We start from the raw sequence: 57671 nt of genomic DNA, 5'->3' as shown, positions 1-57671 counted from the left end.
GAACTCAAGACCGGGCTGTGCGTCGCCACGGAGGAACTTTCGTCCCAGCCGCTCACCACCCGCAAGGAGTGGAACCGCGCGAGCGACCGTCTGCTGGAGATTCAGAAGACCTGGAAGACCATCGGTTTCGCGCCGAAGAAAGATAACAACCGCATCTACGAACGTTTCCGCACGGCGTGCGACCGTTTCTTCGAGGCAAAGCGGCAGTTCTATGCCGGAATGAAGACCGAGATGGAGCACAACCTTCAATTGAAGATTGAGATCTGCGAGGCCGCCGAGTCGCTGATGAACAGCGAGGAGTGGAAGAAGGCCACCGACGAACTGATCGCCCTCCAGGCCCGCTGGAAGCAGATCGGAGCCGTGTCGCGGCGCCATTCGGACGCCGTCTGGAAGCGTTTCCGCGCTGCCTGCGACAAGTTCTTCGAGCGCAAGGCGTCGCACTTCGCGAGCGTCGACGGCGAGCACGAGGAGAACCTGCAGAAGAAACTCGCCCTGCTGGCCGAAATGGCCGGGGCCGACGTGAAGGCCGGGGGCTACGAGGTGATCCGCGAGTTCCAGCGCCGCTGGGGTGAGATCGGTTTCGTGCCCATCAAGCAGAAGGACGCCATCCAGAAAAAGTACAAGGCCGCCGTGGACGAGCTGTTCAACACGCTGCGCGGTTCGGAGCGCGACCGTTCGATGGGCCGCTTCCGCGAGAAAGTCTCGTCGTTCAAGGCGTCGGGCGACCGCCGCCTGCGTTCGGAACGCGAACGCCTCTACAACAAGGTGCGTCAGCTGGAGCAGGAGATCGGCCTCCTGGAGAACAACATCGGCTTCTTCGCCAAGTCGAAGAACGCCGAGGCGTTGGTGGCCGACGTGCGTGCGAAGATCGAGCGCGCCCGCGAGGAGATGGCCTCGACGATCGAGAAGGTGAAGCTGATCGACAAGCAGGACCAGGACGAAAATAACAATGCCTGACGATCGGATCGTCCTGCCGCTCCGGACGCCGGCCCACGGCGGAACGCCGTGTATACAGGTTTGACCCGCCCCCGAACCCCCGCCTTGGCGGGGGCTTGCGGAAAAAGGCGCTGAACGGTGTTACAACGAATTTATAAATAAAACAGTAATGAAACTTTCCAAACCCAAGTACATATTCGTAACGGGCGGCGTGGCGTCGTCGCTCGGCAAGGGTATTATTTCGGCTTCGATCGCCCGCCTGTTGCAGGCCCGCGGTTACTCGGTGACCATTCAGAAACTCGACCCCTACATCAACGTAGATCCCGGAACGCTCAACCCCTACGAGCACGGCGAGTGCTACGTCACCGAGGACGGCGCCGAGACGGACCTCGACCTGGGGCACTACGAGCGCTTCACGAACCAGCCCACGTCGAAGTCCAATAACGTCACGACGGGCCGTATCTACAAGAGCGTCATCGAGAAGGAGCGCAAGGGCGAGTACCTGGGCAAGACCGTGCAGGTCATTCCCCACATCACCGACGAGATCAAACGCCGCATTCAGCTGCTGGCGCAGACCAAGAAATACGACGTGATCATCACCGAGATCGGCGGCACGGTGGGCGACATCGAGTCGCAGCCGTTCATCGAGTCGGTGCGCCAGCTGCGCTATTCGCTGGGTTACCGGAATACGGCGCTGGTTCACCTGACGCTGATCCCCTACATGGCCGCTTCGGGCGAGTTGAAGACCAAACCCACGCAGCACTCGGTGAAGGCCCTGCTGGAGAACGGTCTCCAGCCCGACATCCTCGTGCTGCGCGCCGAGCATCCGCTGTCGACGGCGCTCAAGCGCAAGGTGGCGCTGTTCTGCAACGTCGACGCCAACGCCGTGATGGAGTCGATCGACGTGCCGACGATCTACGAAGTGCCGCTGAAAATGCACGAACAGCATCTGGACGAGGTCGTGCTGGACAAACTGAACCTGACGGCCGACAAAGAGCCGGACATGGCCGCGTGGAGCGCATTCGTCGAGAAGGTGAAACACCCCTCGAAGAAGATCGAGATCGCGCTGGTCGGCAAGTACACCGAACTGCCCGACGCCTACAAATCGATCTGCGAATCGTTCATCCACGCCGGGGCGGTCAACGACTGCAAGGTCAAGCTGCGCTATGTCAATTCGGAGAAGATCACCCGCGAGAGCGCAGGCGCGCAGCTGGGCAAGATGTCCGGCATTCTGGTGGCTCCGGGCTTCGGCAACCGCGGCATCGAGGGGAAGATCGAGGCCGTGCGCTTCGCCCGCGAGAACAACATCCCGTTCCTGGGCATCTGCCTGGGCATGCAGTGCGCCGTGATCGAGTTCGCGCGCCACGTGCTGAATCTCGCCGATGCCAATTCGAGCGAGATGGAGCAGACGCCGCATCCGGTGATCGACCTGATGGAGGAGCAGAAGGGCGTTACGGCCAAAGGCGGCACGATGCGTCTGGGCGCCTATCCCTGTGCGCTGAAGAAAGGCTCGAAAGTCGCTGCCGCCTACGGCAAACTCAACATTTCGGAGCGTCACCGCCACCGTTACGAGTTCAACAACGACTATCTGGAGCAGTTCGAGGCGGCCGGCATGAAGGCCGTGGGCGTGAATCCCGACACGAATCTGGTGGAGGTCGTCGAGATCGAGAACCATCCCTGGTTCGTCGGTACGCAGTACCATCCCGAATACAAGAGCACCGTATTGAGCCCCTCGCCGCTGTTCGTGGCCTTTGTGAAGGCCGCGCTGGCGTATGCGGAGAAGAAGTAATCACCCTCTGAAAAGATAAAAAGGAAGACAGTTTAATGGATAAAAAATCAATCATAGGCATTGCCGTCGTAGCGGTTCTTTTTCTGGGATTCGCCTATTTCAACAGCCAGCAGCAGAAAGAGTATCTGGAACAGAAAGCCGCATACGAGGCCTATGTCGATTCGGTGGCCGCAGCCGCGCGTGCGGCGGCTCCCGTGGCCGATTCGCTGACGTCGGGTAACGGCGTGCAGGCCGAAGTGGCGGCCGCAGAGGCTGCGGCAGCGGTACGCGAGCGTCAGGTGGAGACGCTGGGCGAGTCGCTGACGGCGGCCCGCGAGGCGGAGGCCGAAGAATTCATCGTGGAGAACGACGTGATGGCGGTGCTCTTCTCCACCCGCGGCGGCCAGATCAAGGGCGTCACGCTGAAGGATTACACCCAATACGGTCCGCGCGGAAAACGCGACCGGAAAATCGAGATGATGGACCCCGCCACGGCGCGTTTCGGGCTTTCATTCTATCTGAAGAACGGGCTGAAGAACGTGCCGGTCAACACGCTGGATTACGTGTTCACGGCCCAGCCCGTAGTGGGGGAGGCGGACGGAGCCAAGAGCGTCGTGATGCGCCTTCCGGTGGCGGAGGGGGCCTATCTGGAGTACCGTTACCTTATATATGATACGGAGGCTCCCGAGCGCGACTACCTCGTCGACTTCGACGTGCGGCTGGTGAATATGGCTCCGGAGATGGCCAACCAGACGCAGATTCAGATCGACTGGGCGAACACCACCTTCCAGAATGAGAAGGGTTTCCAGAACGAGAACATGTACACCACGCTCTCGTACCGTTTCCCCGACGAGACCTCGATCGAGGAGCTGGGCATGAGCGAAGGCGCAAAGTCGAAGAACATCTCGACGCAGGTCAACTGGGTGGCTTTCAAGCAGCAGTTCTTCTCGTCGGTGTTCATCGCCCCGGACAACGTGTCCTACGCCAACCTCGCCTTCGACACGGCGGCTCCCGAGTCGTCGCTGCTCAAGACCTTCACGGCGCAGATGGGCGTGCCCTATACGCCGCAGACCGAAGGGTATGATTTCGCATTCTATTTCGGCCCCAACAAGTACTCGATCCTCAAGAAGATCGGGGAGCCGGGCGGTGCGGATATTTATCTGGAGCGTCTCGTGCCGCTGGGCTGGGGCATCTTCGGATGGGTCAACCGCTGGTGTGTGATTCCGGTCTTCGACTTCCTGCGCAACTACATCGGCAGTTTCGGCATCATCATCTTCATCCTGGTGCTTCTGGTGAAGCTGGTGATCTCGCCGCTGACCTACAAGAGTTACGTTTCGATGGCCAAGATGCGTCTGGTCAAACCCCAGATCGACGAACTGGCGAAGAAGTATCCCAAGCCGGAGGACGCCATGAAAAAGCAGCAGGCGACGATGGAGCTTTATAAAAAGGCGGGCATCAACCCCATGGGCGGCTGTATTCCGATGCTGATTCAGATGCCGATCCTGATCGCCATGTTCCGCTTCTTCCCCGCGTCGATCGAGCTGCGCGAGCAGCCCTTCCTGTGGGCCGACGACCTCTCGTCGTACGACAGCATCGTGAACCTGCCGTTCTCGATTCCCTTCTACGGCGATCACGTTTCGCTGTTCGCCCTGCTGATGGCGGTGTCGCTGTTCGGATACTCCTGGTTCAACTACCAGCAGACGGCGTCGTCGCAGCCCCAGATGGCCGGCATGAAGTTTATGATGGTCTACATGATGCCGATTATGATGCTCTTCTGGTTCAACAGCTATTCGAGCGGCCTTTGCTACTACTACCTGCTGTCGAATATCTTCACCATCGGGCAGACGCTCGTCATCCGGCGCATGGTCGACGACAACAAGATCCACGCGATCATGCAGGCGAACGCCGCGAAGAAGTCGAAAGGCAAGAAATCGAAATTCCAGCAGCGCTACGAGGAGCTGATGCGTCAGCAGGAGGCCCAGCAGCGCGCGAAGAGAAAATAGGCGGAACTCCGCTTTGAACACGGGCCGGAGCGGATTCCACATCGGGAACGCTCCGGCCCCGTTTTTGCCGGAGGCCGCATAAAACGATACCGTTATGAAACGAATTTTGATGCTGGCGTCGCTGCTGGCGGCCGGAATGCCGCTCGGGGCGCAGAATTTGGGGTCGGAGTACCGGCTGAAACGCGTGATTCCCGTCGAGGGACGGCAGGGTGTCGCCGCCGATTCGAATTTTTACTATGTGTCGGGCAGCACGGCGCTCTATAAATACGACAAGCAGGGGCGGCTGGCGGCCAAAAACGAGCGGCCGTTCGAGGGGCTGCCGCTGGCTGCCAACCACATCGGCGACATCGACGTGTGGGACGGGGAGATTTACGCCGGGATCGAAACCTTCGACGACGGCCGCGGGGAGAATATCCAGGTGGCGGTCTACGACGCCAACACGTTGAAATGGAAACGCTCGATCGACTGGGAACCCTCGTCGGGGCAGGTCGAGGTGTGCGGGCTGGCGGTGGACCGCGACGGCGACATGGTCTGGATGGCCGACTGGGTCGACGGACGCTACGTCTACGGCTACAACCGGAAAACGGGGCGGTATGTCCGCAAGGTCCACCTGCGTCCCGTGCCCCAGTGGCAGCAGGGGATTTTCATGGTCGGCGGACGCATGCTGATCTCTGCGGACGACGGGGACGCCGACCTCGATGAACCGGACAACCTCTACGTTGCGGATCTGCGCGACGGAAAATCGTATGCCACGGTGCTTCCGTTCCGCTCGATGGACGATTTCCGCCGTCCGGGCGAAATCGAGGGGCTGGCCGTCGATCCTGCGACGGACGATCTGCTGGTGCTGGCCAACCGCGGGGCGCGGATCGTGCTGGGCATGCCGCGGGGCTTCTATCCGGGCTACGACGGCGAGGTGCACGAAGTCTACGTCTTCGAGAAGGTGAAATAAAGAAAGGTCCCGGATGTCCGGGACCTTTCTCTTATGGGAAGCGGCGGCTATTTGCCGAATCCGTTCGAAACGAATGTCAGCGCGTCGGGCAGCACCGTCTGCCAGTAGCGCCAGGTGTGGCCGCCGTCGCGCATGCGGTATTGCAGGGGAATGCCGCGCTCGCGCATGAGCGTGTAGAAATCGACGTTGCATTTCCAGAGGAAATCGTCGTCGCCGCAGTCGACCCACCAGCGGACCGAGCGCACGCCGTCGAGCTGTTCGGCGGTCATTCCGCGCAGCAGGGCCACGGGCGAGTTGTCGGCGACGGATTGCTGGAAGGCGTTGTCGTAGCTGCGGCGGCCGGGGAACATGTCCAGCAGGCCGCTCATCGAACAGGCCGAGCCGAACAGTTCGGGGTGGTGCAGGGCGTAGACCGCCGTGCCGCCGCCGCCCATCGACAGCCCCGCAACGGCGCGGTGCGCCTTGTCGGAGGCGATGCGGTAGCGTTTTTCGACGGCGGGCATGAACTCTTCGAAGAAGAACCGTTCGTAGTCCCAGCCCGGAACGTCGAAATAGCCCATGTGTTTGCCCGTGCGTTTCGGGCCTTCGCCCGAGGCGTCGGGCATGACGACGATCATCGGTCGGGCCATGCCTGCGGCGATGGCTTCGTCGGCGATGCGGCGCAGGTCGCCTTTCTGTGTCCAGTCGGTGTGGCAGCCGCTGGCGCCGTGCAGCAGGTAGAGCACGGGGTAGGACTCCTGCGAGCGGTCGTAGCCGTCGGGCAGGTAGACCGTGCAGCTCTTTTCGGCCCCGAGGACCTCGCTCGGGAAGGTGTAGACTTCGGTGCGGCTCTGCGCTCCGGCCGTCAGGGCCGCGGTGAGCGCAAGCAGGGCGGTGGTCAGCAGTTTTTTCATGGCTTATTCTACATAAAGCACCAGTCCCTTGAGGTATTCGCCTTCGGGATGGTAGATGTTGATTGGGTGGTCGGCGGGCTGGGTCAGCTGGTGCAGGATGCGCACCTTGCGGCCTGCGATGGCGGCGGCGGAAAAGACCGTCGTGCGGAACAGCTCTTTCGTGACGGCCTGCGAGCAGGAGAACGTGAAGAGGATGCCCCCGGGGCGGATCTGCGACAAGGCCCGGGCGTTGAGCCGCTTGTAGCCCTGCATGGCGTTGCCCAGCACCTTGTGGTGCTTGGCGAAGGCCGGCGGGTCGAGGATGATCAGGTCGTATTTGTCGCCGATGTCCTTCAGGTAGTCCACCGCGTCGGCGGCGACCTCCGAGTGGGCCGCATTGTCGCCGAAGTTGAGCTGCATGTTCTCCGTGGCCAGCGCCACGGCGCGTTCGGAAGAGTCCACCGAGCAGACTTCCCCGGCGCCGCCCGAGAGGGCGTAGACCGAGAACCCGCCCGTGTAGCAGAAGGTGTTGAGCACGGTGCGGCCCTTGGCGTAGCGTTTGACCAGCTGGCGGTTTTCGCGCTGGTCGAGGAAGAAGCCCGTTTTCTGCCCCTTTTCCCAGTTGACGCAGAACCGCTCGCCGTTTTCCAGAACGATGTGCGACGCATGGTCCGAGGTTCCCCACAGGTAGCCGTCGACGGCTCCGAGGGCGGCCTTGAAGGGGAGCGTCTGCGACGATTTGTCGTAGATGGCCGTGAGGCGTGCGCCGTAGACCGTGCGCAGCGCCTCGGCGATCTGCATCCGCGCGTGGTACATGCCCGCCGAGTGGCACTGGATGACGGCGACCGGGCCGTAGATGTCGACGACGAGGCCCGGCAGCGAGTCGCCCTCGCCGTGGACCAGGCGATAACAGGTCGTCGCGGGGTTGTCCGTGAGGTCGAGCGTGCGGCGCACGTCGTAGGCGACGGCGATCCGGAGGTTCCACCACGCCTGGTCGATCTCCTCGCGCTCGAACGTGAGCACGCGCACGGCGATCGACCCCACCTGGTAGTGGCCCAAGGCCATGAATTCGCCCTGTCGGGTGTAGACCTCGACGAGCGCCCCTTCGGCGAAATCGGACTCCTCCTCGGCTTTGATGTGATCGATGGCGCCCGAGAAAATCCACGGGTGGCGGCGCAGAAGCGATTCCTCCTTGCCTTTGCGCAGGTAAATTTGCGGTATCATTTGCGGATCGGTTTTTTCGGTGTGCGGAGCAGCTGTTCGTAAATGCGGGTGCAGACCCATGCGTCGGTCGCGGCATAGAGCTGCTGTTTGTCCGTGAGGGTCGCGGCTTCCCAGTTGCTCAGCCGCTGGGCTTTCGAGACGCGCCGGCCCAGCACGATGGCCGAGAGCTTGCGCAGGCTCTTCTCCCCGATGCCCCACTCGGGGGCGATGCCCTGCAAGTCGACGAAGCCCCCGTCGCGGAAGTGGCGGATCTGGCGCAGCGAGCGCAGGTCGCCCGCCACGTCGGCGCCGATTTTGAGAATCCGCCTGTCTTCGAGCAGTTGCAGGATGGGCTTGGCCAGCGGAATCTTGTTGAGCCGGAACAGGTAGCAGACTGTCGGCGTGGAGAGTTGCAGCAGCGATACGCGGAACGTGACGCCCGGGCGGAACGAGGGGCGCGTCTCGGTGTCGAAGCCGATGACGGGCTGCTCGGCGAGCGTTTTGCAGGCCGCGGCGATGTCGCGTTCGTGTTCGACGATGCGGATCTCCCCCCGGAACTCTACGGCCGGGAGCAGGGCGGTCTGCTCGTTGCTGATTTTATCAATGAAGTTGTTAACTGTGGTCATGCGGTGAAAATTCCCACAAATTTATGCATTTATTTTCAGAAAAGCGGCTCTTCGGCGCGCTATTTTGCCTTGTCCGGGCCGTCGGGACCGCTGAAAAGCGCGATGCGTCCGTCTGCGAAGGTCCGGACCGCCCCTTCCCCGAGCAGTTCGCGCACCGCTTCGGCCAGCCGTTCGGGCGGGCAGGCCAGTTCGGCGGCGAGCCGGTGCGGGTCGGCCGGGGACCGGGCGAGGCACGCCAGGAGTTTTTCGCGCAGGGCGCTTTCGGAGCCGGGCGCATCGCCTGCCGCTCCGGGGTGAGCGGTTCCGGGAGCGGTTCCGGCCTCCCGGGCGGCGGCTTTCGCGGCCCGTTTGCGGGCCAGGCAGATGTCGCAGACCCCGCACGGCGCGGGGTTTTCCTCGCCGAAATACCGCTCCAGCACGGCGCTGCGGCACTCCTGCTCGTTGGCGGCGTAGGCGATCATCTGTTCGAAGCGTTCGCGCATCAGCTCCTGCCGCCGCTTGTAGGTCTCGGGGGCTATGTAGAGGTCGGCGCGCGGAAGGCGTTCCTCGTTCATAAAGAGGATGGGCGAGCGGTTCGAGGGGATGTAGCGGATCACGCGCAGCTGCCAGAGCCGTTTGAGCAGCTCCTTGACCCGCTGGACGGTGTAGCCGCTCCAGGTGGCCAGTTCGCCCTCGTCGATGGGGCGGAACTCGGTGAAGACGCCGTTGTAGAGCCGCAGCAGGGTGCGGATGAAGTGGTCGAGTTCGTCGCGCTGCACGCGGAGTTTGTACAGCTCGTCGCGGCTGACGCAGAACATCACCCGCGCGGGGTTCTCCTGTGCGTCGGTGAGGGTCATGTAGCCGTTCTGCTGGAGCAGTTTCAGGGCGCTCGTGACGGTCCCCGAATAGAGGCGCTCGCGGGCGCAGAAGTCGTGTATGTTGAACAGGAACGACGCTTCGCCGCCGTCGCCGATGCCGATTTGCAGGTAGGAACAGATCCGTTCGTAGATCTCCTTGATCTTCTCCAGCGGAGGGAACTCCTGCTCGAAACGCCGCGCGATGCGGTCGCTGTCGTCCGAGGCCACGAGCAGCAGGGCATAGGCACGCTGTGAGTCGCGGCCCGCGCGGCCGGCCTCCTGGTAGTAGCTTTCGAGCGAGTCGCACATCGCATAGTGGACCACGAACCGCACGTCCGCTTTGTCGATGCCCATGCCGAAGGCGTTGGTGGCCACCATCACGCGCGTCTTGCCCGAGAGCCACTCCTCCTGCCGCAGCGACCGCTCGGCGTGTCCCAGTCCGCCGTGGTAGGCGGCGGCCGTCGTGCCCTCCTGACGCAGGAGGTCGGCGATCTGCTCGGTGCCCTCCCGCGTGCGGACGTAGACGATGCCCGTGCCGGGGACGTTGCGGACCAGCCGCAGCAGCTGTCCGTTCTTGTCGTCGGTGCGGCGGACGCTGTACGAGAGGTTGGGACGCGCGAAACTGCTGCGCAGAATGTGCGGTTCGGGGAATTTCAGGTGGCGCATGATGTCGTCTGCCACTGTTTTCGTGGCCGAGGCGGTGAGCGCCAGCACGGGGACGCCGGGGAGTTTTTCGCGCAGCTCGGCGATGCGCAGGTACGAGGGCCGGAAGTCGTAGCCCCACTGCGAGATGCAGTGGGCCTCGTCGACGGCGATCAGCTGTACGTTCATGCGCACGACGCGCAGGCGGAACGCCTCGGTCGCCAGCCGCTCGGGGGCCACGTAAAGGAATTTCACGTCGCCGTAGGCGCAGTTGTCCAGCGCGATGTCGATCTGCCGCGGCGAAAGGCCCGAATGGATCGCAACGGCCGGGACGGCCCGCGCCCGGAGCCGGTCGACCTGGTCCTTCATCAGGGCGATGAGCGGCGTGACGACGATGCACAGCCCCTCGCGGGCGAGGGTCGGAACCTGATACGTGAGCGATTTCCCGCCGCCCGTGGGCATCAGCGCCAGCGTGTCGCGGCCCTCCAGGACGGAGCGGATGATCTCCAGCTGCACGGGACGGAACTCCGTGAAGCCCCAGTAGCGTTTCAGCGTGTCGTATATCCTGTCCGGTGCGGGTTTCATAACACAAAGGTATAAAAAAAGAAGGGACGGGGCAAAAGCCGTTTGCAAGCCGTTTTGTAAAAAAATTAGGCGGTTTGGAGATTTTTTTATACTTTTGCGAAGATCAGAACGTTCGACAGATGAAGATACGCGAAGAATTCAAAGTCCGGGAGATGGCCGGCGAGCACGTGATCGTGATGCCGGGGCGCGGAGGCGCCGCCGATATGACACGCATCGTGTCGCTCAATCCTTCGTCGATGTATCTGTGGGAGAAGCTGCGGGGACGCGAGTTTACGGCTGCGGATGCCGCGCTGCTGCTCACCGAACGTTACGAGGTCGACGCCGACACGGCCCGGAAGGATGCCGGGCGGTGGATCGCGAGCCTCGCCGAATGCGGAATCGTGGAAGAGTAGATGAAATTGAAAAGGTCCATATCGCTGCTGCTGCTCGCCGTCTATCTTTTTGCGACGGCGGGGACGGCTTTGGCGTCGCTGACGTGCAAATGCGTGGCAATGAAGGCCCGCACGGAGCATGCGTGCTGCTGCCATTGCCTCCATGTGGCGGACCTTCCGGCCGCGGCCGGCGGTGAGATGCGCGCACCCTGCTGCGGCAACCACCATTCGACCGAAATCGAACTCTACGTTTCCTCGTCTTTCGACAACAACGAGCGGTATACCCGCTGCATCGTCCTCGACCTGCCGCCTGCGCTCGCCGCAGAGTGCCCGTGTCCCGCGCATGTTCCCTTTCTGCGCGAGAAGGTCGCCGAGAGGCGAACGCCTTTCGTCCGGGAAGCCTCGACACTCTCCGTTGGCTTCCGCGCTCCTCCCGTATTGGTTTAAGACTCCTTCGGGACCGGTGTCGTGTACGCCGGTCCGTAATCAGTTTTAACCAATAACGGAATTTCCATGAAATTTTTCAAAATCACTGTATTTTCATTTTTCGCCCTCGCCGCGTGCGGTTCGCTCCGTGCGCAGGATTTGCAGGGCGTGGTCCGCGATGCCGAGAATCAACCGCTTGTCGGCGCCTCGGTCTACTGGGCCGGTACGACCATCGGAGCCAGCACCGACGCCCAGGGTGCGTTCCTCCTTCACCGCGTAAAGGGCTACGACAAGCTCGTGGCCTCGTATCTGGGCTTCGTCAACGACACGCTGGACGTGAAAAACGGCGTCGACAAGGTCGCGTTCGCGCTCCGTTCGGAGGGCGTGGCGCTGGAAGGCGTCGTCGTCGAGGGCAATTTAAGCGGCAACTTCGTCAAGCGCGACGGCATCGTCAAGGGCGAGATGATCTCCTTTGCGGGTCTTTGCAAGATGGCCTGCTGCAACCTGGCCGAGTCGTTCGAGAATTCGGCTTCGGTGACCGTCGGTTACAGCGACGCCATTTCCGGCGCCCGGCAGATCAAGATGCTGGGGCTGGCCGGAACCTATACGCAGATTCTCGACGAGAACCGCCCGATCATGCGCGGCCTGAGCGCTCCCTACGGATTGAGTTACACGCCCGGCATGTGGCTCAACTCGATCCAGGTGTCGAAGGGCGTGGCTTCGGTCACGGCGGGTCACGAGGCCATCACGGGGCAGATCAACCTCGAACACCGCAAGCCGACGGACGACGAGCGGCTGTTCGTGAACCTCTACCTCGACGACGAACTGCGCCCCGAGGCCAATGTTTCGACGGCCTTTCCCGTGACGAAGGACAAGAAACTGTCGAGCGTCATTCTGCTTCACGGTTCGATGGACACCGACGCCCGGAAGATGGACCACAACCACGACGGCTTCCGCGACCTGCCGAAATCCGACCAGATCAACGTGGCCAACAAGTGGCTTTATGCCGCCGACAACGGCACGCAGGTGCGCTGGGGCTGGAAGTTCGTGCAGGAGAATCGTCTGGGCGGCATGCTCGACTACAAGAACACCCGGACCATGCGCGAGGCGATGGAGAAGGACTGGGACTGGCGGGCCGGCGACAAGAAGATGCCGCTCTACGGTTCGCACATCCGCAACCGCAACGCCAACGGCTATTTTAAAGTCGGTATGCCGGTCGGTCCGGCGGTCTACGACCCCGACGAACAGGACGAGATGCGCTCGAACCTGGCGTTCGTCGCCGACTTCGACCACTTCAGCGAAGACGTCTATTTCGGGCTGAACGACTACACGGGCAACCAGAATTCGCTGGCGCTGAATCTGATGTACAACCACTATTTCACCTACCGTTCGTCGCTGATCGTCGGCGTGCAGGGGCATTTGGACTACTACCGCGAGAAGCTCCTCAATCCCACGCCGTGGATCGCCGCCAACAGCGTCCGCAACTACGATTTCGACCGCAACGAGCGCGAGGCCGGAGCCTATGCCGAGTATACCTACGCCATCAAGGACAAGTTCTCGATCGTGGCCGGACTTCGCGGCGACTACAATCACTATTACGACCGCTTTTTCCTCACGCCCCGCGGCCACCTGAAATGGAACATCACCCCCTCGACGACGCTCCGCGCCTCGGGCGGTCTGGGTTACCGTTCGACGAACGTCATCACCGACAATATCGGCGTCCTGGCCACGGGCCGGGCGATCACGTTCCTCGACAATGAATCGGGGAAGTTCGATTTCCGGAAATTCGACCGTATGGAGAAGGCCCTGACCGTCGGCGGAAGCCTTACGCAGACTTTCGGACTGGTGAACCCCGGCGATGCGACGCTGAGCTTCGACTATTTCCGCACGCAGTTCTACAACTCGGTCGTGGCCGATCAGGAGATGTATGCCGACCGGATCGTTTTCTACGACACCGACGGACGTTCGTACACCGACACCTACCAGATCGACTTCTCGTGGTCGCCGGTCGAGCGGCTCGACATCTTCGCCACGTTCCGCTACACGGACAGCGAAATGACGATCAGGCGCGCCGACGGCGGTACGGCCCGCGTGGAGCGTCCGCTGGTGAGCCAGTACAAGACGCTGCTCAACATTCAGTATGCCACGAAGTTCCGCCGCTGGGTGTTCGACGCCACGGCGCAGCTCAACGGTCCGGCACGCATCCCGACGCAGACGGGCGACCTCGACGACAGCTACTATTCGCCCCGTTATCCGATGTTCTTCGCGCAGGTGAGCCGCAAGGTGGGCAAGTTCGACATTTACGCCGGGTGCGAGAATATCGCCGACTACCGCCAGAAGGACCCGATTCTCAATGCGCAGGACCCCTACGACTACAAGTTCAACTCGATGAACGTCTGGGGACCGCTCATGGGCCGCAAGTTCTATGTCGGTTTACGGTTTAATCTCTATTAGGACTGTTTTGAAGACCGGTATGGAACCGTGCAGACAATCCCTCCGAACCTCCCTTTGAAAGGGGAGGCCCGGAAACAGGACAATGAAATTTTCGAAACCTTAAAATAACAGCAAGATGAAAAAGATTCTGATGATTTGCCTGGCTCTGGTGATGGGCCTCGGCATGTGCGCTGCGGCCGGCAAACCGGCGCAGAAGAAAGAGGTGACGACGGTGTTCGTTACGGACATCGACTGCGAACACTGCGTGAAGAAGATTATGAACAACGTTCCGTCGCTCGGCAAGGGCATCAAGGACGTGAAGGTGGACCTGCCGAAGAAGGAGGTCACCGTGATTTACGACGCTTCGAAGAACAACGACGAGAACATCGTCAAGGGGTTCGCCACGATCAAGGTGAAGGCCGAACCCAAGAAAGCCCCTGCGAAGAAATAGCTTCGGCGGGTTTGTTATCGGAAACGGGGGAGCCTCTTCGGGAGGTTTCCCCGTTTTTCAGTTCCGGGAGGAGGCGATGCGGCGGCGGATCACGAGGTCGGCGAGCAGCAGTGCGAGAAAGACCAGCGCGATGCAGACACACATTGCAACCAGCCATTTGTCCTCTTCCGACAGCGTGAGGTGCGGCAGCGTGAAGTGCGGCAGTTCGGGGCGGGGAAGGGCGAAGTCGGTGATTCGCAGCCTGAAGTCCGGCCACAGCGTCGTCACGCAGGCGGCGATCAGCGCCGCGAAGCAGCCGGCGCCCCCGGCCGTCAGCAGCCACGTTTCGCGTCGTTCGCGCCGCAGGGTCTCACGCCGCATCCGTTCCATCAGCCGCGGGGTGAAGCCTGCGGGCAGTTCCGGGGGCGGAACTTGCCGGACCGCGCGGCGTATCGCATCACTCTGTTCCATTCATCTCGTCGTTTACCAGTACATATAGTTTTTTCCGGATTCGGTGGAGCCGCACCTTGACGTTGCCTTCCGAGAGTTCCGTGATCGCGGCGCACTCGCCGACGGAGCGGTCCTCGTAGTAAAACAGCGTTACCAGCGCCCGTTCCTCGGGATCGAGCCGTTCGACGGCGCGGTTCAGCGCGTCGAGACGCTCCTGCTTTTCGGCCCACTCCTCCAGCCGGTCGGCCTCGCTGTCGGGCAGGGCCGCCAGCCGCCGTTCGTCGATGCCGCAATGCTTCGGACGCGTGCGCCGCGCGTGCGACACGGCCGTGTTGTAGGCGATGCGGTAGAGCCACGTCGAGAAACTGCTCCGCCCGCCGAACCGGTCCAGACTGGAGAAGGCCTTCAGAAAAATGTCCTGCGTCAGCTCTTCGGCGTCCTCCGTGCATCCGGCGATCCGTGCGGCCAGCGTGTAAACCGCCCTTCCGTAGCGATCGACCAGGCGGGCGCAGAGACGGGTCTCTCCGCCCGCGATTCGTCGGATCAGTTCCTGTTCTTCCGTTTGCATGGTTATTCCGTTAGACGCGCCGCGGCGGAAAAGGTTACACGTGAGCCGTGTTTTTCCGTCGTCTGTAACCTTTTTGCACATTCGGCGTCTAACAGGGCAGAGATCGCAAAAAAAGAATCGGAAACCTTTTAATTTTACAGATTATGAATTTTATCATGGTCCCGCTGGTGACGGGAATCGTCACGCTGGGAATTTACAAGTTCTTCGAACTGCTTATCTGCCGCCGCGAGCGGCGCGAGATTATCGGGAAACTCGAACCCGGTTCGCTGATCGATTACCTGAAACTGGTGCCGATGGGGCTGCGGACGGGCGCCACGATACGGACTGCGTCCGAAACTGCTCCGGGTATCCCGGCCGGGGCGTTGAAAGTCGGCTGCTTGCTGCTGGGGCTGGGCGCCGGGCTGCTTTTCGGCTTTATGCTGACCCGGATAACCGAAATCCAGTCCTATGACACGCGCAGCGCCGTTTATGGCGGTTCGGTGCTCGTTTTCGGAGGCCTGGGACTGATCGTCTCGTTCATCGTAGAGCGCGCCCTCTCCCGCAGAAGGTAGGGCGGGAGGACCGCTGTGAAAAGAGCGTCCCGCCGGGACGCTCTTTGTTTTGCAGTGGCGTACCCGCTATTCCATCGGCCGGATGCGGACCTCCGTCACGCCCTCCAGCTCGCGGGCCAGACGGTCGATGTCGGTCTTTTCGTCCACCTCGCCGTAGTGGTAGGGGTAGAAGATCGCCGGTTTCAGTGCCTTCACCGCTTCGACGGCCTGGTCGACGGTCATCGTGTAGGGCTGGTTCACGGGCAGAAAGGCGATGTCGATCTTTCGGAGCGCCTGCAGTTCGGGGGTGGGTTCCGTGTCGCCCGCGATGTAGATGCGCGTGCCGCCGATGGTCAGCACATAGCCGCAGTCCTCGCGCTCCCGGGGGTGGAATTGCAGATGGCCCGGCGTGGTGTTATAGGCCGCGACGGCCTCGACCTTCACATAGTCGCGCGGCGTGGCGACGCTGCCCGGACGCATCGTGTAGCAGTTCATTTCGAAAGCTTCGGCCGAGGTCCGGTCGCAGAGGATTTCGGTGTCGGCGGCGAGCAGCTTCTCGACGGCCGCCACGTCGAGGTGGTCGTAGTGCGAGTGGGTGATCAGCACGATGTCGGCCTTCGGCAATGCGCCGTAGTCGGCGTTGGCGCTCACGGGATCGATGTAGATGTATTTGCCGCCCACGGAGATCGCGAGCGAGGCGTGCTTGAAAAAGGTGATCGTGAATTCGGTCCCGTCGCGGGCGGAGAGCCGGTCGGCGGGATATTCGGGGGGGGTTGCGCGGCCGCAGCCGAAAATGGAGAGCAGTGACATAAGAATGAATACGGTTGGTTTGTGTGTTTTCATAATCGTTCGATCGCGAAATCTGCGATCAGCGTGTGGCGCTCCGGCAGTCCGGCAAAAAGGGGTGTCGTCAGTCGGAGCATCATGGAATAAAGATACAAATTTGCGGCGAAACGGCAAAATAGATTTCGCATACGCGAAAAAAAAATCTATCTTTGCGGCAGCACAGCTCCGATGCACGCCCGAACCGGAGCTGGAAACCCCGACGCGGCGCGCCAAAGGTTCGCTGCCGGGTTTCTGCAGGCCGGCATACCGGACGGAAATCGGATAAAGGGAAATTTTTTACGGCATCCGCGCAGTATATTGCCGCCGGGTGCGTTTATATGAATAAATTAACCAAACATACCGTATGAATAAACTTATTGCAACAATCGCGCTGGCGGCTCTCGCATTCACGAGCTGTATCAAGGAAAACGATACCTGGAAGGAGATGCTTCCCGTTCAGCCCGGAATGTACATCTATCAGCTGGCGACGGATCAGGATAAACTCGCCATGCGGCCGGCCAATGCGGCCTTGCGCCTGGCGATGCTGCTGGCCGAAGCGGATAAGCAGGGCGAGGATGTCCTGTCCGCAGACCTGAAGGAGATCGTGGTCAAAAAGGGCGACGCCTCGATCAAGGTCTGGGAAACCCTTTTCGGCGCGCATACGAAACTCGAACGGCAGGGTGAAGACTATCTGATCACTTACAGCGACGAAGCCCAGCTGCCCGACCGTTTCTTCATGGCGGGTTCCGTGCTGGTGAAAACCAACGGGACGAAGGTGCTGAACCAATCCTCCTATTCTGCGCCCTGGACCGTCGAGATGCAGGATCTCAAGGTGTTCGCTTACACGAATACCGGTCTGCGGTCGGCGTTCAATTTCGATGGCGGGGAGACTACGCTCTATTTCGACGGCGCCGATTCCTATATAATTGGAGCCTCGTCGTTCCGTATCCATCTCGATAATGTGGATGCGTCCTCCAACTGGACCGGCCGCTATACGCTGCGTGCCGAGGATTCGAGCCTGGCCTATTCGCTCTGCTCGGGCAAGGATTTCAAGGTCGAAGGCGGCGCTTCGGGTCCGACCCTCTATTCGTCCGACATGACGCAGGCGGTGGGGATGGGCTATGAACTGACCAATGGCGTTTACCGCGGCATGCAGATCATCAGCGGAACGCAGGAGTGCCGTTTCCTCTCCCCTCTGGAGTATGATACGACCAAGTACCCCGCATCGTCGGTGACCTACGAATGGTCGTACGACAGTTCGACCAATACGGTTTTCCAGAAGATTCGCTACAACGGATACGTTTATCCGAAGGATTGATAAAAGGGCTTATTCAGACTTGCTTGCGAGGCGCGAATGGATGTTGTTCCATGCGCGCCTCATTTTTTTTGCAAGTGCCGGGCGGGCGGATCAGGGGTTGCGGTCGAGCCGCATGACGGAGGGGATGAAGAATCCCGCCGCGCCCACCGCGACGATGATCGTTCCGGCGACGACGAAGGTCGTGGTGAGTCCCACGTTCTCGGCCAGGAATCCCGTGCCCAGCAGTCCGAGGGCCGCCGGCAGCAGCCCGAAACTGCGGTAGAGCGACATGACGCGTCCCAGCATGCCCGCTTCGATCCGGGTCTGGACCACGGAGACGAACGAGGCGTTGAACACGCTGCTGGAGATGCCCGCCGCCGCCGTGAAGAGGGCGAACCAGAGGAATCCCGCAGGCGACAGAAGCCCCGACAGCGCGAACGAGAGTCCCACGACGAGATACATCAGGTTGACCAGCACGATGCGGCTGACCCGGTAGGTGCGCGCGCCCATGACGGCGCCTCCGACGAGCGCCCCGCCGCCCCAGACGATCTCGATCAGGCTCATTTCGAAAGCGCCTCCGCCGAAGTGCTGGAGCGTCATCAGCGGGAACATCACCCCGACGGGCATGATGAAGAACCATACGACGATGGCCAGCGTGAAAAACCATCCCATGCCCGGAATGGCGTGCATGGCCGAGAAACCTTCGCGGAACTCCCGCCACAGGTCGGGTTTGCGCGTCGTGTCGCGCGCCGGGTTGGGAATCCGGACGCACAGCAGCGAGATGCAGGCGATGGCGGCTCCCGCCACGTCCAGCAGCAGGATGTTGCCGATCGAGGTGAGATTGATCAGCAGCGCTCCGAGGGCCGGACCCGCGATGCTCGACAGCGAGGCGATGATCTGGTTGACTCCGGCGATGCGCGTGAGCTGCGATGCGGGGGCCAGCAGCGGGACCGACGCCTGCATGGCGGGTATGTGGAAGGCAGAGCCGGCCGAGCGGCAGGCCAGCAGGATGTAGATGTGCCACATCCGGGCTGCGCCGAGCCAGAAGAGCGCCGTCAGCGCCAGCGTGCAGAGGGCGATGAAACTGTCGGCGAGGATCATCGTGCGCTTGCGGTCCCAGCGGTCGACGTAAACCCCGACGAGCGGCCCCAGCAGCGACTGGGGCAGCATCCCGGCGATGGCTGCGAGGGCCAGCACCTCGGCCGAGCCTGTTTCGAGGCTCATCCAGAAGATGATCGAGTAGGCCACGACCTCGCTGCTGAGGATCGAGGCCAGCTGCCCGCTCCAGATGACGGCGAATGTTTTTTTCCAACTTTCCACGATGTGTTCTGTCTTTTTAGAATCCGAGTTTAGGGAGGATGAAACCCATGCGGGCTTTGTCGCTCCATAGCCGGAACTGCCGCCCGTCGGTGTGAAGTTTGAGTGCGCCGGTGCCGAGGTCCCTATTGTCGCTTTCCGTGCCGCTGAATGCGTGCAGCCGGCTCGAGGCCGTCGTCAGGAGCAAGGTCAGATGTTTCATGCGGTTGTATTTTAGGTTGGAGGTGCTTCCTGGAAAAATTCCGGAGAAAAAAAGGCGGATACCAAGGTATCCGCCGCGCTAAAACCCTTCTCGCGAAGGGCTATTTAACTGCTTTAACTATTGCCTCGAATGCCTTCGGCTCGTTCATTGCCAGGTCGGCCATCACCTTGCGGTTGAGGACGATTCCCTTGGCGTTGAGTTTGCCGATAAATTGTGAATAGGTCATTCCCTGGGCGCGGACGGCGGCGTTGATACGCGTGATCCACAGCGAACGGAATGTCCGCTTCTTGAGGGCGCGGTGTGCATAGGCATAGCACAGACCCTTCTCGACCGTATTTTTCGCAACGGTCCAAACGTTTCCCCTTGAACCAAAGTTACCTTTGGCAAGTTTCAAAACTTTCTTTCGACGTGCGCGTGACGCGACAGCGTTTACTGAACGTGGCATATTGTAAAGTTTTTGGAGGACTGCCAGCGATACGGTTCTCCCGCATTCTTTGGGGCTGGTTCGTCCCGATTAATAAAATGCTGCGGGTTAATTACTTAACGAGCAGGTTCTTGATTTTGGCCTCGTCGGCCGCAGAAACGGTTCCCGAATAGCAGAGGTTGCGCTTCTGTTTCGTCGTCTTTTTGGTCAGGATGTGACTGTGATAAGCGTGTTTTTCCTGTGCCGGTGAAGGTAAAACGCTTCTTCGCAGCGGCATTGGTTTTCATTTTCGGCATTGTCGTAAATAGTTAATTAGTTAAACATAGCCTGCAAAAGTACGAAATTTTTCCCACAGTGCAACCTTCCCGCCGAAAATTCTTCGCAATCCGGGATTTTTTCTTATATTTGGTGTCGTAACGACGCTTTCGGGAGGTCGGGAGGCTTTGCCGGGTCTTGCGGCGGCCCGGTTTTTCCCGTACTTTTGGATGGACCCGGAACGCGCCGGCGGTCGTGTTTTGCGGAGCCGGATGCGGCGGCCGGGGACCTCTCCCGGAGGAATGCCGGAATTTTATGTATGATTTTTGCGGGGCGAAGCCCGGAGTGCTTATGGAGATGGAATGGAATTTTATCGTGCGGTTGTGTGTGGCGGGCCTTTGCGGAACGATCATCGGCCTCGACCGGGAATACCGGGTTAAGGATGCGGGTTTCCGCACTCATTTCCTGGTGGCGCTGGGCAGCGCGCTGATTATGATTGTCTCGCAATACGGATTCGAGGATTTTCTGGCGACCCACGACGGGCTGCGTCTCGACCCCAGCCGCATCGCGGCGCAGGTGGTCAGCGGCATCGGTTTCATCGGGGCCGGCACGATCATCATTCACCGGCAGCTGGTGCGGGGGCTGACCACCGCGGCGAGCCTCTGGGCCACGGCGGGCATCGGCCTGGCGGCGGGAGCGCATATGTATATCGTAGCCGGAGCGGCCACCGCGCTGACGCTGTTCGGACTGGAGGTGCTGACGCTGGTTTTCGGCGGACTGGGGCGGCGCCGGACGATGATCGTCTTCTCGGCCTCGAAGAAGGAGTTCGTCGACGCGATGTTCGAGCGCCTCGAAAGCAAGGACTATTCGGTGATCTCCTACGAAGTCGAGACCCAGCGCACTTCCGACGGAGTGGTGCACCGCGCCACGATCGTCATCCGGGCCAAGGGGCAGGCCAGCGAGGAGGGGTATATCGACCTGCTGCGCGCAAATCCGGACATCACTGTCGAAAAGATCGTCTGACGCTGTTTTTCGCCGTCACGGTCTCCGCTTTCGTTTTTCTTCGTCGCTTTACATGAAGGTGCAGGCGTTTTCGCTTTCCGGCGGAATTGTCCGGGAGTCTTTTTTATTGTCTGATGAACCAGCCGGATGGCATTCGATTTGCAGATTGGCCGCCTGTATCTGAAAAAGATGTAAATATCTGATATGTATGCATATGTTTGATTTGCAAAAAATAATTTTAATATTTAATTTTGCAGTGTTTTTGTATGCGATACGCTGAAAGTTGAATGTTATTTGACTGAAAATATTTTTCACTTATATTTATTGTTTGAATAATTATTTGCTTATGAGAACCTTACAGAAAAGAGGGGGGGGGGAATATCAGGTCCCCGAAATTGAGATTGTCGATGTAAAGGTCGAGGCGGGATTTGCCGTGTCGACCGAGACCGGAGAGTCTGCTTCCGGAGGATGGGGTATGACGGATAATTCCGGAGACGGCGAGTGGGAATAACATTGTCTAATTCCAAATTTACGGTAAAATTATGAAAAAACTTTGGATGATTGCAGGTTCGGCATTGGTGATGTCCGCCTGCTCGGATAATGTCGCTGAAATGAATCCCGCTCCGGCCGGAAATAACAATTTCGTCACGCTTGCCGAGATCTCGGCAAGCCTGCCTGCGACGCGCGCGTATCTCGAAGACGTTGAGTTCGGTGCGGGTAAAGAGGTTAAAACGTTTTGGTCTTCGGGCGATTGTATTACCGTCTGGAGCGAGCAGGAGCCGGAGAGGCTGCTGCTGTACCGTCTGAAATCCGGAGCGGATACTCCGAATGCGGTTTTCGAAGTTGTGGGTAACGAAGAGGGTGTCCACGGTACTCAATTCTATGCTTTGTACAACGGTTCTTCGAGCGCCTCGAAGCAGATTACGCTGAACTCGGTGCAGAATAACAATATAAACCGGCCTTCGAACAATATCGCCGAGGGTGCGGCTCCGATGGCTGCTTATGCGGCGGTGGAGGACGGCAGCCTTTCGAATGTCAGGTTCGCCTTTAAGAACCTGTGCGGTATTATGGCCGTTACGCTGACTACCGATGCTGATGCTGCGTTGGGTTCGATTACGCTCAATTCGACGGCGAATCTTACCGGTAGCGGTGAAGTGAGGTTCGTCAACGGTGAGCCGTCGTTCCGTATCGGGGCGAATGCCGGTAAGTCGATTTCGCGCGAACTCGGTAACTATAAAGTGAAGGGAGGGGAGCCTAACACGTTCTATTTTGTCGTTCCTGCCCAATCTTATGGCTATCTGGCGCTGGATGTCATGTCTTCAACGAATCCCAAACCTGTTTGGTCCAGAACGCGTACCATTGCCGACGGCCTTTCTGTTGATGCCGGAAGCATAACGCGAATTGCAAACGTTACGGTCAGAACCGTTGCTCCGCATGTTTATAAAGTGGGCGACATCTATCCTAACGGCGCTGTCGGCGGTGATGTTAAAGGCATCGTCTTTGAGGCCGCACAGGACGGGCAATCCGGTAAGATTGCTGCGCTGAAGGACTGCTCGGTGAATGGTACGGAGGTGTCCGACGAGATCGGTACGTATTATTGGTATAGTTGGGGCCCCTCTGCTGCTGCGCTGAATTCGATTTCGGACGGTAAGGCGAATACGGAGGCCGTTCGGGGAAATTCTGCCGATTATCCTGCTTTTGCCGCAGCGCTGGCTTTGGGCGACGGTTGGTATCTGCCTGCAAGAGACGAGTTGTCAACTCTTTTCGATATGCAAGGCGAACTTATCAATAAGGGCGGCTATCAGGAGATGCTGGGTATTGCCTATTGGAGTTCCACGCTGACGGGTAGTGCGCGAGCCAAGAAAATCAATTATTACGACGCTGTGGAGGCGGCTATGGCGACTGTTTCGCTCTCCAGCCAGTCTACTGTCGAGGGTTCGGTCCGTGCAATCGCACAATTCGAGATAAAATAAACATACGCTCTGTATAATTAGAAGCCCGGCCTCGCAGGAACGGGATTAAAAAGCTGTAATGATTCGATTTATCGGGTCGTTACAACTTTCATATAGGAGAATAGGTAACGAGAAGGTAACGGTTTATTTTCAGCTTTTTGTGCTCAAATACCGCATTTCAAATAACTAATTGCAAGATACGAAAAAAATACGGATTTGACAAATTTGCTAAAAAGGGCGGCATTCTAACCCATGGAGCCCATTGTCATGGCAACGTACAATTGTCGGGTTCTTTCGTCCGAGGACAAATTGAAGTTATTCAGCATCAAAAAACATGATCGAACATGGCACTGTAAAGTCCGTCGACTCTCTCCCATCGGCTACTCCTGCAAATAGACACACCAGCGGTATCATAATCTACCCCGCCCTGAGCAGAAAAAGGAGCATTGCAAAATAGTGGGAAAATTTATTCATTATAAAAAGAGTGCGAAAAAATGTGCCATATGACGCTCTCAAACATACCTATTTGTTGGTAAAAATAGTCCATTCGGGCAGTTATTAAAAAAAATTCATTATATTGGCATCGCGAAAATCGCAAAATTCTTGCCCCTCCGGAGTCTGCATACAATCCGTTCTATTGCTAAGATTTTGCATCCGGAAGATTTAAGAATCATTTATTAACCCAAAACATTCTGCTTATGAAGGTTTTTTTCGCCAAATTAAGTGTGTTAACGAGTATGCTGCTGCTTTACGGTGCCACCTCCGTGTGGGCGCAGGGCAAAGGTAAGATCTCGTTCAGCGGCACGGTCCAAGCCTCGGAAACTGAGGGGGGGGGGAAATTCTAAGATCACCCCGCTGGCCTACGCCGTTGTCTCCCTGCCCGAAATCGGCGTAGCAACGACCACCGACGTCAAAGGCCGGTTCGAAATCCAACTCTCCAATCCGGGGAAATACAAGGTCGAGATCAGCTCCCTGGGTTACGAGCCGCTGTCTCAGACCATCCAGCTTCCCGCACGGGACTCGCTCAAATTCACCCTAAAGGCCACCTCGTTCTATCTGGAAAACATCGTGGTGTCGGCCGAGTCGAAAAAGACCGGTGCGGCAACCGCTTCGAAGATTTCCAAATCGGCCATGGAGCACATTCAGGCCACATCGCTGGCCGACATCATGTCGCTCCTTCCGGGCGCCAGCACACGCACGGCCGAAGAGATCGCCCTCAAGAAAGTCAGCACATTCTCCGTCCGCAACGGCCAGAGCTTCGGCACGGCCATCATCATGGACGGCGCTCCCCTTTCGAACAACGCCAACATGCAGACCCTGTCGCTGGCGTTGGGAGCCGGCGCAGGGCCCAGCATATCGACCCCCAACTCGGGCGTCGACATGCGAACCATCACCACCAACAACATCGAATCGGTAGAGGTGATCCGGGGTATTGCCTCGGCCCAGTACGGCGACATCGCTTCGGGCGCCGTCATCGTCAACAGCAAGGCGGGACGCACGCCGCTGTCGATCCAGCTGGATGTCAATCCCAATGTCTACATGGCTTCCGTATCGCACGGCGTGGGCCTCGGCCGTAAAGCCGGCGTGCTCAACTACGGCGTAGACTACACCTTCGCCCAATACGATCCGACCGAAGGATACGACACCTACAACCGTGTGACGGGACGCGTAAGCTACTCGAACACCGTCGGCAAATGGTCCACCAACACCTCGTTCAACCTGTTCTACACCAAGGACAAGGCCGAACCGAATCCCGACGACGCGAGGGATCTGGACCTGATGACCCAGCGCGACCTGGGCCTGCGCTTCAACACCAACGGGTCGTTCAATTTCAACAAGAACTGGCTCAAAAACCTCAAATACACCGTCTCGGCGAACTATACGAACAAAAAAACGTACCGGGAGGAGTTCGCCACCAACTCCGACTGGACCTACTCCACCTCGAAAACCGACGGAGCCATTCTTTCGAGCATGCCCGGACAGGATATTTACCTGGCCGACGGTACGAAAATCACGAACATCCCCGATGCCGACAAGAACGGCAAAGCCTGGCGCCTGCCGTCGGACTATACGGCCATATACAACCTGTACGGCAAGGAGCTCAACACCTTCGCGCAGCTGTCGGCCAATTTCGCCGGCGACCTGGGACGCACTCACCACCGGCTGATCATCGGCGGCGAGTACCGCGCCACGGGCAACCTGGGCGAAGGCAAGGTCTTCGATCCGGAGACTCCGCCGCGCCGCTCGGTCAACACCAACTTCACCACCCAGCGCGAACGCGCTTTCAGCGACGTGCCGTTCATGCACCAGTTCAGCCTCTTCGCCGAGGAGTATTTCTCGATGGACATCCTGCGCCGCAAGCTGGAAATCGTCGCCGGCGTCCGCTATGACCATATTTACAACATGGACGGAGGCGTCGCACCCCGTATCAACGCCTCCTACGACCTGATTCCCGAGAAACTGAGCGTCCGCGGCGGCTACGGCATCACGTACAAAGCCCCCTCGCTGGGTTATCTCTATCCCGACAACGCTTATTTCGACATCCTGAACTTCGACAACACCACGGCGAGCGGCTTCAGCGACGCCCAGAAATTCCAGATCGCCACGACGCACGTCTATTCGGCGGAGAATCCGGATCTCGAACTGGCGAAAACCACCAAATGGGAGGTCGGCGTCGATTTCAAGATCGGGCAGGTGCGCGGTTCAGTCACCTATTACGAGGACAAGACCCGCAACGGCTACATGACCAGCGCAACGTTCGACACCTTCAAATGCGTGGACTACAATCAGTATTCGGCGGCCAAACCGGCCAATGAGACCGATATGCCCGAGTTGTCGCTCAAGTCGTCAGACAAAATCCTGCTCCAGTATTCGATCCCGACCAACTACTTTGCCTATAACAGCCGGGGCGTCGAGTTCGACATCGATTTCGGACGTATCAACTCCATCCGCACCTCGTTCGGACTGAACGGAAGCTGGACGCAGTACAAATCGTGGAAGAACTACTACACGTTCACGAACCATACGACAGGCAGCAGCGTAGCCGGTTCCTATCCCCACATGGGCGTCTTCGAACCGGGCAACAAGGCGGAGCATTCGTCGTCAACGACGACCAACCTGCGTATCACGCACAACATTCCGCGAATCGGTTTCGTCGTCACGCTGACAGCCAGCGTCAAATGGAAGGAGCGTGAGTACACCACCTACGGCAACGACTCGATCCCTGTGAAATACATCTCGCGCCTGGACGGTCAGGTGTATGATTTCGACGCTTCGCGCATCGGGGAAGAGGAGTTCCAGGCCCTCGACATGCGCGGGCGCCTCGACGCACGCCGGCTGATTCCCGAAAGTTCGATGCCCCCGATACTCTGTATCAACATCAATCTGACCAAGGAAATCCGCAATTTCATGCGCATTTCGTTCTTCGCCAACAATATGTTCCGCAGCACGCCGATCTGGGAGAGCAAAGTCTATCCGGGCAAGTACACCCGGCGCAACGCAAAGACCTTCTTTTTCGGAGCTGCGCTGTCTGTCAAGATTCGATAACCCTACAACGCAAGTACAACCATGAAAAAGACATATATAGCCATACTGACGGCCGCTGCAGGGCTCTGTTCGTGCATCGAGATGATGGACTCCGCCAGCCAGGCCGATGTTGTGAATCCGTTGAACGTCTCCTTCAAGGTCAAGGCCGTGACCGGCTTTGTGGATGCCGACGGCAACGGTACCATCAACACGGATTTCCCGGTGGATGGGCTCACCGTCCGTTTCACCAATTTCGAGGAGGACGCCGTCATCGAAACGCTGACCGACGAGAACGGCATCGCACAAACCGAGGTCGCACCGGGCAACTACACGATCTCGGTATTCGGCGAATCTGAATCCGAAGGCAATACCTATTACCTGAACGGATCGGTGCAGAACAAAGCCATCACCAAAGACATCACGCCGGAACAGGCCGAGGCGTCGAACGACTTCTCGATCGCCATCCGTCCCGCCATGGTGGGCCCGCTCTGCTTCAGCCAGATCTTCTACTGCGGAAGCACCAATCCCGAGACGCAGGCGACCTATTTCCGCGACCAGTTCTACGAAATCTACAACAACGGCGACGAGACCTATTACCTCGACCACCTCTGTTTCGCGCGTCTCGTGCCCGAATTCGCAACGGCGACGCTCCCAGAATGGCCCGCCGAGGACGGACTGAACAACTACGTCTATGCCGTGACGGTCTGGCAGCTGCCGGGTAACGGAACCGACTACCCGCTCAAGCCGGGCGAATCGTTCATCATCACCCAGGAGGCCGCGAACCATGCCGACCACAGCAAATACGGCGGACTGATCGACACTTCGCTGTCCGAATTCGAAACGTGGGCCGGCAATCCGCAGCGTGTCAACCCGGACGTTCCTGATCTCGAGTACGTTTTCTGGTCGGGATACATCGTGACCATGCAGTGGCTGAACACCGTCAGCGGTCCGGGACTCTGCATCTACCAGCCCGGCAAGCACCTCGAATTCCCGACCATCAATACGGGCGTGGTGGGAGAGACGACCCAGAGACAGGTGGGCAAAACGCAGGAGTACGTCCGCATTCCGGCCGAACAGCTGATCGACGGCGTGGAGATGCTCCCGACATCGAACAGCCTCAACATGAAGCGTATTCCCGGATTCGTGGACGCCGGAGCGGCTTCGACGGAGGAAATTTACGTCGGCAAGAGCGTGTGCCGCAAAGTGATCGGCCAACGGCCCGACGGCACCCCGATCTACCAGGACACGAACAACTCGACGGAAGATTTCGAAACGCAGGTCCCGCAGTTCCGCCGCAACGGCGAAAAGATGCCCGCCTGGAACTGGTCCCTGAAATAATAATCCCCCTAAATCGAATGAGTTATGATAAAATATAGCTACATCAAACTGACGGGATGCCTCGTGGCTGCGGCCCTTGCGCCGCTCTGCACCTCGGCGCAGCGGATCAATACCGAGGCCTCCGTCGAACGGCTGAAAAGCGAGAGTCTCCAGTTCAGCTACTCGGACAACGCGTCGGGCATCCAGCTCGACCAGATGGACTACTACAGCCAGGTCGGACTGGGATACGATATTGAGAAAGGTTCGTTCAAACGGGCGCAGGAGGGGGAACACAACACCGGGTACCGCTTCTTCACCGACGGCGGCGGCACGATGAAGGCCCTCAAGGGCGCTTTCATCTGGGGTAGTTTCGAATATTCGCGCGACCAGCTGCGCGATGCCGAGTACAACGCCTCGCTGATCGACCCGCTGCGCGGCACGCCCTTCTTCATCGCCGACACCTACAAAAGCAAATGGATCAACCAGCTCTACGACATGACCGTGAAGGCTGCGGCGCCCAAATTGTGGGACCGCCTGATCTTCGGAATCGAAGCCACTTATCAGAACGGCCAGGGCGCCAAACAGCACGACCCGCGTCCGCTGGTCAGCCTTTCGAAATTCGAGATCAAACCGGGTGTGACCGTCACGCTGGGCAAGCACGCCATCGGCGCTAACTACCAGTATTACTCCCGGCGCGAAGACGGAACCGCCTCGAATAAAATCTCGATGAGCACCAACCCGGTCTATATTTTCAACTTCCCGGGATTCTACGTCGATGCCTCCATCTCCAGCAGCACGGATGACAACCAGCGCATCTACAACGCCAACTGCATGGGCGTCGGCGGCCAGTACTCGTTCACGACCCAAAAACTGCGCCTGCTCGTATCGGGCAAGTACACCCGGGAAATAGAGGATGTCACCAACAGCTACACGACGCCCAAAATGGTCGGCACGACCCGGGACGAACGCTGGTCGATCGGCTTGAACGCCGTCTACAAGCCTTCGAAGGAGAATACGTTCTTCCTGAATGCCGCTTACGGCGACCGCAGCATCGACGGCATCCAGTATGTACAGGAGTGGGACAACTCCTTCGAGGTCGCCAAGTGGATCATAAAATCGAAATCCGTCCGTTCGAACAGCTCGAAGGCCGGTTTCGAGGGGCGTTTGCAGTATATGCGCACCACCCGCGGCGATTCCTACAACTGGACTGCCGGCGTCGAATTCTCCACCGAGAAGCTCAGCGACATCTACTATTTCCCGCGCAGCACCCAGGACATCGAAAACTGCAAGATCGGCATCTTCGGACGCAAGAATTTCATCTTCAACGAAAAGCACTCGCTGCTCGTCGGAATACGCGCCTCCTACAAGATGAACAACAGCAGCGACATCGACTACAACGGCTACAAGGCCGACACGAAATGCTACACCGATTTCACGCTCCGCGACTATTACTACCTCGGGTCGGGATACGCTGCGTTCGGCGGTGAAATCACCTATTCGTTCGCCCGGCTGTTCAAGGGCCGCGGTTCGGTCTTTGCCGCAGCCTCGGGCGACTATGTGCGTGCCGACGACCACCGCGACCTGTTCGACCGCCGCTTTTACGCCAATTTTAAAATCGGACTGATGTTTTAAAACTGGAACCCTCCGGAGAGGACGACACATATCCTCCCCGGAGGGTTTCAAATAACTGCTCCATATGAATTATAGAAAACCGTTTTTTGTCCTGCTGGCCGGAGTTCTGCTGCTTTCGGCCGCGCCGGGACGATCGCAGACGTTCGAAAACCCCTCCATACAGGGATCGAGTTCCTTCGCCGTGATCACCGACTCCCGAACCGCCCGGGAATGCCGGCCCCAAATGACAGCCTACAAACAGACGCTCGAAGCCGAAGGACTGCCCGTTTACATCGTTTCGCACGACTGGACGACGCCCGAACAGGTGCGTGACGTCCTGCGCAAACTTTATGCGGAAAACGCTTTGGAGGGATGCGTATTCATCGGCGACGTGCCCATCGCCATGATCACCAAGGCGCAGCACCTCACCTCGGCCTTCAAAATGGACGAACGCGACCACCCGCTCCACGAAACCTCGGTTCCTTCGGACCGCTTTTACGACGATTTCGATTTGCAGTTCGTCCCGCAGGGCACTCCCTCGCAGGGACTGTTTCATTATTACGAAATGTCGCCCGATTCGCCGCAGTACATCTCCTGCGACATCTATTCGGGCCGCATCAAGGCGCAGAAAGCCTACGGCGATCCCTACAAACAGATTGCCCGTTACCTGGAGAAAGCCGTGGCCGAACACCGCGACGCGACGCCTTTCGACCAGTTCGTCTCCTACACGGGCCACGGCTCCTACTCCAATTCGCTCATCGCCTGGCGCGATGAACAGCAGCTGCTCGACGAGCAGTTCGGCGACGTGTTCAGCCGCACCCACAACGCCAAATTCCTGCGTTACTCGATGCAGCCCTTCGTCAAGGAGTCGCTCATCCGCGAGGTCCGCCGCGACGACGTGGACATGATGGTCTTCCACGAACACGGAATGCCCCACCGGCAGTACCTTTCGGGGACGCCCTATGTGGAATCGGCCGAAGATGCCGCCGCCGAGATGCAGCGCAGCCTGCGCGAACTGGCCCGCCGTCCCGGCAGCGGCCGGGAATCGGCCGCCAAACGCGCCGCGGAGAAAGGACTCGATTCCACGTGGTACAACCGGGCCGAGGAGCCCGAAATGCTCCGTCTCGACTCGATCGCCGACCTGCGCACGGGCATCATCCTCGAAGAGGTCGAAGCCATCGCCCCGAATGCCCGCTTCGTGGTCTTCGACGCCTGCTACAACGGCGACTACCGCGAGGACGATTTCATCGCAGGACACTACATCATGGCTCCGGGACGCTGCGTCACGACGTTCGCCAACAGCGTCAACGTGCTTCAGGACAAGTCGGCTTTCGACCTGCTGGGACTGCTGGGCGAAGGGCTGCGCATCGGCGCCTGGGCCAAGAACATCCACATCCTCGAGTCGCACGTGATCGGCGACCCGACCTACCGCTTCAAGGCCGCCCATCCCGAACTCGACATCAATTCGATGGCGCTGAAGCGCAACAACGGCTTCTGGCTCGGACAACTCGACAATGCCATACCCGACATCCAGAACCTGGCGATGATCCGGCTTTGGGAAAACGACTACCCTCAGCTGCCCGCCATCCTGCTCGACAAGTGCTCCGAGTCGCCTTACAGCGTCGTGCGTTACAACGCCTTCCGGCTGCTCGAGTCGCTCAACGGCCCCGAATACAAGCAGGCGCTGATGCTGGCCGCCTACGACCGCTTCGAGTTCCTGCGCCGTATCGCCGTCACACGCATGGGACGTATCGGCGACGAGGCGTTCATCTCCGTGCTCATCGACGTATATGTCAGGGACCGCAATGCCGCCCGCATCGTTTTCAACATCAGCGAGGCGATCCGCTGCTTCGACAAACAGCAAGTCGAAAAGGCAATCGAGACCTATTTCGCCGACAAGAATTTCTACCATGCCCGGGAGGAGAAACAGGAGCTGCTCGACAAACTCATCGAGCGCAACGAGCTCTCGCCCGGCGAGTCCTCGACGCGGGAGATTCTCGACCCCCAGGGCAAGCCCCGCTGGCGGCAGGCCCGCATCAGTTTCCTCAAGAACCGCCCCTATCACCAGCACGTCACGGAATACCTCACCCTGCTGGGCGACGAGCAGGTTCCCGAGATTCTGCGTGTGCGGATGGCCGAGGCGCTGGCGTGGTTCAACCTCTCGGTGCGGCGCCATGAAATCGCCGATGCCGGACGCAAACTGCTCGCCCGCGGCAACTGTTCACCGGAACTGGCCAAAGAGGTGCAGCGCATGATTAACCGCGTAGAATCCAAGAAATAATCCGTAATGAAAGCTATGAAAAGATATTTATTGGCAATCGTCCTGCTGCTGCCATTCATCCTGCAAGCCAAAGTCGCAGTCGAAAAGCCCCGCAGCAAACAGCCGACGGCGTTCGCAATCGTCGTCGATCAGGCGACCTACGACAAAACGGCGCCCCAGATTCATGCCTACCGCGATGTCCTGGAGGCCGACGGACTCTCGACCTACATTCTCCGCGACAACTGGCAGACCCCCGAGCAGGTGCGCGAACAACTCATCGCGCTGATGCGCAAAACCGCCAAACGCTCGCCGCTCGAAGGCGTGGTCTTCGTGGGCGACATTCCGATCGCCATGGTGCGCAATGCCCAGCACTTGACCACGGCGTTCAAAATGGACGAGGACAATTTCCCGATGATTCAGTCGTCGGTCCCCTCCGACCGCTACTACGACTGCCCGGACCTGCAGTTCGAGCTGATCGCCCGCGACACGACCGACCGTCTGCTCTCCTATTTCAACCTCGCCTGCGACTCGCCGCAGCGGCTCGACCCGGCCTTCTATTCGGGACGCATCCGCTATCCCGAACAGCTCGGAGGCGACAAATACGAAGGGATTGCCCGCTATCTGGAAAAGGTCGTCGCCGAACGCGGCAAAGTCGACCAACTCGACAATCTGGTGACCTACGCCGGCGACGGATACAACTCCGACTGTCTGGTCTGCTGGATGGACGAGCGCGTTGCCATCGACGAAAATTTCCCGCTGACCGACACCCGCAAGGCCGGAAACCTGCGCCAGCTCAATTTCCGGATGGACGATTACATGAAATACCGGGTTTTCGACGAGTTGGTGCGCCCGGAGGTGGATGCCATGTTCTTCAACGAGCACGGTTCGCCCGACAAACAGCACGTCGGCAGTTATACGACGGAACCCGACAGTTTCGACGGCCAGTACAGCCAGCTCAAAGCCGAAGTCATGATCGCCCTGTATATGGAACGCCGCAAGGGCGACAAAGCCGACGTGGAGGGCACCAAACAGTATTTCAAGGAGAAATACCACCTGACCGACGCCTTCTTCGAAACGAAAAAGACGGAGGCGGACGACGACACGAAGGCCAAGGGCGACCAGACGATCGTCAGCCTCGAGGACCTCGAGACGCTGGCCGCACAGCCGCGTTTCGTGATGCTCAACGCCTGCTACAACGGTTCGTTCCACAAACCCGGCTACATCACGGGCTACTACATCTTCGGCCCGGGCCGCACGGTGGCCACGCAGGGCAATACGGTCAACGTACTGCAGGACCGCTGGACCTACGAGCTGGTCGGCCTGCTGTCACACGGCGTGCGTGTCGGGCAGTATAACCGGCTGATCGCATCGCTCGAAGGACACATCATCGGCGACCCGGCCTTCCGGTTCCAGCCCGTCGAGCCGAATACGCTGGCCACCGACATGACAACCCGCAAGGGAGACGCCGCCTACTGGCGCAGCCTGCTCGCAAGCCCGTGGGCCGACGTGCAGAGCCTCGCGCTGCGCATGCTGACCGACGCCGGTGCGATCTCGGCGGGCGAACTGCTGGAGTTCATGAAACAGTCGCCGCTGGCGACGACCCGTATGGAGTGCCTCAAACTCATCGGACGCTTCGGCGACGAGGAGATCTTCGCGCAAGCCATCATCCGGGGACTGAAAGACCGTTATGAACTGCTGCGCCGCAACGCTGCGACCTATGCCTGGCAGTCGAGCCGTCTGGAGCTGCTGCCCGCGCTGGCCGATACTTATGTCAACGACAGCGAATCGAAGCGTGTAGCCTACATTGTCATGAAGGGGCTGGAGCTGTTCCCCGAAAAAGAGGTCGAACAGGCGCTGCGCACGGCCGTCGAGGCTTCGCCGTATGCGGACAGCGAGGCAAAATTCACCGAGCTCTGGGAAGAGGTCGCCGGCGAACAAGCGATGAAGGAGCGGCAGCGGAATCAGCTTTTCAACGGCAAAACGCTCAAAAGCCGCATCTCGGCCATCCGTTCGATGCGCAACAACACCTACCACGAACTGGTGCCCGAGCTGCTGAAACTCGTGGCCGACGCTTCGCAGCCCCTCGAACTGCGGGCCAACACGGCCGAGTGTCTGGGCTGGTTCGCGCATACCCCGCGCCGTGCCGAGATCATCGACGCCTGCCGGCAGGCAGCCGCCGACAAAAACCTGGAGAAAGAGCTCCGCGACGAGCTGACGCAAACCGCGATCCGGCTCGAAAGCACCGTATCCGTACCGACCCGATAATCCGACATGACCATGAAATTGAAAAGAATCGTCTTACTGATCGCCGTCTGCCTGCAGGCCCTGTCGCTTGCAGCGGCACCGCGGATCGTCCGTCCCGGCGTGAAAAGCCCCACGACGTTCGCCATTTTCATCGACAGCCGGAGTTATGAAGCCGCAGCCGCCGAGGTAGACGCCTACCGCGCCGCCGTGGAGCGCGACGGATTGGGGACCTACCTGCTCATCGACGAGTGGCAGAACCCCGAAAGCGTGCGCAGCGAGATCATCCGGATGACGGAGGCGCAGCCGCACCTCGAAGGCGTGGTGTTCGTCGGCGACATCCCCATTGCCATGATCCGCGACGGACAGCATCTCACATCGGCGTTCAAGAGCAGTCAGGACCGCGACTGGAAAGATTCGTCGGTCCCCTCCGACCGCTATTACGACGATCCGGAACTGCAATTCGAGTTCCTGCGCCGCGACGCCGACGAACCGCTCTATTTCTACTATTCGCTCTCGCCCGAATCGCGCCAGCACATCGCGTCGCCGATCTACTCGGCCCGCATCAAGCCGCCCAAACGCGAAGGCGCGGATTCCGACGAACTGCTGCGTGCCTACCTGCGCAAGGTAGTGAAGGCCCATGCCGAACAGAACGAGCTGGACAACCTGTTCGTTTTCCGCGGCCACGGCTACAACTCCGAGGCTCCCGAAGCCTGGGCCGGGGAGCAGATCGCGCTGCGCGAACAGCTGCCCGCACTTTTCCGCACCGGCAGCACCGTGCGTTTCTATGATTTCGAAAGCCGCTGGCCCATGAAGCCCTACCTGCTGGAGAAGATGGCCCGCAAAGGCGTCGATGTCGCCCTGTGCCACCACCACGGCGCTCCCGACACGCAATACCTGAACGGATACCGAAACGGTTCGGGCATGAACGTTTCGATCGAGAACATCAAACGGTTCCTGCGCAGCAAAATCGACGGACACAAAGACCCCGAAAAACGCAAGGCCGAGCTGATCGCCTATTACGGCGTGCCCGAAGCGTGGTGCCAGCTCTCCGATTCGCTGCACACGGCCGATTCGCTGCTCGACCAGGCCATGGACGTACACATCGAAGACCTCTACAACCGGCCGATGAATCCCCGTATGGTGATGTTCGACGCCTGCTACAACGGCTCGTTCCACCTCGACGAGTGCATCGCCGCGAGCTATATCTTCGGTCCGGGCGACTGCATCGTCACCCAGGGCAATTCGGTCAACGCCCTGCAGGACAAATGGCCCGACCGCTATATTGGACTGCTCGACTGCGGCGTGCGCATCGGACAGTGGGGACGCCACGTGCATTACCTCGAAACACACCTGATCGGCGACCCGACCTACCGTTTCATCAACCGGGCGCTGCCCGGCACCGACCTAAACACGGCACTCACGGCAAAAGCATCGGACAACAAATACTGGCTCCGGATGGCCGCCGAAACGATGCCCGCCGACGTGCAGGCCATCGCCCTGCGCAAGCTGGCCGACAACGGTTACGACAAGACCGCCGACCTGTGTGAAAAACGGGTCGCCGAATCTCCTTACGGACCGGTGCGTCTCGAAGCCCTCAGGCTGATGAGCACCAGCCGCTCGCCGCGTTTCAACGCGATGCTGGTGCAGGCGGCGGGCGACAGCTACGAACTGGTGCGCCGTCTGGTGTCGCAGTGGATCGGCGACTGCGGCGACGACGAGCTGGTTCCCGCAGCCGTCGAGATGCTGCTGGACGACGAACTCTCGCTGCGCGTGGCCTACCATGCCGATGAGAACATGATATTCATGAATCCCGACGCCGTGAGCGCTGAGCTCCGCCGTCAGTCCGCGGCCAAACACGAACTCTACCAAAACGAAGAGTCGCTACAGAAACGGCTGAAGCGCATAGCCGACAAGCAGGCCGAACAGACGGAAACGTTCAAATTCATCCGCGACCCGCAGAACAAGATGAAGCGGCGCCTGAGCGAAATCACCTATTTCCGCCTCTACCGCCACCACTACTGCGTACCCGAACTGATCGCCCTGGCCGAAGACGCCGCGCTCGAAGAGCCGCTGCGCGTAGCGGCCGTCGAGGTGTTGGGATGGTTCGGACGATCCTATCAGCGCCCCATAATCTCCGCCATGTGCGAACGGCTGCTTCAAAGAGAACAGCCCCGAACAATTTTTGAACAGACCCAACGCACATCTAAACGGTTAGAAGCTTATTAAAAAGCGAATAATGGTAAATTCCCAGAAAATCCGCGCAGCTTTCGGTTCTTTATGAGATGAAATGCCGGAGGGTTTCCATTACTCGCCAATGCATGGCATGACAGTGACAGCATAGGAACAACGAGTAATAATTATACTCAACGAGAATTAGTCAAGACTTAATCCGACAGTTTTTGTCCGATAGTGATTCAACTGTCAGAATAAGTCTTGACTATTTATACATTACGGTTTGATTGCCTAATCAGAATTCAATTTTAGTTATTATCGATGCAGTTTCCTTTTTCTCCGCCGTCGCTGGATTCTTTGCTGTTCCTCGAAAGCCCGCGCATCGACCAAGTCCAACAACGTGTCGACAACTCCTGAGACAGGATTTGCCGTGCGGCTTCGTTGTTCGTATTGGCGTTCCGCGTGCTGTTCTGCGGTATGCAGTGTTTCTTTTCGGGAGGTCGGGAACAGCTCGTTGAAAACACCGGCCGAGAACTCCCTTCCCAGCACCGAACCGTTGGCGACAATGCCATTGGTGTGGTCGATAAACGTTACGCCGTAAACCCTTCCTACGGGGTTGATCCGGAAAACAGTGTTGATACTTTCCGCTTTGAGCAATTGTCGGAACTCGTCCCGTGTGTTATGCGGGCTCATGGCGTCTTTGACCGTCTGCCGCAGACGATCGAGCGCGCCCGGCTTTTTCAGGTTGTCTTTCGACATCCCGTAATACTTTTGAAGGGCCTTATAGCCGACATCCTTTCCGATACGACTCGACTTGAATGGCGTGCCGATGCCGTAGCCGTGTCGATCGTTCCGGTGCGTTCCTCGACCGAGACGTTGAACAGTTCCAGCAGTGTGCAAAACTCTCCGTAGGACGAGCATTTGTAATTTCGCAGGCACGACCTCACAACGGACGAGATCTGCTGCTTGACATTGCCTTCTCTGTAGTTTACCCTATGCAATCCCACTTTGTCGGCCTGCTCCTCTCCCTTGACACTCGGATGCAGGCCGTATTTGCGCTCCAAGTCACGCAGAATCTCCATCGAGCGCCGGGCTTCGAAATCGTGCGGGAGTTTGCGGCCCTGCTCATCGACCCGCAGCGACACGATATGGAGATGCTCTCTGGAAATGTCCTTGTGCTTGAAAACAATATAAGGCTGTTTGCCGTAACCCATGGATGTTTCGCCATGTGGATCGTCGGATTGAACGACAGACCGGCATGTCTGGCAACATGACGTAACGACATGTTCAGTGTTTTATAAGTGCCTTTAAGCGGAAAAACCTTCTCGCTTGTGCGATATGTATCCTTATAACGCTTGTAGAGCATTTCAGCGGCGGGAAGGAGTTTGACTCGGAATTGCGTACCCGTCTTCTGGCGTCTGTCGATAATCCACCGCTCTCCGTTGTCGTCCGTATGGATGTCCGCGTGGGTGAGTTTCACTACGTCCGCATGGCTCAAACCCGTAAAGGCGCAGAAGACGAAGGCGTCACGGTTGATGCCCGTCCGGTAGTTGGGGAGCCTGACATCCATGACGGCCTGCAATTCCGAAGCGGATAGATAACGTCGTTCAGCATAACGTCGTTCAGCGTATTCCGCTTTGACATAGAACCCGGCGAAAGGATCGACGGCAATCCAGCCGTTCTTATACGCCGTGTAGGTCATCAGCTTCAGCTTCTTGAGTGTAGAATGGATCGTCCCGGAAGCAAGACCCTTTACCGTGGAGAGGTAGACGACGAACTTTTCCACGAACTCCCGCTTCAGCTCTTTGAACGCAATATCCTTGACGTGGTATTCGTATTCGAGGAAAGAGGCAAGGCGGTTACGGCGTTTGCGGTAATTGTCATAGCTCGAATAGGCGCGGTCTTTGCCCACACGTTTGAGAAAGCCTGCGAGGTATTCGTCGAAAGTCAGGCGGCAGTCGTCCCCCATACCCAGAAAGGCGTTACGGACTTTTTCGGCCGTAACATACGAATCCCGGTCGCAGAGACGCTGGTACTGCTTGCCGATATTGGTCTTGATATTCTCCAGATTCTCGTTGATGCGCTGCGATTCGAGGCTTCTGCCTGCGGCTTTGTTCGCTTTGGCATCCCAGAGAGAAGAACGAACCGAGAGTTTGCAGCTGAACTGCGACATCGTACCGTTGATCGTGATACGACCCATGACGGGAACCTGACCCGATTTTTCGGACTGCCGTTTCACATAGAAAAGGACTTTGAAAGTGCTGCGTTGCATAATAACTTGAACTTTGAGGATTGGTTAAACGTAATGTCAAGTTATTTGGTATGCGGTAATTCGATGCAACGAACTGAAAACGAATGTTTTGATGCAAATCAAAGCATTTCGGGCAGGTAACGGATAAGTAACGAAACTCACCGTTAAACCTGCCCGATTCTGCTTTTTTATTGCTCGGAACAGATGCAGAACAGAGAATTAAACACCTGTAAACAAGATATTTACTCTTTCCTGCGCTTCTCTTTCCCTACAAAACCCGGACCGGTATGGCCGGGCTTCTAATTACCCCCCCCCTCCTCCGGTTCTTTTTCGGAACCCGTTTCGCCTCTTGCAGGCCCGGAGCGTTATCCTGCCGCTATTGCCTCGCTTGCCCCACCTGCGAGGATTGCTGCCTGCGACGCAGGCGTCCTGCCGCTTTCCTTGAATCCGCATTTCGCGAAACGTTTCGCTGACGGAGAATTTAACCGGGGCGATGGAATCGCCGTGCTGTTTCTTTCGAGACGAAAATAAATATGACACGAATGCGGGGCTGTTTGTTTGATGCTCCCGGCATTTACTATTTTCATCTCTTGCATATCGACAATTTGTTCCATATCATCTTTTTTCGTGCGATCAGACAGGCTCCTATAACTCCGGCATCGCCCCCTAACCGCGAAGGAACGATGGACAGTTGCTGGGTCATCAGCCGAAGCGAATATTTATGCACGGCAAGCTTCACAGGCTGTAAAAAGTAGTAAGGAGCAATTTCTGACATTCTGCCGCCAATGATGATACGATCGGGATTCAAAAGGTTGATCAATCCGGCCAACTGATGCCCAAGCTCACCCCCGGCCTGCGTCACCAACTCAATGCAAAGCGGGTCTTCCAGTTTCGCAGCTTCAATAATGTCCTCTATCGTAATCATGTTTCCGTTCCACACCTTTTTAGAAAGAACCGACGCCTCGTGATTGTAGATTCTTTCTACGAGTTTACGGCAAACGGCGCTTCCCGAGATTTCCGTTTCAATGCATCCTTTTTTTCCGCAATGACACATCACGTTGTTTTCATACATGTGGATATGTCCGAATTCTCCCGAATAGCCGTCCTTTCCATAATATATTTCTCCATTTATGATAATGCAGAGTCCCAGTCCCCATCCGATATTGACATAAATCACATTCTCCTGCGAGGCATTGTTTTCGGATACATACTCGCCGTAAGCCATCGCTTTGGTGTCGTTCTCGATGAAAACCGGAATGCCCAAACGTTCGTTGAGCAAAAGAGTCAGCGGCACTTCGCGTGTCTCCTCGAAATTGAAAATCGTGGCGCTCGTTCCTAAATGCGAATTGACCCGCCCTCCAATATTGAAATTGACGCCCGCTATTTTGCCGGCGTTCTGACTTTGAAACTTTAGCATGAACTGCGAAATATGCGTACATATTTCATCCAGTTTATTATGTGTATTTTCGAAGCGAAAATCTGTGATGCGCTCTATGCAAACCATATCCCCCGTAAGGTTCATAAGCCCGATTATCAACTCGAAAGGCTTGAGGTCGACACCCAAAAAATAGTAGGTTTCGGATTTCACCCGATAAAGGACTGGATTTCGTCCCCGTTTATTGGTCTTCAAACAGTCTCCCTTTTCCAAAATATCCTCCGCATAGAGTTCGGAGACATACTTGGCTATTGTCGTGACGCTGAAGCCGGTTTGGCTGGCGATGTCGGGAATGATGAATTGCCCTTTCTGAAAAATGGAGTTCAGAATGATGTTTCGTACAAAACAACCCAGATCGCCGTCGTGGGATGCGGATGTAAAAGGAGGTAACATTGTCCTTGCCATTATTTGGTGTGCCTGACAAAAATAGTAAATCGAAAAGAAATAAAAAACAGATTGTATAAATAATCGCGTTATTTAAAAAGTTTACTTTGTAAATATATGGAATGATAATCGAATTTAATTCGTTGTTTTTTAGTATGTTGTATTTGATATTTCGGCTGATGTATTTTGACAAATAAAAAAAAGTGTCTTTTTTAAATGGTTTTGCTCTTCGGATTATCAGGCACATTGGAAGAATCCTTTCTATTTTTGTTTTGAAAAGGTGAAATCAAATCGTACAAAAGCGACCTGCCCGAAATTCTTAATTTTTAAAATGTACGAAGAAAAGGTGTCCGAACCAAAACTCAATGCTGACTGAAATATGAAACTGAAAATTCTTGGCTTCGCTCTGCTTGCTGTCTGCGTCTGCGCCGTGTGCTGTATGTGCGGCAGCGATTCGAAAACGCCCGACTATGAATTTCCCGACGGACCCGATCCTGATCCCGACCCTCAACCGGGCGATTATCCTGCCGGACTGACCGTAACCGAGTTTGCGGACGATCTGGGCGGCGGAAAACAATGCCTCGGATTCGTGGCCGTGGCCGATCTGAAAGCCAATCCCAAACTGCGCTTCAACGCCGTGCATCTGCCTCAACAGAAAACTCCGTCGCGCATTCATGCCGAATTCGCTTCGGCCAACCGGGGAACGGCCTGTGTGACGACCAATGCCGGGTATTGGTGGGCCGGAAATTCGTTGAGCCTGCTTGTTACCGGCGGTGCCGTCAAGTCGATCGAGAATCAGACGGTGACACGCAACAACCAGACGGTTTATCCCGTGCGTTCTTCGTTCGGGCAGATGGCGTCCGGAGGGTTCGAGACGCACTGGATTTACTGCGTGCTCGACGACGGCAACAAGCCTTATGCCTTCCCGTCCGCGCTCGACAACGACGAACGTACGAATACGTATATGTCCGCGCCGCCGACTTCGAAGACGCCCGGCGCGGCGCTCTGGACTCCGCAGGAGGCGGTCGGAGGCGGTCCGATGCTGGTCCGGGAGGGGAAGAACGTCGCCGTGGAGAACTATTGGAAAGAGGTGTTCGACGGCGGCGGCATCGCCGGGACTTCGCGTCAGCCGCGTACGGCGATCGGCGCCACAGCGGACGGCAAACTGATCCTGCTCGTGTGCGACGGGCGCAATATGCGGGGCAGCGCCGGATTTACGCTGGCGGAGCTGGCCGACAAGCTGATCGCACTGGGAGCGGTCGATGCGGTCAATCTCGACGGCGGCGGATCTTCGACCATGGTCGGCAGCGACGGCAAGGTGCTCAACCGTCCCAGCGACACGGGCAGCGCCGAGGTGATCGTCGAGCGCAAAATTTCGACGGCGGTCGTCATCTCCGAAGTGAACTAATCCATAAAGAATCATATGAAGAAACTTCTCCTCATCTGGCTGGCAGCCTTTGCTGCCGTCTCCTGCGCGCAGGAAAAACAGCCGTCGAAACCGCTTTACATGTGGTTTGACTGCGAAGCCAATTATGCGACTTTGAGTCATCCCGATTCGATTCGTTACTATGTGTCCAAAATCCACGACATGGGCTTTACCGATGTCGTGGTCGACGTGAAGTCGATCATGGGCGAAACGCTCTACAAGAGCGATATAGCGCCTTACATGGGCGAATGGGAGGGTGTGACCCGTCCTGAAAACTACGATCTGCTGGGTTATTTCATCGAGGAGGGACACAAGCTGGGCATGCGCGTGCACGGGTCGCTCAACGTGTTTGCCGGCGGTCACAACTATTTCGACCGGGGAATCATCTACGGCGATCATGCCGACTGGCAGTCGCAGGTGTACACCGAAGGTAAAATCGTGCCCATCAGCGAAATAAAGAGCAACTACAACGGCATGCTCAACCCGGCGAATCCCGAAGTGCAGGAGTACGAGCTGGCGATTCTGAAGGAGTTCGCCGGGAAGTATCCCGATGTGGACGGCATCGTCTTCGACCGGGTGCGTTTCGACAATATCACCTCCGATTTCAGTCCGCTGTCGAAGGAGCTTTTCGAAGCTTACGCCGGAACGAAAGTCGCCGATTATCCCGGTGATATACTCCGCTGGACGCAGGATGCCGACGGCAAGTGGAGCTGGTCGCAAGGCCCGCTGTTCCGCAAGTGGATCGAATGGCGCGCATCGGTTATCAAGGATTTCGTGACCGAAGCCCACAGGCAGCTCAAGGAGATCAATCCCCGGCTGCTGATCGGCGACTATACGGGCGCATGGTACCCGACCTATTATTACGTGGGCGTCAACTGGGCCAGCGAGCAGTTCGATCCCGCCCGCTATTTCGATTGGGCGACGCCCGAATACAAGAATACGGGTTATGCCGACCTGCTCGACATCTATATGACCGGACTTTACTATACGCTGGTTACCAAAGCCGAAGTCGACAAGGCCAACGGAGCCGTGGGGCAGCGTACCGAAGCGGGAATGTCCGACGAACAGAATTACTGGTACTGCATCGAGGGCGGCGCCGAATGGGCGAAGAAAATCACCTGCGGCGTGGTTCCCGTGACAGGCTCGATCTACGTCGAGCAGTACGAGGGCGACGCAGCGCAATTCACCCGCGCTGTGGCGCAGGCGCTCCGCGACACCGACGGACTGATGATCTTCGATATCGTCCATATCATCAACCGCGGCTGGTGGTCGGAGCTGGCGGCCGGAATCGCCGCCGGAATCGCCGAAGGAAGCAACTGATCTGCAACCAATATAAAACAACTAAAAACTTAACCTTAAATGTAATTCTATGAAAGAGTTCTTCTCTATTTTCAAGAATTCCCTGACAAGGAAGTGCATGGCGCTTCTGATGTCATTGCTTGTTGTCGGTGCGGCTTCCGCCCAGACGCGGGTGACGGGAACGGTTACGGATGAGAGCGGGCACCCTCTGATGGGCGTAACTGTTATCGTCGTAGGTACCAATACGGGTGCCATTACCAACCTCCAGGGTCAGTATTCCATCGCTGCTAAACCTGGCAACACATTGGAGTTCCAGTATTTAGGTATGGTGTCCGAGCGAAAAACCGTGGGGGGGAATTACCTCCATTGATGTTTCTCTCAAGGAAGACTCTGCCAGAGTCGATGAAGTCGTTGTCGTCGGTTACGGTACGATGAAACGCGCGAGCATTACGGGCGCCGTTTCGCAAATCGACGGCAAGGAACTGCTCAAGGCGCCGATGGGAAATGTGACGAATATGCTGGGCGGGCGTGTCGCCGGCGTGGTGGCCTTGCAGCAGTCGGGACAGCCCGGCAGCGACGGCGCCAGCATTTTGGTGCGAGGCAGCGGCGCAAAGTACATTGTGGACGGTGTAGCCCGCGATTTCAGCCAGATTGATCCCAATGATATTGAAAGCGTTTCGGTGCTCAAAGACGCGTCGTCGGCTGCGATTTACGGTATGGATGCCTCGGCTGTCATTATCGTGACGACCAAAAGGGGCAAGGCCGCTCCGGCCAAGATCTCCTACACCGGCACTTTCGGTTTGAGCCAGAATGCCGTAATGCTCGAAATGCTCGACGGTCCGGGGTATGCCTATTGGTATAACAAAGCCCGTGAAATGGACGGAGACACGCCGATTTTCACGCAGCGCCAGATCGACATGATGCTCAACGGCGATCCGAGCGACGGCTGGGGCAATACGAACTGGTATGAAAAGACTTTCGGTACGGGGTACAACCAGTCGCACAACCTCAATGTGACGGGCGGCAACGAGCGGATCAAGTACTTTACTTCGATCGGTTACTTCGATCAGGAGGGCAATGTGAAGAATTTCTCGTTCGACCGTATTAATATCCGTTCGAATATCGAAGCCAAGATCGCCAAGAACTGGACGATGGCCGTGGATCTGGCCGGTCGTGTGCAGCGCAGCAATCGTCCCGGATTTTCGGGCGATCCCGCCGATTGGAACAATATCGCGCAGCAGGCTATGCGTGCGCATCCTTACGTGCCCGAAAATTATAACGGGCTGCCTGTTTCGACCAATACTTCGAGCGCTACCGTAAGTCCGCTCGCTTCTTCCGAGGAGTCGGGTTATGCAAAAAGCAATACGTTCTATTTTCAGTCGAATGTTTCGCTTAAGTATGATTTTCCTTTCCTGAAGGGTTTGTCTGCGAAATTCATGGTGGCCTATGACTATTCGCAGACCTATTCCAAGATTTATTCCACGCCTTTCCGTACGATGGTTGCAACGCTTCCCACGACTCTTGACGGCAATATTTCCTATGCCGAAAACTGGGATTCGCGTAAAAAATCCGAAAATTCGCTGACGGAGGGGCTTACGCGCAACACGCAGATTACGACTAACGCTTCGCTTAATTATGCCAACACCTTCGGGAAGCATAATGTTTCTGCAATCCTGCTGATGGAGACCTACTCTAACGACGGCAATAATTTCAGCGCTTACGGAGAAGGATTTTCGATCAAGGAACTTGCCGAACTCAAATACGCCAGCATTCCCGACAAGATGTCGATCAACGGTATGAGCTCCGTTGCGCGCAAAGCCGGTTTCGCGGCCCGTGTCAATTACGATTATGCCAATAAGTATCTTGTCGAATTGTCGTGCCGGTATGATGGCAGTTATCTGTTCGGCGGTATGGTTGATGGAAAACGCTGGTCTCCTTTCCCTGCCGCATCGGTCGGTTGGAGAATATCTAATGAGCCTTGGTTCGATTCCAAAGCGATCGACAACTTGAAGTTGCGTGCAAGTATCGGTCTTACGGGTACGACGGGTATCAGCGCTTATTCGTATTTGAATACATTAGGCTTTCTGGATACTCCGGCCGTTGTCCTCGGAGGCGTCGGTGTCGACGGAATGCTTACTTCGAGTTTGGCGAATGAGAATCTGACATGGGCGAAGAATCTGCAATATAACGGAGGATTCGACCTGTCCATGTGGGGCGGCAGACTGGGTGTTGAGTTCGATGTATTCTATAAATACATCTATGATATTCTGAGTGGTGTGACTGCCACCTATCCCAGCTCTTTCGGCGGTTATTATCCGAAGTATGAAAACAGCAATAAACAAGCTCATAAGGGTTTTGAGATTACGTTGAGCCACCGTAACCGTGTCGGAGATTTCAATTACAACGTGAGTCTGACCGGTACATACACCAAGCGTAAATGGCTGCACTATAACGATGCCGCCAATACGCCCGATTGGCTCAAGCTTACGGGTAAGGAGGTCGGCGCCCAGGTCGGCTTTATCTCCGCCGGTTTGTTCCAGAGCCAGGAGGAGATCGACAATTCTCCGACGATTGTGGGTAAAGCCGTTCGTGTGGGCGATATTAAGTATGTCGATCGCAACGGCGACGGTGTGATTTCCTATGAACAGGACCGCGGTTATGTCGGGGCCGCCGCTTATCCCAAATTTGTGGGAGGCCTTTCTTTTTCGGGTGATTGGAAAGGCATTGACCTCTCTTTCCTGTTTCAGGCAGGCTTGGGCCGGGATGTGGCTCTGACGGGTGTGTACAGCGGAGGAATCATGGACAACACGCAGATGACCAAGCCGTTCTATCACGGAGGCAATTCGCCGAAATACCTTGTGGAGAACTCTTGGCGGGAAGATAACACCAATGCCGAATTCCCGCGTCTGAGTATCGTGCAGGCCAGTTCGAATAATGCCTATTCTTCGACTTTCTGGTATCGCAGCGGCGATTATCTGCGTCTGAAGAATTTGCAGATCGGATACACCTTCCCGCAGAAATGGATGAGCCGGATCGGCATCGACCGTCTGCGTATCTATTTCGAAGGACAGAACCTTTGGACTGTCAGTGAACTGACCAAATTCAACATTGATCCTGAACAGCCCGGTGTGTCGAACGGTTATTATCCGCAGCAGCGTATCTTCTCGTTCGGTGTAAACTTGGCATTCTAACATGAAAAACGGAGAAATTATGAAAACAGGAATTAAAATAGCCATGATGTCGTTGCTGACGTTCTCTTTAGTCGGTTGCAACGATTTCCTCGATACCACGCCGCATGACAGTATCTCGGACAAGGTGGTTTGGAACGATATACACACGGCGACGCTTTACCTTAACGGTTTTTATCCGTATATTGACCGTTACGGACAGTTCGGCTCCGCCCAGTTTCAAGGTAATCTGACCGAGGGACTTACCGAAACTTTCAAATACGGTTCGTACGTTCCGGGCAATAAGGCCGGAGACTCCAATAATTATGTGTTTACGCCTGAAACGATGTCGTCGACGGGCAACCTGCTCGATGCGTGGACGGGTGGATATGAGCGTATCCGCCGTATCAATGAGTTCTTGGAATCCATGCGGAAGCATTCTACGTTCTCGGCGGAAGAGAATGCTAAACTTGAGGCGCAGGCCCGTTTTTTCCGCGCATTCGTCTATTTTCAGTTGGCCAAACGGCATGGAGGGGTAATCCTCTATACGGATATGAATCTCCAGAAGAATAAAGACCGCAGCTCTGCCGCCGAGACCTGGAATCTGATTGCCTCGGACCTCAAGTATGCGGCTTCGGTATTGCCGGTGCGCTGGGACGCGGCCAACAAGGAGCGTGTGACGCGCGGCGCGGCTTGGGCCATGCTTGCACGGACGATGCTTTATGCCGAACGCTGGCAGGATGCCAAAGACGCGGCGGATTCGGTTTTCAAGTTGCAGGTCTATTCTTTGACCGATAAGTACGAGGATGCTTTCAAAGGGGGGAATAGTGAGTCGATTCTCGAATACAACTATCTGGTAACGGGTCCCAATCATACTTTCGATAACGACTATGTTCCTTACGGCGATATGGACAACGACGGAGGTAAAGGCTGCCCGACGCAGGAGATGGTCGAATCGTATCAGTCGAAGGACGGCAAAACCGTAGATTGGAGCAAATGGCACGGCGAGACGACCGAGTTGCCTCCTTACGATCAGCTGGAACCCCGTTTCGCTGCGACGGTTCTTTATCACGGAGCGCAATGGAAGGGGCATACAATGACCAACAGCGTTGGAGGTACTTACGGGCAGTATATGGATTATCGTAGCGACACCTATCCGAAGGGACGTACTACTACCGGTTATTATCTGCGCAAATACCTCGATGAAAGCCACACCGATTTCTCGGTTATCAAGGTCAGCACGCAGACTTGGGTGGAACTTCGTCTGGCTGAAATTTACCTCATCCGTGCCGAGGCGAACTATCGTTTGGGCGCTTCGGGGGCCGCTTTGGAGGATGTCAATGCCGTGAGACAGCGTCCCGGTGTGAATCTGCCCGCTCTTTCGGGCCTTTCGGGGAACGATCTTTTCAAAGCGATACGTCAGGAACGCAAGATCGAGCTGGCGTATGAAGGGCACCTCTATTGGGACATGCGCCGCTGGAAACTCGCCGACAAGGAGTATAACGGTTACCGTGTGCACGGACTGAAGATCACGCCGCATCAGGGCGCTTTCAAATTCGAGTATGTGGATTGTGATTTGCAGGACCGTAAATTCCTGGCGAAGACCTACGTATTCCCGATTCCTTACGATGAGTTGGCGAACAACTCGGCTATCGAACAGTATGACGAGTGGAAATAAATCTTGAATTACAATTATGAAAAATACCATATTTTCTTTCCTGACGGCGGCCGGTCTGCTCTTTGCGGGCTGTCACCAGCCCGACGAGCTGTTGCCTTCCGTGTCGCGTAACGGCATCAACAGCGTAACCGCCCAATTCGTAAAGAACAATAGCGAGGGGGCAGCCGAATTTTACGGCGAATTCAAAGGATATCCGGCGGAGGGCAGCGATGAGATCACGGTCGAGATTCCGTGGTTTTATCCGGAGAGCAGCGATGATGTCGTGAGCGGTAAGATGCTCGACAAAATGCGCATCAGCCTGAATCTCGACGACAATGTTACGGTGGACCCTGCGGTCCTTTATATGAATTTGAACGAGGACAACTATATTACGGTTACCGATCAGCTCAAGCAAAAGAAGGTTTATAAAGTCAGGGGGCGGATCGTGAAGAGCAAAGCCTGTCTGCTGGAGGAGCTGTCGCTTCCGTCGCAGGGTTTGAGCGCCATCATTGATCAGGAAACCAAAGAGGTGTCGCTGATCGCAGCCGGTAATATCGAACCTTGTACGGGAACCTACCGGCTTTCGTATCATGCTACGATTTCACCCGATCCGGCAACGACGGTTATCGACTGGAATGCGTCGCCCAAGCTGACCGTCACTGCGTATGACGGGGTAAGCAAGACGGTTTACACCGTTAAGAAAGAGGTTCCGGCGAAGGTTCCGACCGGTATTCGTTCGGGCAGTCAGAAGAACCTGTTCGTTTCCGAAACGTTCAAGACTGATTACGGAATGAGCGGAACGACGAATTATACGCTGGGCATTTTGGGCGATCACTTGCTTATTTGCTCCGGCGAGAGCGAGATCGTTTATGTCAACAAGCTTACCGGTGTCAAGGCCGGAACGGTGAATATGGGCGGCATCAATCTCGGTGGAGGCGCTATCACTTCGGATGAAGCCAACCATATCGTGATGTGTTCGATTGCCGCCAACGGTGCGTCGCAGACCATTTATCGTCTGGATCATGTTACCGATACCCCGAAGGAGGTCATGACCTGGTCGAATGCCACGGGCGGTAAGATCGGCAGCAAGATTTCGATCAAGGGCGATATAGACGCAGACGCCGTCGTCACGATCAACTGCTGGGCTTGGGCAAGTCCTGCAAACTGGAGTTCGTTCGTCCGTATCATTGTGACCGATGGCGTTTGGGGTACTCCCGAAAAGGTTACGATTGCGGGTTGCGGACTCTGGAACGGCGGCAATGTCGATGTGGAATATCTGTCGACGGATATTACCGGACCTTATTTCAAAGCCAGCTATTCGACCAATGGGGCGGAGTGGATCGACGGGGCGACCAATTCGCGTGTGGCATTTATCGACAAAGGCGCGAACGACGCCAATTCGAATTTTGCCAATGTGTCGTGCGCCGTCTTCAATAAGAGTCCGTTCGTCGCCGTGTTCGGCGGTTCGCACTTCGCTTACAGTGCATCGCGTGCCATCCTGCTCGATGTCGGAGACCGTAATCTCTTCACCGGGACGTTCGACAATACGAAAGCCAAGATCTATGCGTCGACGCCTAAATATCTGGCTGTTTCCGGAACGGCGAGCTGCGATATCCTGCTGAGCCAGTCGTCTGACGGTTATTATCTCTATCTTTACTGGATCGGCGGAAATACCAACTATATCCGTGCCGAACAGTGGGATTGTGTCGATAAGTAACATCCCTTTTGCCTGCATCCCTCTGACCGGGGATGCAGGTCCTAAAACAAGCATAATTTTGAAGATGAAAAAGAATATCAAATGGTTTGCGGCGGTTCTGGCGGCGTTGACGCTGGGATACGGGGCTGTTTCGTGCGGTTCGGATTCGAAGGAACCCGAATGGGAGTGGCCCGATCCCGACCCCGATCCCGATCCGAAGCCGGGGGTGGAGAAACCCCGGTTCATCTGGGTCGATGCCGCCGCCAACTTTCCCGATTTCGCCAACAGCAAGGAGAATATACTGCGCGATCTGACCAAGGCCCGGGAGGCCGGATTCACCGATATTGTAGTCGATGTGCGGCCTACTACCGGCGACGTGCTTTTCCGTACGTCGGTGGTCGATCAGGTGGAGTGGCTCGGCGCATGGCTGCCGGGCGGATATTCCAAAGTCGAACGCACGGCCACATGGGACTACCTGCAGGCGTTTATCGACGCCGGAAAGTCGCTCGACCTGCGCATTCACGCCGCGATCAATACCTTTACGGGCCAGGCGGGCATGGACGACCGATCTGAATTTGGCGGGCGGCATTACGAACATCATGTCCACTTCGCAGTCCGCCAAGTTCTTCAATCCGGTATTGCCCGAAGTGCAGGAGTATCTCTGTTCGATGCTCAAGGACCTCGCGGCCTATGACGGACTGGCGGGAATCTTCCTCGACCGGGGGCGCTTCGACGGATTTACCAGCGATTTCTCGAATTATACGCGCAAGGAGTTCGAAAAGTATATCGGCCGGTCGGTTGCCAGCTTCCCCGCCGACATTCTGCCTGCGGGCCATACTTCGGGCATACCCTCGCCGGAGCCTGTGCATATGAAGCAGTGGCTCGAATTCCGGGCGAAGGTGATTCACGACTTTATGGAGAAGGCGCGCGCCGCCGTCAAGTCGGTCAATCCGTCGGTCAAGTTCGGCGTATACGTCGGGGGCTGGTATGCCAGCTACTATGATGTGGGCGTCAATTGGGCCAGCCCCGATTACGACACTTCGTCCAAATTTTCGTGGGCTACGAAAAAATATATGGATTACGGCTATGCTGACCTGATGGACCAGATGCTGATCGGGGCCTATGCCTCTCCGGCGCGTGTTTACGGCACGACCGAATGGACCATGCAGGGATTCTGCCTGCTGGCCAAAGAGCGTACGATGGGAGCCTGCCCGATGGTGGCCGGCGGTCCCGACGTGAGGAGGAGGAGAACCGGGCCATCACCGCCTCGGTCGCCGCCTGCATCAATGCCTGCGACGGTTATTTCCTGTTTGATATGATTCACCTGAAAAAAGCCGATCAGTGGTCTTATGTCAAGACCGGTATCGACGGCGTAATTAAAAAAGACTGATTGTGAAACGCATCGTAATATTGTTTTTGGCCGCCCTTTTCGCGGCATCCGGCGCTTCGGCGCAGAAATTCCATAACGCCTACTACGATACCCGCCGTGCGGCCCACGACGAAGAGGGGCTGCAACAGGGGGCGATCGTCTTTCTCGGCAACAGCATTACCGAGCAGGGGTGGTGGAGCCTGCTGCTCAAACGCGGCGACGTCGAGAACCGCGGCATCGGCGGCGACAATACCTTCGGCATGATCGACCGTCTGCCCGACATCCTGAAAAGCAAGCCCCGCAAAATCTTCCTGATGGCGGGCATCAACGACCTGATGGGCGGACAGCCCGTCGATACGATCGTGATGAACATCACCCGCATGGCGGACATGGTGCACGAGGCCGTTCCCGGCTGCCGGCTCTATATTCAGAGCGTGCTGCCGGTCAATACCCGGCGGCTGGCCTATCCCGGACTCAAGGGGCATAATCCGCAGGTGCGGACGCTCAATGCGCGGTTGGTGCAGTTGTGCGACGCCAAGCCGTGGTGTACGTTCGTCGATCTGGTGCCGCTGCTTTCCGATGCCGACGGCGAACTGCGCATCGACCTGACGAAGGACGGAATCCACCTCCACCCCGTGGGGTATGTGATCTGGACCGATTACCTCAAGAAACAGAAATACCTGAAATAACACGTCTTGCAGATGGAAAAGCGAGCTTATGCGGTCGATTTGCTGCGAGGGTTGGCTATCGTGGGAATGGTGCTGTCGGGACAGATCCTATGGCACGCTGAACTTCCTGCATGGCTGTTCCATGCGCAGGTGCCGCCACCGTCGTTCCGTTTCGATCCGTCGGTGCCGGGAATTACGTGGGTCGATCTGGTCTTCCCGTTTTTCCTCTTCTCGATGGGGGCCGCTTTCCCGCTGGCCCTGCGTAAGCGGCTGGAGCAGCGGGGTGAATCGGTGGCGTTGATCCTGACGGTCGTGGTGCGCAGGTGGGCGTTGCTGGCGCTTTTCGCCGTTGCCCTCGCCAACCTGCGTTCCGGGGTGACGGGAACGCTGCCGGGATGGGGTTCCTCGCTGCTGCAACTGGCGGGCTGGGGTTGTTTTTGTGCGCTCTTCATGCGCATTGACCGGTTTTCGGACCGGCAGAACCGCATGGTCTGTCTGTCCGGCGTCGCCGGCATCGCAGCCCTGCTGGCGGCCGCCCGGTGGGGCTGGGGGCTGCCCGTCTCGGCGGAGCGGAGCGACGTCATCATTCTGGTCCTTGCAAATATGGCGCTCTTCGGCAGCCTGGTGTGGCTCTATACGCGGAACAACCTGCTGGCGCGCCTGGGGGTGCTGGCGCTGCTGGCGGCCCTGCGTCTGGGCAGCGGCGTCGAAGGTTCGTGGAACGAAGCGTTGTGGAACTGGTCGCCTGTGCCGTGGCTTTTCCGCTTCGACTACCTGAAATACCTTTGTATCATCATTCCCGGCACGATTGCGGGAGACCGTATCTATGAATGGATGACGCACGGCGGCGAAGATGCGCCGGGGGCGTCCCGGCGGCGTGAGGTCTGGACCCTCGTCCTGCTCGTGACGCTGATATGCCTGAATATGTGGGGGCTTTTCGCACGGCAGCTGGTCGTGAATCTCGTGGCGGGCGTCCTGCTCTGTCTCCTGCTCCGGCGTCTGCTGCGTGGAGACGGTTCCGCGACCGGAAGACTGCACCGTTCGCTTTTCGGCTGGGGCTTTTTCTGGCTGGGGCTGGGACTGGCGCTGGAGGCGTTCGAGGGGGGCATCAAGAAGGATTACGCGACGTTCAGCTATTTTTTCGTCACCTCCGGGCTGGCTTCGTTTGTCCTGATCGCCGCCGGAATCGCGATGAGGCGGCTGAATGTGCGTTTTTCGGCGCTGGTCAAATGCGGGCAGAATCCGATGGTGGCCTACACGGCGGCCGGATTCCTCATCATGCCCCTGCTGACGCTGCTGCATCTGTCGCCCTGTTTGCAGGCCTTTGCCGAGCTATGCCCGTGGATGGGCGTGGCGCGGGGCGTGCTGGTCACGGCCGCGGTTATGGCCGTTACGGTCTTTTTTACGAACCGCAGGCTTTTTTGGAGAACCTGAATTTGAACTTTAAATAAATGAGTTATGCGAATAAAAGGAACTTTTCTCGACGAAATCAGCCATGATATTCCCCATCAGAACTGGGGCGAAGCCGAATGGGACCGTGATTTCGGCTACATGCGCGAAGCAGGCATCGACACCGTGATCCTGATCCGCTGCGGTTACCGCCGCTGGCAGACTTTTCCCTCGCGGGTGCTCACGGCCGAGGAGGGGTGTTACGAACCTCCCGTCGATCTGGTCGATATGTTCCTGCGCCTAAGCGACAAGTGGGGGATGAACTTCTGGTTCGGACTCTACGATTCGGGCAAGTACTGGGACCGCGGCGAATACGAACAGGAGGTGGCGCTGAACAAGCGTGTGATCGACGAGGCGTGGAGCCGTTACGGGCATTGCAAATCCTTTGCGGGATGGTATATTTCGCAGGAGTGCAGCCGCAATACCGGCAAGATCGTCGATCTGTATGCGAGTCTGGGATGCTATTGCAAGGAGGTTTCCGGCGGTCTTCCGACCATGATTTCCCCTTATATTGATGGCAGCAAGAACGTCAGCCAGTACAATGCGTCGACTTCGAAGGAGAACGTTGTGACGCTCGAAAGCCATGAGCGCGAATGGGACGCCATCTTTGCCGGAATCCAAGGCGCCGTGGATATCGTCGCCTTTCAGGACGGCCATGTGGAGTATGACGAACTGGTCGATTTCCTGAAAGTCAACAAGAAACTGGCCGACCGTTACGGACTGGAGTGCTGGACCAATTCCGAGACCTTCGACCGCGATATGCCGATCAAGTTCCTGCCGATCAAATGGGAGAAGCTGCGGCTCAAGATGGGGCTGGCGGCTCAAGCCGGTTACCGGAACGCCATTACGTTCGAGTTCTCGCACTTTATGAGTCCGCAGTCGGCCTACCTGCAGGCGGGGCACTTGTACGACCGCTATATGGAGTATCTGAAAACCTTGGAATAGAGACCCGATGAACGGACATAACCTTAAACCGGGCGGTTTTGCGGCAGCGCTGGCCGTGCTGATCGCAGTCGTGCTGGCGTCCTGCTCCCCGAAGGGTGCGGCGGGCGGCGACGCGGCTTGCGGCCTGTCGGACGCGGATTTCAGGACCGAAGGCATCCTCGAAGCGATTCCTGTCCGCGCGACGTTTCTCGACGAGGTGAGCTGGGACATTCCCCACCAGAACTGGGGCGTCAGGGAGTGGGACGCCGATTTCCGGGCGATGAAAAACATGGGGATCAATACCGTGGTGCTGATCCGCGCCGGGCTGGGACGGTGGATCGCCGCGCCGTTCGAGTGCCTGCTCGAAAGCGAGGAGGTGTACTATCCACCGGTCGATCTGGTGGAGATGTTCCTCACGCTGGCCGACAAATACGGCATGGCGTTCTATTTCGGCATGTACGATTCGGGCAAATACTGGCAGGAGGGGCTCTTCCGGCGCGAGATAGACCTGAACCTGAAACTGATCGACGAGGTGTGGGCCAGATACGGACATCACAAGTCGTTTCAGGGGTGGTATCTGTCGCAGGAGATCAGCCGCCGGACCAAAAACATGTCGCGCATCTATGCGGAAGTGGGCCGCCATGCCAAGGCGGTTTCGGGCGGCCTGAAAACGATGATTTCGCCCTACATCCACGGCATCAAGACCGATCAGGTGATGGCGGGCGACAAGGCCCTTTCGGTCGAAGAGCACCGTCGCGAGTGGAACGAGATACTGGGCAATGTCGCCGGAGCGGTGGACATCCTCGCGTTTCAGGACGGGCAGGTCGATTACCGCGAGTTGTACGATTATCTGGTGGTGAACAAGGCGCTGGCCGACAAATACGGCATGGAGTGCTGGACCAACATCGAGTCGTTCGACCGCGACATGCCGATCCGCTTCCTGCCGATCAAATGGGAGAAACTGCTGCTGAAGCTGGACGCTGCACGGCGGGCCGGGATGCAGAACGTCATCACGTTCGAATTCTCGCACTTTATGAGTCCCAATTCGGCCTATCCGCAGGCGGGACATCTTTACGATCGCTACTGCGATTATTTTAAAATCGACAACCCTTACCGGAAACGGTGAATGCTCCATGAAACAGCGCGCTGACATATCGTACATGCTCTTTCTTGCGGTCACGGCTGCCGTGGGCGGACTCCTGTTCGGATACGACACGGCCGTGATTTCGGGCACCGTCGAGCTGGTGACGGCCCGCTTCGGGCTGGACAGCCTGCAACAGGGGTGGTATGTGGGGTGTGCGCTGGCCGGCTCGGTCGCCGGCGTACTCTGTGCGGGCGTGCTGAGCGACCGGCTGGGACGCCGGCGGACGATGCTCGTCTCGGCCGTGCTGTTCACGGTGTCGGCCGTGGGATGCGCCCTTTGCGCCGATTTCACGCAGCTGGTCGTCTACCGGATCGTGGGCGGGCTGGGCATCGGCGTCGTTTCGATCGTCTCGCCGCTTTACATCTCCGAGGTGTCGGCGGCGCGCCGCCGGGGCATGCTGGTCTCGTTTTACCAGCTGGCAGTCACGATGGGATTTCTGGCGGCCTATACGGTCAATTACCTGCTGCTCCGCATGGGACAGACCGCCGGTTTCGAAACGGCGTGGGTGCAGCGGATCTTCGTCGATGAAGTGTGGCGGGGCATGTTGGGGGCCGAAACCCTTCCGGCGCTGCTTTTCTTCGTCATCATCTTCTTCATTCCCGAAAGCCCGCGCTGGCTGGCGCTTCGCGGACGGACGGACCGCGCTCTGCGTGTGCTCGGCCGCATCAACGGCGACCGGGCGGAAGCCGCCGCGGAACTTGCGGCCATCGAAACGGCCGTCGGCGGCGGGCAGACCCCGCAGTGGCGGCTCCTGCTGTCGAAAGGCATCCGGACGGCGGTGCTTGTCGGCACGGCGATCGCCATTCTCGGACAGTTCATGGGCGTCAATGCCGTACTTTACTACGGGCCGTCGATTTTCGAGCGGGCCGGATGGTCGGGCAGCGACTCGCTGTTCGCTCAGATACTGGTCGGAGCGGTCAATATGCTGACGACGGTGCTGGCACTGGCGATCATCGACCGCGTCGGGCGTAAGAAGTTGGTTTACTGGGGCGTGTCGGGCATGGTGCTGTCGCTGCTGCTTATCGGGACCTGTTTCCTGACCGGGGAGCGGCTCGGACTGCCGGACGGCGTGCTGCTGGCGGCGTTCCTGTGCTATGTTTTCTGCTGCGCCATCTCCGTCTGCGCCGTGGTATGGGTGCTTTTGTCGGAGATGTATCCGATTCGTGTGCGCGGCGTGGCGATGTCGATCGCGGGGTTCTCGCTTTGGACGGGGACCTATCTGGTCGGGCAGCTTACGCCGTGGATGCTCGCGAATCTGACGCCGGCGGGGACTTTTTTCCTCTTCGCCGCGATGTGCGTGCCTTATATGCTGCTGATATGGAAGGCGGTGCCGGAGATGTCGGGCCGCACGCTCGAAGAGATCGAACGATACTGGACAAGGTAACAATATAAATAAGATAAGATTATGGACTTCAAAAGATTAGCGGAACAGTACAAAACCGAATTGCTGGATGGTGTACTGCCTTTTTGGCTCGAAAAATCACAAGATAGGGAATTCGGCGGCTATTTTACGTGTCTCAATCGTGACGGCAGCGTCTACGATACCGACAAATTCATCTGGTTGCAGGGTCGTGAAGTGTGGATGTTCGCCATGCTCTATAACAAGGTGGAGCGTCGTCCCGAATGGCTCGAATGCGCCGTGCAGGGAGCCGAGTTCCTGCGCAAATACGGCCACGACGGCAACTACAACTGGTATTTTGCGCTGACGCGCGAAGGCCGCCCGTTGGTGCAGCCCTATAATATTTTCTCCTATACGTTCGCGGCGCGCGAAGGCCGCCCGTTGGTGCAGCCCTATAATATTTTCTCCTATACGTTCGCGGCGATGGCTTTTGCGCAGGTCGCCGTTGCGACGGGCAGCGACGAATACGCCCTGATCGCCAAGCGGACTTTCGACCGGATTCTGGAGAAACGCGCCAATCCCAAAGGCGAGTGGTGCAAGGCTTATCCCGGAACGCGTTCGCTCAAGAGTTTCGCTCTGCCGATGATCCTCTGCAACATGGCGCTGGAGATCGAGCCGATGATCGACAAGCAATCGGGGAGTGCCTGCACGAAGTGATGGAGGTGTTTTACCGGGAAGAGCTGGGGCTGATCGTCGAGAATGTCACGGAGGACGGACAGCTTTCCGATACGTTCGAGGGCCGTCAGATGAATCCCGGACATTCGCTCGAAGCTATGTGGTTCATTATGAACCTCGGCGTGCGTCTCGACGACCGTGCGCTGATCGACAAAGCGGTGAGAATCGCGCTCAATACCGCCGAATACGGCTGGGACAAGGAGTACGGCGGCATTTTCTATTTTCTGGACCGCAAGGGCGCGCCCCGCGTGGAGCTGGAATGGGATCAGAAGCTCTGGTGGGTGCATATCGAATCGGCGATCGCGATGATCAAGGGCTATCAGCTGACCGGATCGAAGGAGTGTCTGGAGTGGTTCGGGAAACTGCACGAATATACGTGGGCGCATTTCAAGGACGCGGAGCATCCCGAATGGTTCGGTTACCTGAACCGCCGCGGCGAGGTGCTGCTGCCGCTCAAGGGCGGAAAATGGAAGGGATGTTTCCATGTGCCGCGCGGGCTGTTCCAGTGCTGGCAGATTCTCGAACAATGCAAGCAGCGTTAAAATACGGAACGATGAAAAGATATTTACTGACAATTCTGTTGTCGCTGTGGTGTGTCTGCGCATGGGCCGCGGGCAGCGTCACAGTCAGGGGGCGCGTCCTTTGCGGCGGCCGGGGCGTGGAAGGCGTCTGGGTCTCCGACGGCGAAGAGTTCGCG

Annotated in this window: 43 protein-coding genes and 4 pseudogenes (1 of these 47 running past the window's edge); 31 read left to right on the top strand and 16 right to left on the bottom strand. The window is 57.6% G+C overall.

Translation table 11 applies throughout. The annotated features are described in order from the left end of the window. The 4 genes from BHV64_RS07245 to BHV64_RS07230 form a co-directional block, all read left to right on the top strand. On the top strand, positions 1 to 957 hold the 3' end of the coding sequence (locus BHV64_RS07245; RefSeq protein WP_288115690.1) for a DUF349 domain-containing protein. It extends 1272 nt beyond the left edge of the window; the window shows 957 of its 2229 coding nt (coding positions 1273–2229); the start codon falls outside the window, past its left edge; it ends in the stop codon at positions 955 to 957. Between the two features lie 148 nt (positions 958 to 1105). Further along, positions 1106 to 2725: a CTP synthase gene (locus BHV64_RS07240; protein WP_022061477.1), complete on the top strand. Its 1620-nt coding sequence runs from the start codon at positions 1106 to 1108 to the stop codon at positions 2723 to 2725. A gap of 35 nt (positions 2726 to 2760) precedes the next feature. Further along, on the top strand, positions 2761 to 4707 hold the full coding sequence (gene yidC, locus BHV64_RS07235; RefSeq protein ID WP_217727737.1) for a membrane protein insertase YidC: 1947 nt from the start codon (positions 2761 to 2763) through the stop codon (positions 4705 to 4707). 94 nt (positions 4708 to 4801) lie between these two features. After that, on the top strand, positions 4802 to 5656 hold the full coding sequence (locus tag BHV64_RS07230; RefSeq protein WP_217727738.1) for a YncE family protein: 855 nt from the start codon (positions 4802 to 4804) through the stop codon (positions 5654 to 5656). 47 nt (positions 5657 to 5703) lie between these two features. On the opposite strand, the gene BHV64_RS07225 is transcribed toward BHV64_RS07230, so the two are convergent. Genes BHV64_RS07225 through BHV64_RS07210 form a run of 4 tightly spaced genes read right to left on the bottom strand, consistent with a single transcriptional unit; the run spans position 5704 to position 10420 of the window. Further along, a complete protein-coding gene (locus BHV64_RS07225) occupies positions 5704 to 6549 on the bottom strand; it encodes an alpha/beta hydrolase (protein ID WP_217727739.1) in 846 nt (281 codons plus the stop codon). Between the two features lie 3 nt (positions 6550 to 6552). After that, the gene (locus tag BHV64_RS07220) at positions 6553 to 7752 is read right to left on the bottom strand and encodes a class I SAM-dependent rRNA methyltransferase (RefSeq protein WP_015546768.1); all 1200 of its coding nucleotides are present in this window, start codon (positions 7750 to 7752) and stop codon (positions 6553 to 6555) included. Continuing rightward, the gene (locus BHV64_RS07215) at positions 7749 to 8357 is read right to left on the bottom strand and encodes a 3'-5' exonuclease (protein ID WP_015546769.1); all 609 of its coding nucleotides are present in this window, start codon (positions 8355 to 8357) and stop codon (positions 7749 to 7751) included. The genes BHV64_RS07220 and BHV64_RS07215 overlap by 4 nt, the downstream gene beginning before the upstream one ends. 59 nt (positions 8358 to 8416) lie before the next feature. Beyond that, on the bottom strand, positions 8417 to 10420 hold the full coding sequence (locus tag BHV64_RS07210; RefSeq protein WP_288115689.1) for a RecQ family ATP-dependent DNA helicase: 2004 nt from the start codon (positions 10418 to 10420) through the stop codon (positions 8417 to 8419). Positions 10421 to 10539: 119 nt separating this feature from the next. Between BHV64_RS07210 and BHV64_RS07205 the strand changes: the two genes are divergently transcribed. The 4 genes from BHV64_RS07205 (at position 10540) to BHV64_RS07190 (ending at position 14101) form a co-directional block, all read left to right on the top strand. After that, entirely contained in the window at positions 10540 to 10812 is a 273-nt protein-coding gene (locus BHV64_RS07205; RefSeq protein WP_015546770.1) for a PqqD family protein, read from the top strand. Next, positions 10813 to 11238: a hypothetical protein gene (locus BHV64_RS07200; protein ID WP_147620298.1), complete on the top strand. Its 426-nt coding sequence runs from the start codon at positions 10813 to 10815 to the stop codon at positions 11236 to 11238. Positions 11239 to 11304: 66 nt separating this feature from the next. After that, on the top strand, positions 11305 to 13671 hold the full coding sequence (locus tag BHV64_RS07195; protein WP_288115688.1) for a TonB-dependent receptor: 2367 nt from the start codon (positions 11305 to 11307) through the stop codon (positions 13669 to 13671). Positions 13672 to 13786: 115 nt separating this feature from the next. Next, positions 13787 to 14101 (top strand): heavy-metal-associated domain-containing protein, encoded by a 315-nt coding sequence (locus BHV64_RS07190; protein ID WP_022061180.1) that lies wholly within the window; start codon positions 13787 to 13789, stop codon positions 14099 to 14101. Positions 14102 to 14158: 57 nt separating this feature from the next. Here the strand turns inward: BHV64_RS07190 and BHV64_RS07185 are convergent, their stop codons facing one another. Then, the gene (locus BHV64_RS07185) at positions 14159 to 14551 is read right to left on the bottom strand and encodes a hypothetical protein (RefSeq protein WP_149887034.1); all 393 of its coding nucleotides are present in this window, start codon (positions 14549 to 14551) and stop codon (positions 14159 to 14161) included. Beyond that, positions 14538 to 15098 (bottom strand): RNA polymerase sigma factor, encoded by a 561-nt coding sequence (locus BHV64_RS07180; protein ID WP_168949934.1) that lies wholly within the window; start codon positions 15096 to 15098, stop codon positions 14538 to 14540. Before BHV64_RS07180 ends, BHV64_RS07185 begins: the two co-directional genes overlap by 14 nt. 143 nt (positions 15099 to 15241) lie before the next feature. Here BHV64_RS07180 and BHV64_RS07175 point away from each other — a divergent pair, with 143 nt between their 5' ends. After that, a complete protein-coding gene (locus tag BHV64_RS07175; RefSeq protein WP_276744302.1) occupies positions 15242 to 15649 on the top strand; it encodes a DUF6249 domain-containing protein in 408 nt (135 codons plus the stop codon). A gap of 66 nt (positions 15650 to 15715) precedes the next feature. Here the strand turns inward: BHV64_RS07175 and BHV64_RS07170 are convergent, their stop codons facing one another. Further along, positions 15716 to 16438 carry an MBL fold metallo-hydrolase gene (locus BHV64_RS07170; protein WP_288115687.1) on the bottom strand — a complete coding sequence of 241 codons (723 nt, stop codon included), beginning with the start codon at positions 16436 to 16438 and terminating at the stop codon, positions 15716 to 15718. A gap of 379 nt (positions 16439 to 16817) precedes the next feature. Between BHV64_RS07170 and BHV64_RS07165 the strand changes: the two genes are divergently transcribed. After that, positions 16818 to 17771 carry a hypothetical protein gene (locus BHV64_RS07165; protein WP_015546778.1) on the top strand — a complete coding sequence of 318 codons (954 nt, stop codon included), beginning with the start codon at positions 16818 to 16820 and terminating at the stop codon, positions 17769 to 17771. A gap of 90 nt (positions 17772 to 17861) precedes the next feature. Here the strand turns inward: BHV64_RS07165 and BHV64_RS07160 are convergent, their stop codons facing one another. From BHV64_RS07160 to rpmI, 4 genes and pseudogenes are all read right to left on the bottom strand, one after another. Continuing rightward, a complete protein-coding gene (locus tag BHV64_RS07160; RefSeq protein ID WP_022061186.1) occupies positions 17862 to 19070 on the bottom strand; it encodes an MFS transporter in 1209 nt (402 codons plus the stop codon). A 16-nt stretch (positions 19071 to 19086) separates the two neighbouring features. Then, positions 19087 to 19269: a hypothetical protein gene (locus BHV64_RS07155; protein WP_015546779.1), complete on the bottom strand. Its 183-nt coding sequence runs from the start codon at positions 19267 to 19269 to the stop codon at positions 19087 to 19089. Between the two features lie 100 nt (positions 19270 to 19369). Beyond that, positions 19370 to 19714 carry a 50S ribosomal protein L20 gene (gene rplT / locus BHV64_RS07150; RefSeq protein ID WP_010265672.1) on the bottom strand — a complete coding sequence of 115 codons (345 nt, stop codon included), beginning with the start codon at positions 19712 to 19714 and terminating at the stop codon, positions 19370 to 19372. Positions 19715 to 19805: 91 nt separating this feature from the next. Continuing rightward, positions 19806 to 19989: pseudogene (gene rpmI, locus BHV64_RS07145) on the bottom strand (50S ribosomal protein L35). 310 nt (positions 19990 to 20299) lie between these two features. Here rpmI and BHV64_RS07140 point away from each other — a divergent pair. From BHV64_RS07140 to BHV64_RS07105, 8 genes are all read left to right on the top strand, one after another. Continuing rightward, positions 20300 to 20971, top strand: coding sequence for an MgtC/SapB family protein (locus BHV64_RS07140; RefSeq protein ID WP_147620291.1), 672 nt, complete (start codon positions 20300 to 20302; stop codon positions 20969 to 20971). Positions 20972 to 21492: 521 nt separating this feature from the next. Next, entirely contained in the window at positions 21493 to 22923 is a 1431-nt protein-coding gene (locus BHV64_RS07135) for a DUF1566 domain-containing protein (protein ID WP_217727745.1), read from the top strand. Between the two features lie 732 nt (positions 22924 to 23655). Further along, positions 23656 to 26448, top strand: a complete 2793-nt coding sequence (locus BHV64_RS07130; protein WP_217727746.1) for a TonB-dependent receptor — start codon at positions 23656 to 23658, stop codon at positions 26446 to 26448. Positions 26449 to 26469: 21 nt separating this feature from the next. After that, positions 26470 to 27765: a DUF4876 domain-containing protein gene (locus BHV64_RS07125; protein WP_195285757.1), complete on the top strand. Its 1296-nt coding sequence runs from the start codon at positions 26470 to 26472 to the stop codon at positions 27763 to 27765. Positions 27766 to 27789: 24 nt separating this feature from the next. Then, a complete protein-coding gene (locus BHV64_RS07120) occupies positions 27790 to 29376 on the top strand; it encodes a DUF6850 family outer membrane beta-barrel protein (protein ID WP_015546540.1) in 1587 nt (528 codons plus the stop codon). Between the two features lie 64 nt (positions 29377 to 29440). Further along, on the top strand, positions 29441 to 31636 hold the full coding sequence (locus BHV64_RS07115; RefSeq protein WP_195580279.1) for a HEAT repeat domain-containing protein: 2196 nt from the start codon (positions 29441 to 29443) through the stop codon (positions 31634 to 31636). 15 nt (positions 31637 to 31651) lie between these two features. Further along, complete coding sequence (locus BHV64_RS07110) at positions 31652 to 33880, top strand: HEAT repeat domain-containing protein (protein ID WP_288115686.1); 2229 nt, start codon at positions 31652 to 31654, stop codon at positions 33878 to 33880. A gap of 12 nt (positions 33881 to 33892) precedes the next feature. Then, the gene (locus tag BHV64_RS07105) at positions 33893 to 36085 is read left to right on the top strand and encodes a HEAT repeat domain-containing protein (protein ID WP_288115685.1); all 2193 of its coding nucleotides are present in this window, start codon (positions 33893 to 33895) and stop codon (positions 36083 to 36085) included. Positions 36086 to 36346: 261 nt separating this feature from the next. Here BHV64_RS07105 and BHV64_RS07100 read toward each other — a convergent pair whose 3' ends face one another. The 5 genes and pseudogenes from BHV64_RS07100 to BHV64_RS07080 all read right to left on the bottom strand — a co-directional run bounded on the left by BHV64_RS07100 (position 36347) and on the right by BHV64_RS07080 (position 40110). Beyond that, positions 36347 to 36790: a hypothetical protein gene (locus tag BHV64_RS07100; protein WP_229028907.1), complete on the bottom strand. Its 444-nt coding sequence runs from the start codon at positions 36788 to 36790 to the stop codon at positions 36347 to 36349. Next, positions 36772 to 37245: a relaxase/mobilization nuclease domain-containing protein gene (locus tag BHV64_RS07095; protein ID WP_288115684.1), complete on the bottom strand. Its 474-nt coding sequence runs from the start codon at positions 37243 to 37245 to the stop codon at positions 36772 to 36774. The genes BHV64_RS07100 and BHV64_RS07095 overlap by 19 nt, the downstream gene beginning before the upstream one ends. A 449-nt stretch (positions 37246 to 37694) precedes the next feature. Then, a pseudogene (locus BHV64_RS07090) lies at positions 37695 to 38303 on the bottom strand (phage integrase SAM-like domain and Arm DNA-binding domain-containing protein); the annotation flags it as partial. Positions 38304 to 38647: 344 nt separating this feature from the next. Further along, positions 38648 to 38896: a hypothetical protein gene (locus BHV64_RS07085; protein ID WP_288115683.1), complete on the bottom strand. Its 249-nt coding sequence runs from the start codon at positions 38894 to 38896 to the stop codon at positions 38648 to 38650. Next, positions 38866 to 40110, bottom strand: coding sequence for an ROK family protein (locus tag BHV64_RS07080; protein ID WP_253092637.1), 1245 nt, complete (start codon positions 40108 to 40110; stop codon positions 38866 to 38868). The genes BHV64_RS07085 and BHV64_RS07080 overlap by 31 nt, the downstream gene beginning before the upstream one ends. Positions 40111 to 40480: 370 nt before the next feature. Between BHV64_RS07080 and BHV64_RS07075 the strand changes: the two genes are divergently transcribed. The 13 genes and pseudogenes from BHV64_RS07075 (at position 40481) to BHV64_RS07015 (ending at position 57516) form a co-directional block, all read left to right on the top strand. Beyond that, on the top strand, positions 40481 to 41509 hold the full coding sequence (locus BHV64_RS07075; RefSeq protein WP_015546782.1) for a phosphodiester glycosidase family protein: 1029 nt from the start codon (positions 40481 to 40483) through the stop codon (positions 41507 to 41509). Positions 41510 to 41524: 15 nt separating this feature from the next. Continuing rightward, on the top strand, positions 41525 to 42847 hold the full coding sequence (locus tag BHV64_RS07070; protein WP_288115682.1) for an alpha amylase family protein: 1323 nt from the start codon (positions 41525 to 41527) through the stop codon (positions 42845 to 42847). Positions 42848 to 42896: 49 nt separating this feature from the next. After that, positions 42897 to 43196: a carboxypeptidase-like regulatory domain-containing protein gene (locus BHV64_RS07065; RefSeq protein WP_288115681.1), complete on the top strand. Its 300-nt coding sequence runs from the start codon at positions 42897 to 42899 to the stop codon at positions 43194 to 43196. Continuing rightward, positions 43183 to 46017, top strand: coding sequence for a SusC/RagA family TonB-linked outer membrane protein (locus BHV64_RS07060; protein WP_249370365.1), 2835 nt, complete (start codon positions 43183 to 43185; stop codon positions 46015 to 46017). Before BHV64_RS07065 ends, BHV64_RS07060 begins: the two co-directional genes overlap by 14 nt. Before the next feature lie 16 nt (positions 46018 to 46033). Beyond that, positions 46034 to 47671: a RagB/SusD family nutrient uptake outer membrane protein gene (locus BHV64_RS07055; RefSeq protein ID WP_288115691.1), complete on the top strand. Its 1638-nt coding sequence runs from the start codon at positions 46034 to 46036 to the stop codon at positions 47669 to 47671. A gap of 16 nt (positions 47672 to 47687) precedes the next feature. Further along, the gene (locus tag BHV64_RS07050; protein WP_277089807.1) at positions 47688 to 49367 is read left to right on the top strand and encodes a DUF5018 domain-containing protein; all 1680 of its coding nucleotides are present in this window, start codon (positions 47688 to 47690) and stop codon (positions 49365 to 49367) included. 64 nt (positions 49368 to 49431) lie between these two features. Then, a pseudogene (locus tag BHV64_RS07045) lies at positions 49432 to 50736 on the top strand (alpha amylase family protein). Positions 50737 to 50738: 2 nt separating this feature from the next. After that, on the top strand, positions 50739 to 51404 hold the full coding sequence (locus BHV64_RS07040) for a GDSL-type esterase/lipase family protein (protein WP_217727778.1): 666 nt from the start codon (positions 50739 to 50741) through the stop codon (positions 51402 to 51404). Between the two features lie 12 nt (positions 51405 to 51416). Next, positions 51417 to 52817, top strand: a complete 1401-nt coding sequence (locus BHV64_RS07035; protein WP_149887045.1) for a DUF5009 domain-containing protein — start codon at positions 51417 to 51419, stop codon at positions 52815 to 52817. A gap of 24 nt (positions 52818 to 52841) precedes the next feature. Next, entirely contained in the window at positions 52842 to 53777 is a 936-nt protein-coding gene (locus BHV64_RS07030) for a DUF4434 domain-containing protein (protein WP_288115680.1), read from the top strand. A 7-nt stretch (positions 53778 to 53784) separates the two neighbouring features. Then, positions 53785 to 54882, top strand: coding sequence for a DUF4434 domain-containing protein (locus BHV64_RS07025; protein ID WP_147620247.1), 1098 nt, complete (start codon positions 53785 to 53787; stop codon positions 54880 to 54882). A 7-nt stretch (positions 54883 to 54889) separates the two neighbouring features. Continuing rightward, positions 54890 to 56284 (top strand): sugar porter family MFS transporter, encoded by a 1395-nt coding sequence (locus BHV64_RS07020; RefSeq protein WP_217727776.1) that lies wholly within the window; start codon positions 54890 to 54892, stop codon positions 56282 to 56284. Positions 56285 to 56305: 21 nt separating this feature from the next. Beyond that, positions 56306 to 57516 (top strand): annotated as a pseudogene (locus BHV64_RS07015) (AGE family epimerase/isomerase). The last annotated feature ends 155 nt before the right edge of the window (positions 57517 to 57671 follow it).

It is taken from the genome of Alistipes sp. 56_sp_Nov_56_25, from assembly GCF_001915285.1.
In the GTDB taxonomy this organism is placed as follows: domain Bacteria; phylum Bacteroidota; class Bacteroidia; order Bacteroidales; family Rikenellaceae; genus Alistipes; species Alistipes shahii.
Note: the sequence above shows the minus strand (reverse complement) of the source record. Positions and strands in the feature narration are given on the sequence as shown.

Coding starts and splice junctions, on each gene's coding strand:
- BHV64_RS07240 (WP_022061477.1), top strand. CDS start 1,106: ATGAAACTTTCCAAACCCAAGTACATATTCGTAACGGGCGGCGTGGCG.
- yidC (WP_217727737.1), top strand. CDS start 2,761: ATGGATAAAAAATCAATCATAGGCATTGCCGTCGTAGCGGTTCTTTTT.
- BHV64_RS07230 (WP_217727738.1), top strand. CDS start 4,802: ATGAAACGAATTTTGATGCTGGCGTCGCTGCTGGCGGCCGGAATGCCG.
- BHV64_RS07225 (WP_217727739.1), bottom strand. CDS start 6,549: ATGAAAAAACTGCTGACCACCGCCCTGCTTGCGCTCACCGCGGCCCTG.
- BHV64_RS07220 (WP_015546768.1), bottom strand. CDS start 7,752: ATGATACCGCAAATTTACCTGCGCAAAGGCAAGGAGGAATCGCTTCTG.
- BHV64_RS07215 (WP_015546769.1), bottom strand. CDS start 8,357: ATGACCACAGTTAACAACTTCATTGATAAAATCAGCAACGAGCAGACC.
- BHV64_RS07210 (WP_288115689.1), bottom strand. CDS start 10,420: ATGAAACCCGCACCGGACAGGATATACGACACGCTGAAACGCTACTGG.
- BHV64_RS07205 (WP_015546770.1), top strand. CDS start 10,540: ATGAAGATACGCGAAGAATTCAAAGTCCGGGAGATGGCCGGCGAGCAC.
- BHV64_RS07200 (WP_147620298.1), top strand. CDS start 10,813: ATGAAATTGAAAAGGTCCATATCGCTGCTGCTGCTCGCCGTCTATCTT.
- BHV64_RS07195 (WP_288115688.1), top strand. CDS start 11,305: ATGAAATTTTTCAAAATCACTGTATTTTCATTTTTCGCCCTCGCCGCG.
- BHV64_RS07190 (WP_022061180.1), top strand. CDS start 13,787: ATGAAAAAGATTCTGATGATTTGCCTGGCTCTGGTGATGGGCCTCGGC.
- BHV64_RS07185 (WP_149887034.1), bottom strand. CDS start 14,551: ATGGAACAGAGTGATGCGATACGCCGCGCGGTCCGGCAAGTTCCGCCC.
- BHV64_RS07180 (WP_168949934.1), bottom strand. CDS start 15,098: ATGCAAACGGAAGAACAGGAACTGATCCGACGAATCGCGGGCGGAGAG.
- BHV64_RS07175 (WP_276744302.1), top strand. CDS start 15,242: ATGAATTTTATCATGGTCCCGCTGGTGACGGGAATCGTCACGCTGGGA.
- BHV64_RS07170 (WP_288115687.1), bottom strand. CDS start 16,438: ATGTCACTGCTCTCCATTTTCGGCTGCGGCCGCGCAACCCCCCCCGAA.
- BHV64_RS07165 (WP_015546778.1), top strand. CDS start 16,818: ATGAATAAACTTATTGCAACAATCGCGCTGGCGGCTCTCGCATTCACG.
- BHV64_RS07155 (WP_015546779.1), bottom strand. CDS start 19,269: ATGAAACATCTGACCTTGCTCCTGACGACGGCCTCGAGCCGGCTGCAC.
- rplT (WP_010265672.1), bottom strand. CDS start 19,714: ATGCCACGTTCAGTAAACGCTGTCGCGTCACGCGCACGTCGAAAGAAA.
- BHV64_RS07140 (WP_147620291.1), top strand. CDS start 20,300: ATGGAGATGGAATGGAATTTTATCGTGCGGTTGTGTGTGGCGGGCCTT.
- BHV64_RS07135 (WP_217727745.1), top strand. CDS start 21,493: ATGAAAAAACTTTGGATGATTGCAGGTTCGGCATTGGTGATGTCCGCC.
- BHV64_RS07125 (WP_195285757.1), top strand. CDS start 26,470: ATGAAAAAGACATATATAGCCATACTGACGGCCGCTGCAGGGCTCTGT.
- BHV64_RS07120 (WP_015546540.1), top strand. CDS start 27,790: ATGATAAAATATAGCTACATCAAACTGACGGGATGCCTCGTGGCTGCG.
- BHV64_RS07115 (WP_195580279.1), top strand. CDS start 29,441: ATGAATTATAGAAAACCGTTTTTTGTCCTGCTGGCCGGAGTTCTGCTG.
- BHV64_RS07110 (WP_288115686.1), top strand. CDS start 31,652: ATGAAAAGATATTTATTGGCAATCGTCCTGCTGCTGCCATTCATCCTG.
- BHV64_RS07105 (WP_288115685.1), top strand. CDS start 33,893: ATGAAATTGAAAAGAATCGTCTTACTGATCGCCGTCTGCCTGCAGGCC.
- BHV64_RS07100 (WP_229028907.1), bottom strand. CDS start 36,790: ATGTCGAAAGACAACCTGAAAAAGCCGGGCGCGCTCGATCGTCTGCGG.
- BHV64_RS07095 (WP_288115684.1), bottom strand. CDS start 37,245: ATGGGTTACGGCAAACAGCCTTATATTGTTTTCAAGCACAAGGACATT.
- BHV64_RS07085 (WP_288115683.1), bottom strand. CDS start 38,896: ATGGAACAAATTGTCGATATGCAAGAGATGAAAATAGTAAATGCCGGG.
- BHV64_RS07080 (WP_253092637.1), bottom strand. CDS start 40,110: ATGTTACCTCCTTTTACATCCGCATCCCACGACGGCGATCTGGGTTGT.
- BHV64_RS07075 (WP_015546782.1), top strand. CDS start 40,481: ATGAAACTGAAAATTCTTGGCTTCGCTCTGCTTGCTGTCTGCGTCTGC.
- BHV64_RS07070 (WP_288115682.1), top strand. CDS start 41,525: ATGAAGAAACTTCTCCTCATCTGGCTGGCAGCCTTTGCTGCCGTCTCC.
- BHV64_RS07065 (WP_288115681.1), top strand. CDS start 42,897: ATGAAAGAGTTCTTCTCTATTTTCAAGAATTCCCTGACAAGGAAGTGC.
- BHV64_RS07050 (WP_277089807.1), top strand. CDS start 47,688: ATGAAAAATACCATATTTTCTTTCCTGACGGCGGCCGGTCTGCTCTTT.
- BHV64_RS07035 (WP_149887045.1), top strand. CDS start 51,417: ATGGAAAAGCGAGCTTATGCGGTCGATTTGCTGCGAGGGTTGGCTATC.
- BHV64_RS07030 (WP_288115680.1), top strand. CDS start 52,842: ATGCGAATAAAAGGAACTTTTCTCGACGAAATCAGCCATGATATTCCC.
- BHV64_RS07025 (WP_147620247.1), top strand. CDS start 53,785: ATGAACGGACATAACCTTAAACCGGGCGGTTTTGCGGCAGCGCTGGCC.
- BHV64_RS07020 (WP_217727776.1), top strand. CDS start 54,890: ATGAAACAGCGCGCTGACATATCGTACATGCTCTTTCTTGCGGTCACG.